Origin of the sequence: Empedobacter brevis NBRC 14943 = ATCC 43319 (assembly GCF_000382425.1) — a bacterium.
Taxonomy (GTDB): domain Bacteria; phylum Bacteroidota; class Bacteroidia; order Flavobacteriales; family Weeksellaceae; genus Empedobacter; species Empedobacter brevis.
The window spans coordinates 1-57,671 of record NZ_KB908296.1 but is presented as its reverse complement, the minus strand read 5'-3'; the positions used below and the strand labels follow the sequence as shown (position 1 = coordinate 57,671).

Genomic DNA, 57,671 nt, shown 5'->3' with positions numbered 1-57,671 from the left:
GTAACAAAATAAGAAAATATAATACAGACAAAATTGAATATACTTGGGATTTTAATTTTTTAATTTCATACAAAGCAAACGCTGAGAATCCTTTTAGCGGAAACTTCAACATATTTAATTCAAAAACATACGAAGTGATTGATTTAGACATGTATGGCGCTGCAAAATATAATGGAATTATGAGAGGAAGACGTATTTTTTCAGAAAAAGAAGTTATTAAAACATCAAAAAAAGATTCTGACAAAGATGGAGTACAAGATGATCAAGATGCTTGTATAAACCAATTTGGGTTAGCAAAAAATAACGGATGTCCTGCAGGAATATTAAAAAACACTGTCTTATTCAATGATAGATTTAATGAACCTAACAATTATTTAGGAGGCTGTGAAAATTTAGAAATAAAAAGTGTAGAGTATCCTAATATTATGAGAAATCTACAAGGTATGAATTCTATAAATTTAAACATTCCTGCTGGTAAACAAATTAAAATAAAAGGAGATTCTGAAATTAAAATAAAACCAAATAATAATAGAATTACCTTATCAATAAATCCTAATATTTGCAACATACAAAATGTTTCAACATTAACTAAAACTTTATTAACAGATAATTCAACCATATCTGAAACCAAAACAACTCAAAACGATTTCACAATTTCACCAAACCCAACCTCAAGCCAAGTACAAATTAACAGTACGGTGGGGATTAATGAATGGTTCGTGTATGATATCAATGCAAAAGTTGTTTTATCAGGAAATAATAAAAATACAAACACACTTAAAGTTAACCTCCATAGCTTAGCTTCCGGCTTATATTATTTCAAATTCACAGATACAACGGGTACATTACATGAAAAAACAATTATAAAAAAGTAACCCGCTTAATCACTAATTCTTATAGAGTCAAGTAATACACATTGTTACTTGACTTTTTTCATAGATTTTATAATAAAGACTATATGTGATACAATGAAACACAAAACAGAACGTATTTTAATCTTCCATTATTTTTCTTTTCTTGTATCTTCATTTATTTTTTTAGCTTACTCAACTAATTTATTCCTTAAATTTGTTCTCAATATTTTAAACTAAATTATTTGAACTATGTTCCTCGAGAATACCTTTAATCATAACAAAAAAAGTGGATGGATAGAAGTCATCTGTGGCTCAATGTTTTCTGGTAAAACCGAAGAACTTATACGCCGCCTAAAGCGTGCTGAATTTGCTAAACAACGTGTCGAAATTTTCAAGCCTACTGTAGATACACGCTATGCTGAACGCGAGGTCGTTTCACACAACCAAAATTCCATCACTTCGACTCCGGTCGAGTATTCTTCTGCAATTTTACTCTTGGCCGATGACTGCGATGTTGTCGGAATCGATGAAGCACAGTTTTTTGATGATGGAATTGTAGATGTCGCCAACCAACTTGCAAATCAAGGAAAACGTGTTATTGTAGCCGGTTTAGATATGGATTTTAAAGGTCGCCCTTTTGGTCCAATGCCCAATTTAATGGCCACAGCCGAATATGTAACAAAAGTACATGCGATTTGTGTTCGTACAGGAAATTTAGCGAACTATTCGCATCGAAAAATTGACAGCGATCGCCTAGTAGAATTAGGGGAAACATCAGAATACGAACCATTAAGCCGGGTTGCTTTTTGGGAAGAATATAACAAACATAAAGTTGAAAACGTATAATCTAAATCAAATTTCAAGTATCATCAACGGTACTTTGATTGGAAATGGAGACGAAGTCATTGATCAAATTTTCTTTGACTCTCGTATGATTGTCAATCCTGTCCACGGAATTTTCTTTGCTCTTCATGGCAATCAAAAAGATGGGCATTTGTATTTACAGGATGCTTATCAAAAAGGAATTCGAAATTTTGTTGTCGAAAAAGCATTGAATAATTTGCCAAATGCAAATTTCATTGAAGTCAAAAACCCTTTAATGGCTTTGCAAAATTGGGCGAAAAATCATCGCAAACAATTTCATTTTCCTGTAATCGGAATTACAGGTTCTAACGGAAAAACAATTGTGAAAGAATGGTTGAATCAATTGTTATGGAAAAAATATTCCATCGTTCGTAGTCCAAAAAGTTATAACTCTCAATTTGGAACTGCTCTTTCTGTTCTGCAAATGGAGGAAAAAAATGATTTGGGAATTTTCGAAGCCGGAATTTCGATGCCGAATGAAATGCAAAATCTCGAAGAGATTATTCAGCCAACAATTGGAGTATTGACAAAAATTGGAGAAGCTCATCTAGAAAATTTTAAAAATCAAGATGAATTGATACAGGAAAAACTGAAATTATTTTCGAATGTAGAAAAGTTAGTTTTCAATATCGAAAATGAAAAAGTTCATCAAGCAATTCTTGAAAACGATCATTTAAGAAAAATAGATAAATATACATATGGTTATTCCGATTCTGCCACTGTTCAGATCAAGCAAATCCTAAGCAATCAGACCAATACGCAAATTTCTATTTTACATAATCAAGAAACATTCTCTTATTTAATTCCTTTTACCGATGATGCTTCGATTAAAAACAGTTTAATTTGTTTGACCACTTTAATTAGTTTAAACATTGATTACAAACAACTTAAAAATGAATTTAATCAATTACTCCCTATTGAAATGCGATTGGAAGTTAAGGAAGCGATTAATCATTCTATTTTAATTAATGATACGTTTAATTCTGATCTAAATTCGTTGAAAATTGGTTTAAATGTCTTAAATCAACAACCACGTGATAAAAAATCATTGGTTTTGACAGATATTTTACAAAGTAACCTTTCAGATGAAGACTTGTATCAGCAAGCTGCCGATTTGGTAAATCCCTATCATTTTGATGAAATCGTTTTAATTGGCGAAAAAATTTCACAATTCAAAACGCTTTTTCAATCCTATGTCCGTTCATTCAATTCAACCGAGGAATTTTTAGAGCAATTCAAACATCAACATGTCGACAACGAAGCGATTTTATTAAAAGGAGCTCGCCCATTTAAATTGGAGAAAATTTCGAATGAACTAGAAACGCGTTCCAACGATTCTGTTCTCGAAATTAATTTGCAGCACCTTATTGAAAACATAAACGTCTACCGTTCTTTGCTAAAACCAACCATAAAATTAATGTGTATGGTAAAAGCAAATAGCTATGGAGCCGGAAGTTTTGAAGTAGCCAATACCTTACAGAATAATGGTGTCGATTTTCTTGGTGTTGCAATTGCTGACGAAGGAAAAGAATTACGAGAAGCCGGAATTACGATTCCGATTATTGTCATGAATCCGGAGCAAAGTAGCTATTCAACACTCATCGATTATCAGTTGGAACCTGAAATTTACAGCTTGCGCGTTCTGAAATTATTTATCCAAAAATTACAGGAAAAACAAATTTCATCTCCATATCCAATTCACCTAAAAATGGAAACGGGAATGAACCGTCTTGGTTTTCATGAAGATGATTTTGAAGAATTAATTGCTGTCTTAAAAAATAATTCTCATGTCTATATTCGCTCAATTTTTACGCATTTAGCTACTGCTGACATGCCGGAAGAGCAAGAATATGCAACCTATCAATTGAATCGTTTTGACAATAGTTATGAGGCAATAACAACTGCGCTGAATATTCAACCGATTAAACATGCCTTAAATTCTCCGGGAATTGTTGCGTACGGAGCACATCAATATGACATGGTTCGATTAGGAATCGGAATGTACGGTTATTCGGAATATACTGATTTTATGGAAAAATATTTGAAACCTGTTGTCCGTTTTAAAACCGTAATTTCTCAAATTTCAGAAATCGAAAAAGGTGAAACCGTTAGTTATGGACGCCGTTTCACTGCTGAACGGCACACCAAAATTGCAACATTACCTGTTGGTTATGCAGATGGTATTCGTCGTTCGTTAGGTTACGGAAAAGGAAAAGTTGGTATTCATGGACAATTGGCAACCATTACCGGAACCATTTGTATGGATATGATGATGGTAGATGTAACTGATCTTCCTTGCAAAGAAGGTGACGAAGTCACTATTTTTGGCGATTTTCCTACTTTAGCTGATGTTGCAGAATGGTTAGAAACTATTCCATATGAAGTCCTGACTTCTGTCTCACAACGAATAAAAAGAGTTTATTACAAAGAATAATATAACAAAAGAGCTACTTTACGAGTAGCTCTTTTGTTATATGTTTAATAAAACTAATTTCTATGCAAAATTTGAGTAGATTTATAGAAGAATATGATCATTCTGATGATTCATTACACAATGAATTTGAATTAGAAATATCCACTGAACAAATTTTAACCCATTTAGATAATTTCATCTTATACGACGACGATTATCCAAATGAAATTTATGATTCATATAGACTTACACTTCAGCAAATAGAAAAACTGAAACCTTTTTTGAAAGAAAATACTTCTCTAATAGCAGGCTTTGTTAAATATTCATATTTCCTAACTTGTTATGCGGATAGTTCCAAATAAAAAGGTCCTATCAATAAATAATTGGCATTTAATTCGAAGCGATCAAACTGTCCAGTTTACGCTTGTATTCATCAGCAAATCCATATCCGCCACAACTGGTTCTTACCACATCTCCTTTCGTATCCATCAAAATTGACGCTGGCCAACAATGCAAAGAATGCTTTATTTGAGATTCATTCTTATAAGGCAGACTTCTATTATCAATAAAAATTGCAGAAGAATCGTACATTGAAACCACATCGTCTAACTTATTTTCCGGCTTGATATCTCCGTCAACAATTAAAACAAATTCAACATTATCCTTTTTATGTTTATCAATTAACTCATTAAAATCATCCGACATTTTTCCTTCAAAATCAACCTTATTAATCACAATAACAAGATTTTTACCAAGATAATTTTTAGCATCAAATTCTTTTCCGTCCATTCGTTTAGCTTTGAAATTTTCCGGATGACTTCCTTCATAAAAATCAACATTCTCTTTTTCCACAAAAGTCGGTTCAACTACTTCAGCTTCTTTTTTTGCACAAGAATTCAGTATACAAAAACAGATGAATAAAAAAACATTTTTCATGCGTTGTCAATTGATTTTTATCAAAATTAAAGATTTATTTATGAAATAGATAATCAAATCGTTCACTTAAAATTTCCTTACCTTTATTCCTCAATTCAGATAAACTTATGCGTAGATTTTTTGCTTTCGTAATATTACTTTCGTCTATTTCTTTTGCTCAGGAAAATACACAGGATTCTAGCCGATTAAAAGTGGGTGTCGTTTTGAGTGGTGGCGGTGCAAAAGGATATGCTCACGTGGGAGCTTTAAAAAAAATTGAAGAAGCCGGAATCAAAATTGATTACATTGGAGGAACAAGTATGGGAGCTATTATTGGTGGGTTATATGCTGCGGGTTACACTCCTGATGAACTTGAAAAAATAATGCATCAATTGGATATTTCTTCTTTAATTACGCAGAATAAAGATCGTGCAGAAATTCCTTTTTTCGAAAAATCGTACAAAGAAAAATACATTCTCGAATTACCTTTTGATAAATTTAAACTGACAATTCCAAATGCCATCTCGAAAGGACAAGGCCCTCTGGATTTGTTAACTTATTTGTTGCGTCCGGTTCATAATATTGAAGATTTTAACCAACTTCCTACTCCGTTTGTTTGTATCGGAACTGATCTCGAAACAGGCGAAGAAAAAGTCTTCCGCTCTGGTTTTTTACCACGTGTTATTCTCGCTTCGGGTGCTTATCCAACCATGTTGGATCCTGTAACTATTGATGGAAAAATTTATGTTGATGGCGGTGTTGTCAACAATTTCCCCGTAAAAGAAGTGAAAGATATGGGAGCTGATATTATTATTGGTGTTGAACTAGGAGACGGTTTACAGAAACGTGATGAATTGAATTCTGCAATTGATATTTTGAGTCAGATTATGACAATGAGTATTGTTAAAAAAACAGATGAACAGAAAAAATTAGTCGATTTATTGATTAAACCAGAACTAAAAGACTATGCTGTAACCAGCTTTGATGAAGTCGATTCAATTTACAAACGTGGATTGATTGCTTCTGAAAAAGTATTCGATCAACTGAAAGAAATTGGAAAAAGACAAAATGCATTAAACAAAACAAGAAATGAAATTAAACAAGAGGATTATGTTTTGGTAAAAGAAATTGAAATTGAAGGATTGAAAAATTACAACAAAAATTATATCGAAGGTAAGCTCGGAATCCGTACGCCTGAGATTATTAAATATGATGATTTAAAATACGGAATTTCGAAATTATATGCATCCGGAAACTTTAATAATATCACATATAAAATCTCAGAAATAAATGAAGATGAAAATCTTTTAACGCTAAAAGTACAAGAAAATAGATCCCAACAATCCATTCGCTTCGGCTTACATTATGATGATTTATTCAAGACCGGGCTGCTGTTAAATTTTACTTCAAGAAATTTATTTGTAAAAAATTCAATTCTTTCAGCTGATGTTGTTGTAGGTGATTATGCACGATATAACATTAATTTCTTCATTGATAATGGGTATTTACCGAGCATCGGATTCAATTCATATTCGCATTATTTTGATAAAGAAATTGACCTTAGAAATTTCTTTGGACAAGACAATATTTATAAAAAAGTAAATTATAATTTTCGCGAATACATCAATCAATTATACATTCAATCGACCATCAAAGAAAAGTTTGCAATTGGGATTGGATTAGAACATCAATACACAAAAGTTTTTACAAATAATTTCATTACAGCAAACGAAGATTTTCCTGCTAAATCTCAAGGTTATTACTGGAAAGCTTACGGGTATATTAAAGCTGATAATCGGAACAATGCTAATTTCGCCCGAAGTGGTTTAAAATTTGATGGAAGTTTCAAGTATTTGTTTGATTCTAATGTAGAAGGATTCGAAAATAACTATTTATTGGAATCTAGTTTAGAGGCAAATTTTCCGTTAAATAATTTCCTAAGTTACAGATTTACTGCTAACTTTGGAACCTTTTTCAACGATAATGTAACAATGCCTCAGAAATTTTATTTAGGAGGTTATGTTGAACAAGATTTTTTCAATTATACAAAGTTTTATGGGCTTCCTTTCGGATCGGCGATTGGAGACAATCAATTGGTTTTTGGATCCCATATCCAGGCACGTCTTTTGAAAAATCATTACACAGGTTTATTTATGAATATTGCAAATATTACAGATAGATTTGAACAGTTGAGTTTAACAGATTACAAATATCTTGGTTATGGTGTCACTTATGGATATGACAGCCCATTGGGGCCATTAAATTTCATTTGGAGTTATTCCCCTTATACCAAAAAAGGATTATTTAATTTAAGTTTAGGTTACTGGTTTTAGAACAATGATAGAATTATTTTACGAAACAGATTTTGAGTTAAAAGATGCTCAAACTTGGATAGATTGGATCGTAGAAAGTATGAAGAATGAAGGGAAAACGATAGAAGATTTAAACTATATTTTCTGTGATGACGAATACTTACTTCAAATTAATCGACAATATTTGGATCACGATTATTATACGGATGTGATCGGTTTCGATAATTCGATTGAAGACGAATTGATGGGCGATATTTTTATTAGTATCGAAAGAATAAAAGACAATGCAACGCAAAATAACGTTTCTTTTGAAAACGAATTGGCTCGTGTAGTCATCCACGGAATATTACATTTTGCGGGTTATATGGACAAAGAGCCGGATGAAAAAGAATTGATGACTTCTAAAGAAAATCAATATTTAGAAACGTTTAGTCACTATCTGAATTCATAATGTTCCACGTGGAACATTTATTATTTTAACAAGAAAAATAAGTTTACAAATCAAATGATATTTCAATCAGAATATGATGTAATTGTAGTTGGAGGTGGTCATGCTGGTGCTGAAGCAACAGCTGCTGCAGCTAATTTAGGAGCAAAAACGCTTCTTGTTACAATGAACTTACAAACCATTGGACAAATGTCTTGCAACCCGGCAATGGGAGGAATTGCAAAAGGACAAATTGTCCGTGAAATAGATGCCTTAGGAGGCTACTCTGGTATCGTAACAGACAAAACCATGATTCAATTTAAAATGCTGAATCAATCCAAAGGTCCTGCTATGTGGTCCCCACGTGCACAGTCTGACCGTATGCGTTTTGCTGAAGAATGGCGTTTATCGTTAGAAAGAACTGAAAATGTGGATTTCTTTCAGGATATGGTCAAAAATTTAATTATTGAAAATGGAAAAGTGTGTGGTGTCATTACAGCGATGGGAATGAAAATACGTGCTAAAGCTGTTGTACTAACAAACGGAACTTTTTTAAATGGTTTAATTCATATTGGAGAGAAGCAATTTGGAGGTGGACGCATGGGAGAATCTGCCGCTTTCGGTATAACAGAACAACTCGTCGATTTAGGTTTTGAAGCTGGTCGAATGAAAACAGGAACTCCTCCTCGGGTAGATGGCCGATCAATTGATTATTCTAAAATGATTGAACAACCCGGAGATGAAAATCCTTCAAAATTTTCGTACACCAATACACCTAAATTAACGAAACAACGTTCTTGTTGGATTACGTATACCAATCAGGAAGTACATGATTTATTGCGTGAAGGTTTCGATCGCTCTCCTATGTTCAATGGTACAATCAAATCAACAGGCCCTAGATACTGCCCGTCAATTGAAGATAAAATTAATCGTTTTGCGGATAAAGACCGTCATCAGATTTTTGCAGAACCTGAAGGTTGGGAAACAATGGAATTTTATATAAATGGATTCTCGACATCATTACCGGATGATATTCAGGCAAGAGCTCTACGTTCTGTTCCCGGCTTCGAATATGCAAAAATTTTGCGCCCCGGTTATGCCATCGAATACGATTATTTTCCACCAACACAACTGAAGCACACATTAGAAACAAAAATAGTTGATAATTTATATTGTGCAGGTCAAATCAATGGAACAACAGGTTATGAAGAAGCCGCATCACAAGGTTTAATGGCCGGAATAAATGCAGTTTTAAAAATTCAAGAAAAAGACCCTTTTATCTTGAATCGTAACGAAGCGTATATAGGTGTTTTAATTGACGATTTAATTACAAAAGGAACGGAAGAACCTTACCGCATGTTTACTTCTCGTGCAGAGTATCGTATTTTATTAAGACAAGATAATGCAGACGAACGTCTCACAAGAAAAAGTTTTGACATTGGCTTAGCTTCAGAAGATCGTTTGAGAAGAATGGAAGAAAAGTTTGATCAAGCTGAAAAGCTAGTTCATTATTTTGAAGAGCATTCAATCAAACCACAAGAAATAAATGATGTTATTGAAGAGCGAGACGGTACTCCTTTGAAACAACCAAATAAAATGATTGCTGTAATTTCTCGGCCTGAGTTAAAACTTTCTGATTTCACAAAATTAAACCGGGTAAAAGAATTTATTGAAGAAAATAAATACAACCAAGAAGAATTAGAACAAACAGAAATTCAAATAAAGTACAAGGGGTATATTAAAAAAGAACAGCAGAATGCTGATAAATTGCACCGATTAGAAAATCTAAAAATCCCCGTTAATATAGACTACAATTCTTTTGGTTCAATGTCAATCGAAGCTCGTCAAAAATTAACAAAAATAAAACCCGCAACTGTTGCTCAGGCATCAAGAATTAGTGGTGTATCACCAGCTGATATTAGTGTATTATTAATTTACATGGGAAGATAAAAATGGAAAACGTTCCACGTGAAACATCTCAGGAAAATCCTTCAAAAGAAGGATTTTCTGGTATTAAAAAATTAGACTTAAACGATTATTTTTTAACAGGAGAAAAATTCGAATTATTTGAAGATTTAAAAACAGAGGTTCTCTATACTCTCCCCCAGCCCATCGAAAATTTAGGTAAATATTACGAGAGTAAAAATTACATTTCGCATACGGATGGAAAAAAATCTATTTTCGAACGGTTTTACCAAATGGCAAAACAAATTAATTTAAACAACAAGTTAGAATTGATTGATCAAATTGCAAAAGGTAAAAAAGTTTTGGACTACGGTTGTGGTGTTGGAGATTTTCTGGAACACCTTCAGAAAAATGGATATGATGTTCTGGGAATGGAACCAAATAATTCGGCAAAAAAAATTGCGCAGTCAAAAATTGGGACAGAAAAAGTTACTTCTACAGAATTAGAACAAAATGACCAAAAATTTGATATCATTACGTTGTGGCATGTGTTGGAACATATCCCAAATTTGAATGAAATCATTATTCAGTTAAAAAATCATTTGACAGAAGACGGTAGGTTAATCATTGCTGTACCAAATCATAAATCGTACGATGCCGCATATTATGGAAAATATTGGGCCGCTTATGATGTTCCTCGACATCTTTGGCATTTTTCTGCAACAAGTATGAATAAACTTTTTAACAATTTTGGTATGAAAATTGAATCTACCCATCCGATGAAATTAGATTCCTTTTATGTGAGTTTACTTTCTGAAAAATATAAAGGCAATAAATTAGGATTTATTAATGCACTTAGAGTTGGTTTAAAATCTAATTCGAAAGCAAAAAAAACAGGTGAATATTCTTCTTTGATCTATATTATTAAAGCTGAAAATTAAAATAAGCTCATTAGAGCAACTTTTGATTAATCAGATGAATATTATGTCTATTTTTTTTTAAAACTTTATTAAATTCAATTTCTAAAAGCCATTTTTTGACTATAATCATAAATAAATAGCTATGAAAAAAAGTATTTTATTATTTGGAATATGCGCTTCAGCATTTTTAACTTCTTGTGCTTCTACAACTGTTGCAAAACAAGAAATACAAACAGGTAAAGAAGTGAGAGGAGCATGGACTTTAACCAATGTAGATTATGCAGGGTTAACAACAAACGAAGTTCAAGGTAACGTAAAAGTTACAGATGCTGTTTCAAGAGTTTTTGACACAGCAAATCCGGAATGCTATGAAGGTTCTGCTTGGAACTTGGTGCAAAACAACAAAAAAGGAACGTATACATTTAATAATGCAGGTGCAGATTGTCCGCAAGGAACTGCAGATATAATTTGGAACTTAGAGCAGGATGGTTCTACAACATATTTTATTTTTAAAGATGTAACAGGAATCAAAGCAAAACAAAATACTGCAGGATATAAAATGCGTGTAGATTATGTTGATGCAAATTCGATGAGATTGGTGCAAGACATCAATGCAAATGGAAAAATTGCTCAAGTAATTTATAACTTCCAACGTTAATCAAACAATTAAAAAACTTAGAAATTATGAAAAGAATAAATACTAAAATCGCTGCTATTGTATTAGGTGGGTCATTTATAATGTCTTCTTGTACAGCAGTACAAAATGCAAACAATACACAAAAAGGTGCCGGAATTGGAGTTGTTGCCGGAAGTGTTATCGGAGGAATCTTAGGAAACAATCTAGGAAAAGGTGGTAATACTGCTTTAGGTGCTGTTATTGGTGCTGCTGTTGGTGGTGCTGCCGGAGGTGTTATTGGAAACAAAATGGATAAACAAGCTCAAAAAATTGAACAAGTTTTACCAGGTGCTGAAGTCGTAAGAACTGAAGAAGGAATTAACTTAATTTTAGATGAAAACTCTAGAGTTACTTTTGAATACAACAAAGCTTCTTTAACTTCTGTTGCTAAAACCAATCTAGATAAATTAGTAGAAGTTTTCAACGAATACCCGGATACTGATTTATTAATCGTAGGACACACAGATAATGTAGGTTCACAAGCTTATAACTTACCTTTATCTCAAAAACGTGCACAATCTGTAAAAGATTATTTGGTATCGAAAGGAATTTCTTCTTCTCGTTTAACATCGAAAGGAAAAGGATTAGAAGAGCCTATTGCTGACAATACAACTGCTGAAGGACGCGCTCAAAACCGTCGTGTAGAAATTGCAATTACTGCAAATGCTAAAATGAAAGCTGATGCAGAAAAAGAAGCTGGTCAAAAATAAAATCAGATATAAAATAAAAAAAGCGTTCTAATTGAACGCTTTTTTTTGTTTCTACAGGTTTTGAAATTTATTTAAAATTAACCACAAACCATTTATTATTAATTTTTTCCAACGTGACTTGGTATGTTTTAGTAGATTGATCTTTCAAATTAGCATGAACCTCAACCAAAGCAACTTTTTCATCAGCATCTAACACTTTTGCATCATTAATCGTCGCTTGCTCCAGATTCTTGATTGCATCATCAGAAGAAAATTTCTGAAAAGTAGACCATTCTCCACTCCTTGTTAAAGCAAAAGCTCCCGAATAATTTTTCTTTGACAAATTTGTCATAAAACGATTGGATAAAGACTTTACCATTCCTGCTTCTTTACTCACCTGTATAGGAACGTTGTCCACTGCAGCAGAATCAACAACAGGTGTCGCTCCAACTAAATCCAAAGGAACTTTTATTGCTTTACGATTCGTCAAATAACGGTCTGAATTCGGTATACGAACTAAAATATCCAAACGATCATTCTTTATTTTAGAAGCGTCTAATGAAGCATATTTAATGTGAATTGCATTCTTTCGATACAAATCATCCAAAGAATTAGGATCTATTGTTGAACGAAACGTATACACAATATTTCCAGAATTGAAAATTTCTATTGTTGCTGTTACAGCTTGTTCCAATTGAATTTCCGTTCCCTGCGCATTATAGAAAAATGGTGAAATAGAAATTCCGGAATCATCCTGCTTTAAACTAAAATCAAAGCGCTGAACGTTAGAAGTTGGTTCAACTGGCGTTTCTACAATCTCTGTCGTTCCGGGTTTTGGAATTCCGTTTACTAAAGGCACTTGATTTCTATTCCAAGTAAATTTATTTTGCAAAGCAACTTTTTCTGCGATATCAAAAACTTCATCAACCGTTTTGCCATCTAACAATGTACGAACAGTAGCCCAACGAGACTCGTTGTCCATTGTTTGACTTGTATTATACTCAAAAATAATTTGTAAAGCCTCCTTAAACTTATCTTGTTGCAAAACAGGTAAGGCCTTCGAAATTTTATCAACCGTCTCACTAAAAGTTTGTTGAGAAGTTGAATCTATTTCGATGTTATCATTTTTGCAACTGATAATCATTAATGCAAAAGATGCAATGATTAATAAACGTTTCATATTGTATCGGTTAAGACGTTTTTAATAATTTTTTTATAAACAGTAAATATACTAAATACTTGTATTGAAAATGTTTTTTTATACAAAAAAAGCAGACCACACGAATGAAGACTGCTTTCTCTATAAAACAACTAAAATATGAAAAAATCTATATATTCATTGGAACTTCAATCAACATCAATTGAGTTCCTTCTGATACATTGAACGAAAAATCGCTCGTATCTGTTATCTCAATAACATCTCTTCTTTCTAACTTATTTCCATCAAACTCTACTTCCCCTTCTACAACCATAAAGAAAATACCATTGCCTTCTTTTTGTACGTTGTACATTTCTGTTTTTTCTTCTGTGTAATTACCCAAGAAAATCCATGCATCCTGATGTATCCAAACACCTTGATCCTCTACATGAGGAGAAAGAATCTGGTACAATTCATTCGTTTTTGCAACATCACGAATAGAAATTTGCTGATAACGTGGCTCAACATTCTGTTTGTTTGGAATAATCCAAATTTGAAAAAAATGTCCTTCCTGATTTTCATAAGCGTTCATTTCACTATGAAAAACTCCTGTTCCTGCACTCATCACTTGAATATCCCCAGACTCGATAATAGAACCTGTTCCCATTGAATCTTTATGTGTAATTCCTCCTTTTGTTGGTATAGTAATAATTTCCATATTATCATGAGGATGTTTTCCAAATCCCATTCCTCCCGTAATAATATCATCATTTACAACACGCAAAGCACCAAAGTGAATACGTGAAGGATCATAATAATTAGCAAAACTATATGAATGACGAGTATTTAACCATCCGTGGTTAGCACCTCCTCTCGATTCAGATTTAAATATTTGGTAATTCATCGTAATTAATTTTATACAAATTTAAGGTTGGTATCCTTCTTATAAATTGATATGTGATAAGTTATTCAATTACAAACAGAATAAAAATAAAATTCAGTTTTTTTAAATTTATTAATTAAATGTTAAAAATATTTTATATTTTAGCTTTCAGTTAACACATGAGACATATATATGCTATCTATTTCAGGCGAATCTACATTTAATGTGATACTTTGGATTTTATTTCAAATCGTCTTGGTAATTATAGTAGCAGTCATTTTGTATAAGGTTTATAAAAAGCTTACAAAATGAAAAAGGTTCCGAAATTTCGGAACCTTTTTAGTTTATTTTTTTACTTCATCTTCTTCCACTCTATAATTTTATCACGGATAAATTCAGCCAACTTCACTTTACTCTGATGTGTCCACCCGGCAATATGAGGAGCTAAAACAACATTTTCTGCTTCTATCAAATATTGGAATTCTTCTGGCAAATCTGAAGCAACTAAACGTTCAAAGCTCGATTTCTCAAATTCTAATACATCCAAAGCTGCTCCTAAAACTTTTCCGGACTTCAGTGCTGCGACCAAATCTTTTGTTACAACCGATTTTCCTCTCGCTGTATTCACCAAATAAAAAGGGTTTTTAAAACGAGAAATAAATTCGGAATTCACCATTTTCATCGTCTGCAAAGTCTGAGGGGTATGCAAACTAACAACTTGAGCCTGTTCAAAAAACTCCTCTAAAGTCACTTGCTTTGCAAAAGCATTGCCTTTATCGGATAAAATATCATAGCATATCACATTCACCTCAAAACCTTGTAAACGTTTTGCAAAAGCATTGCCCATATTCCCATAACCAATAATTCCGACAGTTTTTCCTTTCAGCTCATCACCACGATTTTCTTCTCGTTTCCATATCCCATTTCGAACTTCATTATCTGCTCTTCGCAAATGATGCATCAGCATCAGCAACATCCCAATCGCATGCTCACCGACAGCATCACGATTCCCTTCCGGAGAATTAAACAAAACAATATTGCGCTCAGCAGCATAATCTTCGTCAATATTTTCTAAGCCTGCCCCTACTCTACCGATAAATTTTAAATTGGTTGCTTTTGATAAAAAATCTCTATCTATTGGAAACCTACTCCTTACAATTAAACCATCATAGCTACTAATTTTTTCTTCAATGACTTCTTTTGGTGAAGTATAATCTTCATCAACTATAAATCCTGCTTCTCGAAGTCCATTATTTAAACATTCATGGTTAGAATCTAAAGCCAAAATTTTATGAGATGTTTTCATTCTAAAAGTTTCATCAAATCTACAACGAATGCAAGTAAATTAATATAAATTGAAAAGAAAAATGGTTATAAACAAAACGTTTATAACTAGGTTAATAATATTTTAATTCATTGAATTACAAATAGTAATATTGTTAATTAGTAATAAAAAAGAAGAGTTGTGAAGAAAAAACTAACTGTTGTAAATAATTTTTAAAGCATGTGGTAACACCTTAACTTTTACTTGAAGTGAATTTGTCTTATGAATCTCGCCATCAAGTTGATATGAAATTGGTTTAGAATCCAAACTTTCTATTTTAAACTTTTTTACTTTCCGATATTGTGCTTTATCTAGCAAATCAATCTTTTTAGCTAGTACTAAAACTGAAAAATAAAACTGCTCAAAAACATCCAAATCTTCTATCATCAACAAATCGAGTTCTCCGTCAGATAGATCAGCTTTTGGTGTAAAAGAGATTCCATAACCGGCAATATTAGAATTAGAGCAGAATAAATAATAAAAATTTTTCTCGATAATAACATTATCTATATAAAGTCGAAACAGTTTTGATTTATAGTTCAACAATGTTTTCACCGAAGCATCCATATATCCCGTAATCGTACGTTTCTGGTTTTCTTCATAGGTTTTGATGACTTCAGCATCAATCCCAAAACCAAGGTTACTAAAAAAGTATTTATCCTCTACCCGACCAACGTCTATGGAATGAACAGCATGTTTTCTAATAATGTCAATGGCTTTGTTCATATCTTTCGGAATAGCAAGATTCATCGCTAAACCATTCCCTGAACCGGCAGGAATTATGCCAAGAGGAATATTTGTTTTCACTAAAGCACTTGCAACTTCATTGATTGTACCATCGCCACCACAAGCCACAATGACATCCGATTTTTCGGCCACAGCTTCTTTCACCAATTCTTTTGCATGAAATTGATAGGCTGTTTCTTTCAGCACAATTTCGTCAGATGAATCAAATTTTGATTTTAAAAAATCGAGTGAAATATCATGTTTTGCATTTCCGGAATTAGGATTGACAATGAAAGTGTACTTCATTTTTTGGGAATTGGATTTTATCGAACTACAAAAATAGGAAATCTAAAAGAATCTAGCTATTTAACCTCTTTTTTTAAGGAATAACTATCAAAAACTTTCTAACTTTGTCTTATGAAAATTAAAGAAATTCAAAACGAAATAGTCGACGAATTCTCATTTTTTGACGATTGGGAACAACGATACGAATATTTAATCGAACTAGGAAAAAGTTTAAAGACTTTACCTGAAGATGCTAAAACGGACGATAAAATTATTAAAGGTTGTCAATCTTCTGTCTGGTTAGATGCAGAATTAAATGGAGAAACAATTGAATTCAGCGCTGATTCGAATGCTATTTTACCAAAAGGAATTGCTGCTCTATTGGTTAGAATGTACAACCATCAAACGCCAAAAGATATTTTAGCATCTGATACAGATTTTATTAATGAAATCGGCTTATCAGAATTTCTATCTCCTACACGGGCAAATGGATTATTGGCCATGATAAAACAATTCAAATTTTATGCAATTGCATTTCAATCGAAACAAAATAACCAATAGATAAAAGTATAATCTAGACTCAACCACAAACATACATGAACGACTTTTTAGGCCAAGCATTTGTATTTCTATTTTCTGCTGTAATCTGTGTTCCGATTTCAAAAAAACTTGGAATGGGCTCTGTTTTAGGATACTTAATAGCAGGAGTTTTAATAGGACCATACGTTTTCGAATTTGTTGGAAAAGACGGAACAGATATTATGCATGCGACAGAATTTGGCGTTGTAATGATGCTTTTTCTTGTCGGATTAGAACTTGACCCAAAAGAATTCTGGAAGATGAAAAACAAAATCATCAATCTGGGAGGAATGCAAGTTTTAGGTACTATTTTGATTACTACTTTAGTCGGGGTATTTGCTTTGAAAATGAATTTTTCTTTGGCTGTTTCAATCGCGTTTGCAATAACCATGTCTTCAACTGCAATTATTATGCAGACACTGAACGAAAAAGGACTTACAAAAACAAACATTGGGAAATCTACTTTCTCTGTTTTATTGTTTCAGGATATCATGGTTATTCCAATTTTAGCAATTATTCCTTTATTGGTCGGAGATTCGTTAATACAATCCATAGGAGATGATTCTAAAAGCTTATTAGTAGGTGGGCCGGCATTTATGAAAACATTGGTTATTGTTGGAGCCATTACGTTTATTTACATTATCGGGAGGTACATTATTACACCATATTTTAAATATGTTGGACAATTACAGGTTCGTGAAATTTACACAGCATCCGCTTTATTATTAGTTATTGGAGTTTCAATCTTGATGCTAAAAGTTGGAATTTCACCCGCATTAGGTGCTTTTATTGCAGGTGTTGTGTTAGCAAATAACGAATACAAACATCAATTAGAAAGCGATATAGAACCTTTTAAATCTCTATTATTGGGAATATTCTTTATTGCGGTGGGATCTACCATAAACTTTAAATTAATTGCCGAAAAACCATTGATGATTCTTGGATTAACATTCGGAATTATGTTAATAAAGTCAGTGGTTTTATGGATCATAGGAATTAAGCATAAATTCGATTTTGACCAAAAATGGTTGTTTATCTTGCTTTTATCCCAAATCGGAGAATTTGCTTTTGTCATCTTATCCTTAACACGAAACCTGGGTATTCTAAACAAAGAATGGTACGATTTAATGTTAGCGACAACAGCAATTACAATGGTCATCACTCCTCTACTTTTGGTATTAAATGAAAAATTAATTTTAAAATATTTTGGTGTAAAAACGAAAGTTAAAACCATTATTCAAAATGATAAAATAAATCCGAATTCTGCCGATGGTGAAATTATTATTGCTGGTTTTGGAGATTTTGGAAATACAATTAGCCGTGTATTAAAAAGTACCGGAATAAAATCTATTGTATTGGATAATGATAGCGAGCGCGTTGAAAAAATGCGCAAACAAGGATTTAATGTTTTCTATGGTGATGCTACAAATATTAATTTATTAAAATCTGCCGGAGCAGAACATGCAAAATATTTTGTGGCGGCATTAGATCCACCGGAAATCAATCAGAAATTAGTCCATATTGTCCGCAAAAATTTTCCAAACTTAGAAATTATTGTACGTGCAAAAAATCGTAGCTACGCCTATAATTATTTGAAAGAAGGATTGAATGAAGTTTACCGGGAGAACTTTTTCTCATCGGTTTATGTTGGAAGACAGATTCTGTTAAAATATGGATTTTCGTACGAAGAGGCCTCTAAAATTGGAGAGATTTTTATAAAAAGTGACCGAAAATCGCTGCGTAAAATTGCCAAACATGCCGAAAATTCTGACCAGTATTTTGAAGCTTCAAAACAAGAGTTTGAAAAACAAATGAAAATGGTTGCAAAAGAAATGAACAATAGAAATCATGGAGAAAACGACTCATAAGAAAATATTGGTTCTGCGTTTTTCTGCATTAGGTGATGTCACAATGATTGCACCTGTTTTACAAGAATTCATTGAACAACATCCAACTGCAGAAGTTTATGTTGCTTCGCGTCCTTTTATGGAAAGTATTTTTAAACAGTTTCCACAAATAAAATTTATTCCTGTTGATTTGAACAAAAACTATAAAGGTTTTTTTGGACTGTTCAAATTATACAAAGAATTGAAATCATATCATTTTGATTATGTGGCTGATTTTCATAACGTTATTCGATCTAAAGTTATCACAACTTTCTTTCAATTAAATGGAACGAAAACAGCTACTTTAGACAAAGGTAGAGCGGAAAAAAAAGCACTCGTTCATCAACAAAATCGTGTTTTTAAACAACTCAAATTAACAACAGAGCGTTATGCTGATGTTTTACGAAAACTTGGGTTTACCGTTCATTTAAAACATGAAATACGCCCAAAAGCAAACAAAGAACATCAATCTGTCGGAATTGCTCCTTTTGCAGCATTTACAAGTAAGATGTATCCTATTGAAAAGATGAAAATTGTGGCCACAAAATTAGCCGAAAATGGCTACAAAGTATATTTGTTCGGGGGTGGAAAAAAAGAAGTCGAAGAATTAAAAACGTGGGAAAATTTTCATTCCAATATTACATCTTTAGCAGGAACAATTTCTTTTGAAGAAGAATTACATGCTATTGCGAAACTGGAAACAATGATTTCAATGGATAGTGCCAATATGCATTTGGCTTCGTTAATGGGAACGCGTACAATTTCTATTTGGGGCGGAACACATCCTTATGCCGGATTTTTAGGTTATGGACAAGCTATGGAAGATGTTATCCTGGATGAAACCATGAAATGTCGACCAACTTCTATTTTTGGAAAAGATCCGAAAGAGTTTGAAAATTATGATTATTTCCAGAATCTTAGTGCAGAATATGTTTACCAACAAATCATCCAACGATTAAAAAAATAATAAAGGTTTTTGAAAATCATTTACATAAAAAAACCTCCCCTCAATAATTGATGGGAGGTTTTTATTTTAATGTGTATGTTCTTGATTTATAAGTTGACTTTCAATCTTTTGATCAATCTCTTTAAAGAATCCGAAACCTTTAAGAATAATTATTAATCCAAATATTAACAGACAGATTCCTACTCCTTTTCGAACCATAAATACTTTTTGATCTGTGAATCGTTTTTGAAGCTTTCCGGCTAAGAAAATTTTAAACAAATCAATCACAAAATAAGTTGTTAATACAACACCTATATAAAGCATAAAATCACTTCCTTTTGGGTATTGAATCATAATTGAAGAAACAATGACAAACCAAAAAACAATGACACCTATATTCAATAAATTCATGATAAACCCATTGATAAAAGTTCTCATGTAATTGTTGCTCACAAATCCCGCTTCGCTTTCTATATGTAATTTTGGTTTAGAGAAATACATAAAAATTCCATAAATCAAAACAAAGAAGCCGGCAATGATGTAAATACGGTAGAACTTCGGATGGCTGGTGACATAATCTGTAAAATCCTTACTCCCGTAATAGGCAGCGGCAATACATAGAATATCTGCAGCTATTACTCCTAAATCTAGCACTACAGCTGTTTTCCAACTTCTACGTAAACTAGTTTCTATAAGTAAGAAAAATACAGGTCCGATAAGAATTGTACTTAACAAAAAACCTATTAGTATGGCCGAAAATATTATTTCCATAACTTAATTAAGGTCTGCAAGATAAGTTTAAATTATGAAATTTAAGCATCAACCAATTCAAAATCTAATTGCTTCTTGATCAAATCGGCATTTAAAACTTTGATTCTAACGGGGCTTCCCAATTGATATTTAACACGTGTACGTTTCCCTACTAAAGCATGATTTTTTTCGTCAAAAACAAAATGATCTGCTTTCATTGCACGAGAACGAATCAATCCTTCACAACGCGTTTCCGGAATTTCAACAAAAATTCCATAATCCTGAACACCGGTAATAAAAGCATCAAATGTTTCTCCAACAAATTGTTCCATGTATTTTACCTGCATATATTTAATTGATTCTCTCTCTGCTTCTGCTGCAATTTTCTCACGAGAAGAACAATGCTTTGTTTTATCTTCATAAACAGCTGCTATGGGAGATTTTTTACCATTTAAATAATCTTGTAACAGACGGTGTGCCATCATATCAGGATAACGACGAATTGGCGATGTAAAATGTGTATAATAATCAAATGCTAACCCATAATGTCCGATATTTTCTGTCGTATATTTTGCTTTAGCCATTGTTCGCATTGCCAAAGTTTCAACCATATTTTCTTCCGGTTTCCCTTTTACATCTGCTAACAATTTGTTCATCGATTGAATAGTCGTTTTACGGTCTCCAATTTCTAATTCATATCCAAACTGACGGATAAAATTCTTTAAGTCTAATAATTTATCTGGATTTGGATCGTCGTGAACACGGTAAATATACGTATTGCTATTTTCTTTTCCATGTTTATCTAAACTGATAAATTCAGAAACTTTACGGTTACACAACAACATAAATTCTTCAATCAGCTTATTCGAATCTTTTGAAATTTTGAAGAAAATTCCTTGCGGATTATGCTTTTGATCCAAATCAAATTTCACTTCCACTTTATCAAAATTAACTGCTCCGTATTTCATACGTTTTTGACGCATTGTTTTTGCTAAACGATCTAATGTCAAGATTTCATCCTTAAAATCTCCATCTTTTCCTTCTATAATTTCTTGTGCTTCTTCGTAGGTAAAACGTCTATCCGAATGTGTTACTGTGCGTCCAAACCACGTTTTAACAATTTTTGCATTATCATCCATTTCAAATACACCTGAGAAAGTGTATTTATCTTCATTTGGACGTAAAGAACATGCAACATTCGATAAAATCTCCGGTAACATTGGCACCACTCTATCCACCAAATAAACAGATGTTGCTCTCTTATAAGCCTCTTGTTCAATTAACGAACCTGGGCGAACATAATGTGTAACATCGGCTATATGTACTCCAATTTCCCAGTTCCCGTTTTCCAATTTTCTGATTGATAATGCATCGTCAAAGTCTTTTGCATCTTTTGGGTCAATTGTAAATGTTGTTACATTTCGCATATCTCTACGTCGTGCAACTTCGTTTTCATCAATCGAAGTATCCAATTGATTTGCCTCTTCTTCTACTTCATCCGGAAATTTCTCCGGTAAATCGTATTCCAATAAAATAGCATGAATTTCAACATCTGTATCGTCAGGACTTCCTAAAACTTCTGTAATTTCTCCAAATGGTGAATTAGAGCCTTCTGGCCAATTTGTTAATCGAACAACAACTTTTTCTCCGGGTTGTGCTCCATTCATACGTTCTTTAGGAATAAAAAAATCATGGTTTCCATTTTGCATCGTAACAAAACCAAAATTTCCATTCTTTCCTAATTCGAAAATTCCTGTAAACTCTGTTTTATTACGTTCAATAACTTCTACAATTTCCCCTTCTGTTTTTGATTGCTTCGCATGTTTTCTTGGGTAAATATAAACACGTACAGTATCACCCATCAACGCATTTCGTGTTTTTCCCTTTTGAACAAAAACATCCTGTTCTAAACCATCGATCATGATGTAAGCGCTCCCCGAAGAAGTCAAATCTGCAATTCCTACCATATAATCGTTGGTCGCATTGATTTTATACTTTCCTCTTTCTACTTCGGAAATCTTTTTGTCAGCTAATAAAACATTCAGATTTTTTACTAATAATTCAGTATCAATTCTATTTGTCAGTTTAAGTGCTGAAGCAATTTGTTTATAATTTAAAGGTTTATTGGGGTTTTGAAATAAAATTTCGATGATAGACTTCGTAAACTTTGTTATGTTTTTGTCTTTTTTCGCCCTTGTATTTTTAAAATTTCTTCTTGGCATAATTTTTTTTGTGTCAAATCTCTTTTTTAAATTTTGAGATTTATTATAAAATAGTTAATAAATAAACACCTTAATTAATTGATTATCAATATATTTTTAATAATTATTGATAAGATGTTAATAAACAACATAACCACTGCAAAGGTAACATATCCTTTATCTAAAATAACAATTTACAGCCAATTCTATGTTATGCAAAGGATAAGATTACTTGTAATGTTTTGATTTATTGCGAAAATTGAGCCAAAAAAACTATTTTTGCGGTGATAATGAATAGAATGAAAACTAAACCTTTGTATCAAACTTATTTGATTAACCTGGATCGTGCTGATGAACGGTTAAAATTAATGGAGAATGAGTTCAATAAATGTGAAATTTCTTATGAAAGGATTTCTGCTATAGATGCTAAAACGCTCAACCCTTCTTCATATAAAGTAAATAATAAATACGACCGAGATTTAGTTCCTGGTGAAATTGGTTGTTATTTGAGTCATGTCAAAACATTAGAAATATTTTTAAATTCTGACAATGAGTTTGCTGTCATTATAGAAGATGATGCGATCTTAGCTGACGATTTTAAATCTGCCGTAGAACATTCACTTTCTATATATGATAGACTTCCAACAAAAGATCAATGGGATGTTTTAAAATTATTTAACGGAAAAAGAAAACATATAAAAATAGCGAATGTAGACGAAAAACATATTATTGCGGCGTGTGGAACAAGTATTCCAATTACAACAATTGCTGCCATTTGGACAAGAAAAGCAGCAGAAAAATTTTTAACAAAGATAAAAAAACCGCTTCCTACAATTCAACGCCCAATCGATTGCGATTTACAGCATGCTTGGGAATTTGATTTGAGAATATATAACCTTCTTCCGTCTCTTGTACAACCGGCACCGGTCGAAACTCAAATTCAAATAGACAGACAATTAAAAAAGGCTAAACTATTAAGACAAATTCGTTATGAATTGAATCGTGTGTTTCCGAAATATTTCTATTTAATGAATCATCACGGTTTAAAAAAATTCTATGATAGTTTTATTGCAAAGAAAAATGAACGAATCTCTTAATTAACAATTTTAATTCCATTAAAATATTTTATTACAATAAATTAACATCAAATATCAACAGTTATAAACATTGTTTATTTGATATAATCAAAATAAAAAGCAGCTTCAAAATAATGAAACTGCTTTTTTAAAATTATAGTAATTCAATACTTTCTTCTTTCAATTTTTCTTTTACTTTTCTATCCCAAATACTTGCCTGGACTTCTCCTATATGTTTCGATTTTAACATAAACATACACATACGAGATTGTCCGATTCCTCCTCCTATCGATTCGGTTAATTGATCATCTAATAACATCGAATGGAAAAGTAAGTTTTTACGATCTGTTGAATCTCTCAATTCCAATTGTTTTAACAAAGCTTTTTTATCCACACGAATTCCCATAGAAGATAATTCAAATGCTGATTCCAAAACAGGATTCCAAACTAAAATATCTCCGTTCAAACCTTTAAAACCTGCACTATTTATGGTACTCCAATCATCATAATCAGCAGCACGAGCATCGTGAAATTCTCCATTACTCAACTCACCGCCAATTCCGTATACGAAAACAGCTCCAAATTCTTTACAAATGGCATTCTCTCTTTCTTTAGATGAATATGTTGGGTATTTCTGTAACAAATCTTCTGAAGAAATAAATGTAATATCTTTTGGTAAAACTGCTTTTAGCTGAGGGTATTTAGCTTCTACATTTATTTCTGTTTGCTTAATCACTTCATAAATAGATTTCACCGTTTCAAAAAGATAATCTAGCTCACGATCTTGTGGTACAATTACTTTTTCCCAATCCCACTGATCCACATAAATAGAATGAATAGGCGAATAATCTTCGTCCGGACGCAAGGCACGCATATCTGTAATAATTCCTTCTCCAGGTTCTATTTCCAATTCTTTCAGACGAATACGTTTCCATTTTGCCAAAGAATGTACAACAACAGCATTTTTATCATTCAAAGATTTAATCGGAAATTGTACTGGTCTTTCAATACTATTCAAATCATCATTAATTCCAGTTCCATCTAAAACAACTAGTGGTCCTGAAACAGGAATAATATTTAATTCTTTCTGTAATCCTTTAGAGAATTCTTCTTTTACGAAAGATATTGCTTGCTCTCTAAGTAATAATGCTCTGCTCATTTCTTTTAATCTTTAATAATAATTAGCTATAATTAATTTCTGGATGTAAAAGTAGAACAAGCAAAAAATTAAAGTTTTATATTTACTTAAATTGATTTAAAATAAATTTAATTTTAAACAAAAAATATCATTTTTAGTTAACTATTTAAAATAAAAACAAAAATAAAATTTAATTTTTAAACAAAAAAATCTGTCAATTTATAAGAATTGACAGATGAAACTCTACATATTTATATCCTATTAGCCGTTGTAAGAACAAGCAATTTTATCTACACGTCCTTGATGGCGACCACCTTCAAATTCTGTAGCTAAAAAAGTAGTCACAATTTCTTCTGCATATTCATATGCAATAAATCGTGCAGGTAAAGTCAATACATTTGCATTGTTATGTTGTCTCGACAAACGCGCAATATCAGTCATCCAACATAAAGCAGCTCGAATTCCTTGGTGTTTATTCGCTGTCATTGTTACGCCTTGTGCACTACCACAAATTAAAATTCCGAAATCCGCTTTTCCATCTTCAACAGCTTGTGCAGTTGGATGTGCAAAATCAGGGTAATCAACACTTTCTGTTGAGAACGTTCCAAAATCCTCAACCTCAAACCCTTGACTTGTTAAAAAGGGTACTAATTTCTCCTTATAATCGAACCCAGCATGGTCCGCTCCGATTGCAATTTTCATTTAATTAACAGGTGTTTTTGTTGTTTTTGTTTAAATAATTGTAAATCAAATGTTAAGTAAAAGTAACAAGTTGTTAAAAGATGATTGAATAAAACTAATAACTTTTCGAGTCTAAAATTTGGAAATCTGATGACAAATTTCAATTAGAAATAAATCAATACAAGTCAAGTAAAAGTTTTCATTTTGGCACAAAAGATTTTCACACCGTTATGAATAGTTTTCACAAAACTTCTTTTTAACAAAAGTTGTTTATCAACTAAAATCATAAATTGTTGATAGGATATCTAACTCTTTCATTACAAAACAAAATTACAAATAATAGCTTGTTAATTGCTATTAAATAAAATTTATCTCAGTTTAGTTATCCACATATTAACAGTGCTAATAATAGTAACATTTTTTTCTTTTTTTAAAATTTAAAAATTTATTCATCTATTCTAATTATTATGAATTGTTAATAGTTGAAAATTGTGTTGATCCATTTTGAGCTCGAAAATGAAACTTTGATTACTTTTGTGTAATTCAAAATTTCAAAAACAAACTATGAAAACAATCAACGACTACAATTTCGAAAATAAAAAAGCATTAATTCGTGTTGACTTCAATGTTCCGCAAGACGAAAATTTAAATGTTACTGATGATACACGAATTAGAGCTGCAAAACCAACAATAGATAAAGTATTGAAAGATGGTGGAGCGGTTGTTTTAATGAGTCATTTGGGACGTCCTAAAGGAGAATTCAATGATAAATATTCATTAAAGCATATTGCATCAAAAGTTTCTGAAATTCTTGGCGTTGATGTGATTGTTGCAAATGATGTAATTGGCGAAGACGCGAAACTAAAAGTAAGTAATCTAAAACCAGGCCAGGTTTTATTATTGGAAAATGTTCGTTTCCATAGTGAAGAAGAAGCTGGTGATAAAGATTTTGCTAGAGCATTATCTGAATTCGGAGATATTTATGTGAATGATGCATTTGGAACGGCACACCGCGCACATGCTTCTACGGCAATTATTGCAGATTTTTTTGCAGAAAACAAATGTTTTGGATTGTTAATGGAACAAGAGTTAACAGCTATCAACAAAGTGTTAGCTGATGGTGAAAAACCTGTAACAGCAGTACTTGGAGGAGCTAAAGTCTCTTCAAAAATTACCATTATCAACAACATTTTACCAGTTATTGATAACTTGATCATTGGTGGTGGAATGACCTATACTTTTGTAAAAGCAAATGGAGGAAAAATTGGAAATTCGTTAGTGGAAGATGATAAATTAGATTTAGCGAAAGAAATTTTAGCGGAATGTAAAAAACATAACGTCAACGTTTATTTACCGGTTGATAATGTAATCGCAGATAATTTTAGTAATGAAGCCAATACTCAAACTGTTCCTTCAGATCAGATTCCGGATGGCTGGATGGGAATGGACGTAGGTGTAGAATCGTCTAAAATTTTTGCTGATGTTATTAACCATTCAAAAACGATTTTGTGGAATGGCCCATTGGGAGTTTTTGAAATGTCAAATTTTTCAAAAGGAACAATAGCTTTAGGCGATGCAATTGCAGAAGCTACAGCGAATGGTGCATTTTCTTTAGTTGGAGGTGGAGATTCTGTCGCTTTTGTAAAACAATTTGCATACGATGACAAAGTAAGTTATGTGTCTACAGGAGGTGGAGCAATGTTAGAGTCTCTTGAAGGCAGAGAATTACCTGGAGTTGCTGCAATTCTGAAATAAGAAAACAAGTATTTTTCAAGATAAAATTTGAGTCGGGCTTTTGCTCGACTTTTTTAATGTTTAATTCTAAATTGTTAATACTATATTATTTCAAATGAATGAATTAACTTGTAATCAACAGCGTTATAAAAAGAATGTTGATAATGGATAAAAAATTTTCATTTAATTTAAAAATGTGAATAGTAAAAGCTTGTTTTAAAGTGAATTAAAAAGTTATCAATAGCATTTATTAAATTTTGTGAATATGACTAATTTAGAGTATAAGTTTTGTATAAATTATCTGAAATTGTGAATAGTAAAAACTTGAGAATAAATAAATTAAAAAATAATTAAGATAGTTTATTAAAAATTGTTGAAATTAAAATTTCACTGCAATTAGCGATTTTATATGACGAAAAGGTTTGTTATATTCGTATATCAACTAATTCTTAGTTTATGAATGAATTTAACCAACGATTAAACGAAGTAGAAAATCATTTGCAATACAACGATCTCGATTTAGGTTATCGAAGATTAATTGATTGTGTCTTGGATTTGGGAGAAAAATCTTTTTACAAAGAGATTATTTCATATTCAGACAACTATTACAATGAAAAATCTACCAACGAATATAAAACTTCAGAAGCGTTAAAACTTGTTGAAAAACTAAAACAAGTTACGCCTCCATCCTTTCAAAAAGAGGAAGTTCTGATATCAACCAGCAATGTTGAGAAAGCATATCATCGTCGAAACTTTAAACTTCATCCCATCACTTTTGATTTGAAATCGAGAGAAGTTGTAGGTTTAGTTGGAGAGAACGGAAATGGTAAAACAACGTTGTTGCGATTAATTTGTGGCGAATTGAAAGCAACTGCTGGAGAAATTAAGTACCATTTTTCGAATGCAAAACCATTTAGTTACGAATTGAAAACCAAATTGGTTTATGTTCCGCAACGTATCGAAGTTTTATATGGATCTTTATTAGAAAATCTTCAATTTACTTTAACATGTTACAGTATTCAAAATGAAGAAAATAGCTTGTTGGCGCATGTCATGCTGGCGCGTTTAGGACTTTGGCCATACAAAGATTTGCAATGGAGACAATTGTCTTCCGGATATAAAATGCGTTTCGAATTGGCGCGAACATTATTACGCCGACCAAAAGTATTGCTGTTAGATGAACCTTTGGCAAATCTGGATATTTTGGCCCAACAAATTATTCTCGAAGATTTGAAATATTTGTCACAATCTATTCGGAATCCATTTGGAGTTATTTTGAGTTCTCAACAATTGTATGAAGTAGAAAAGGTCTCAACAGAAGTTCTCTTTTTAGAACAAGGAAAGCTTAAGTTACAAGGAAATAAGGAAGAAACTGAAGACGAATTTACAATTGTTGAAATTGATGTTGCAAACTCAAAAGAAGAGTTATTAACAGCTTTATCCAATTTAGAAATTAAACAAATCAAGTTTAACGGAGGTTCGTATATCGCCTATTTCGACTCCGAAATATCGATGAATACGATTCTTGCTGAAATAGGTAAATCTTTGCTGCAAGTGAAATACATTCGAGATATTTCAAAATCAAGCCGTCGATTTTTTGTAAATTAAAACCAACTCACTATGTTCAAAAAAATTAATCAAACTTTAATTACAAAATATCCACTAATTTGGAATCTGAAATTTATTTGGATTTTATTGACCGTTTTAGTGTTTAATCTTATCGCACTTGTAAATGGTTTTTTGTTTTTCAATAAAAAATCCCAGTTGGTAGAAAGTAACCTCTTCGAAGTTTTTTACAATACCGGAACTGCTGTTTACTATGTGTTAATAGGCGTAATAATTCTGGTGATTTGGATTTATTTTTACATCAAAAATAATCGGTTCAAATCAAATTATCCAACTTCTCGAAATTATTTATTCAAAGAATTTTTAGCAGTTTTTTTTATTCTCTTTTTAATGTTTTATGTCCCTAATTCATTTAAAATAGGATTAAAAAACAGGGTTTCAAATTATATGAGCGAAGAACAATATCTAAAAGATATAGATATTATCAACCGCACACAAGGTTTTACGTTACAAAGTAATTTAGGGTATAACAATTATTCGAGAAATTTACCTGTTCAGGTTTTTGATTCTTTGGTTTCAGTAAAAGAAACAAAAGAGTTGTACAAAGCAAATAAGAAAGCTTATTTAAACGAAAATCCGAAAAATAGCTATGCTCCATTTTTAGAACCCTATTTTAGAAATCCGGAATTTGAAACGTTGCTTGCGAAACATTTTCCTGAAAGAAAAAGTTACAATAGAATTAATTTTCAAGATTCTTATTCTCCTTTAAATAAAGTGAACGATCAAGATATTTCTTTGTACAATAATTCTTATGTAGAACCTTCATATGCTGCAGCGATGTCTGCGGAAGAAGCCGCTTATTATGCAGCAGATTCTGCTTCAACTGTCGCTTCAGGACAACCTGAAGTTTATTATAATTTAGCAAGTTTGTATAATTATAGTTCACTTTCTTTTGAAAATCCGAAAGATGATACCTTGAATCATAAATTTTATGATGAACAATGGATGGCTTTATTGAAAAAAAATGATCGAAAAATCATTGAAAATTTATTAGATCAATACACAGGTTTATTGAAGAAAAATGAAATTGGGTATCAGTTTAAGCATAAAAAATGGATCGACTATCTTCCGGTTTATCCTTATTATTTTATTGATTATAAATTGAACAGTTCGGAGTTGGTGAGTTATGAAACGAATGGCGTTCATAAAAAATCTAAGATTCAAGATTATATTAATCAAAGTAGTTTAAATCAGGTCTATGAAAATATAGAATTTGCCAAGTATAATTCAACTTGGTTTGACTATATTCAATACTATTTATTAACGGCATTAATTGTTACAGTTTTAATTATTACATTCAGATTTAGCTCATTCAAAGTATGGTTAATTTCATTAATAGGAGCAGGGATCTTAGCGATTTTAGGAAGTGTTTTTGGGATATCAATTGATGCTGTTATTGGTTATACACGCTATTCACCTTATCTCATTTTACTTTTCTTTTACCTCATTTTTATTTTCGTGATGAGTTATGGATTACGAACAAAAAAATATAAAATCATAACAGGTGTTACGCTCAATTGGTTTGTCGCAACAAATATTTTTATAGGAATTATGATGCTTAGCTTTTACACGGATATTCGTACAGATATTTTGCAAATAGCGCATACAGGAAGTAGGTATGAATTGAGAGAAAATAATGCGGAATTACAAATGCTACAGAAGTTTTCTGAAATCTATCTTTTAATTAATCCAATTCTCTACGTGATAAGTTTTTATTTCATTATCAATTTGTACAAAAAATGGCAGGCTATGCCGGAAGAATAAAAATAGAAAAGCGAGCTGAATAAGCTCGCTTTTCACTTGATAATTGAATGAAAATGAATTTTAAAAACTATTTTTAAAAAAAACTTACTTATGAATAATATAGCTTGTGCTATACTATAATTTTAAAACTCAAAGTAAAAATGAGCTTAATTTTTTACTTATTCAATAAATAAAGGTGAACTGATAAATTTTGTCGGTGAATAGGATTTTACGACTGATTTATACTTGTTTTTTTGATTGTTTACCATCTTTAAAACCACCTTTTTTGCGCATACTGAAATTTTTCGATTTCATGCGCTCTTCGCGATTTTGTTGGTATTGTTTGTACTGATCCTTGTCTAAAATCTTTTCCAGTTTTGCATCAAAATCATTCATATTCCTTTTTGGTCTTTCACCTCTTTCAAAAGATTTTTTGATTTCAGCATCTCTACTTTCTATCAATGATTTTAGATTTTTCTTTTGTTCAGAAGTCAACTGGTATGCATCAAATTTTTTTAATTGGTCATCTACAGATGGTCGTTGCCTTTGCTCTTTTCTTTCATCACTTTTTTGATTTTGAGCCCTTTGTTGAGCGGAAACGGTGATTACCATAACCATGCTTGCTAATAAAAATACTTTTTTCATATACTTTATGTTTTGTTTACAACGAATGAATAGAATTCTATTCTTTTCATTTTGGTAAAGTAAAGTTGCAACACAAAAAAGAATCTTCAAAAATATTGAGGTAAAGCTAATTGAAGTATCGGTGAATGAATTAGTTTGCTAATTTTTTTAAGAAAAAAATAATAATTAAAATAAAAAAATCCACTCGAATGATGAATGGATTAATGAATGTCTTTTTAGACGTTATTATTTTAATTCTTTTTCTAAAAATTTAGAAAAAGTTTTGGCTGTTTTAGCAAAGCCTTCTCCTAATCTGGATTCATCACTAAAATTATTCCCAAACTGATTTCCTGGAGCATCTTTGTATTTTATAATGAATTTTTTATCATCCATATTATTCGAATCAATGATAGAAATAGTTGTACTCACTTTAGCTGGTTGTTTCATAATTCCTGCATCCCAACCCGCATATAACCAATCAACTTTTACAATCATCGTATAAGGAGCTTCGGTAGCATTTTCAGAAAATAAAATTTTAGAATTTTTAGTAGCGTATTTACTTAATAACTCCATAAATTTTGGTTCCCAGATATACTCTTTTGCACCAATCCATTTCTCTTTCCAAACGGTTCCGTTTCCAGGGGTTTTCTCATTCATTTTTACGATACGATTTCTGATATATTCATCTTCCGATATACTATCAGAAGTCAGTGTTAAAGCTGAATAATCAAAAATGACACGAACTTCTGTTTGTCCTTTCAAAATTTTGGGAGAGCCTAATTTTACTTCGGCCTTTTGAGCAAAAATGGTTGAGCCAATGGCAAGAAATAAAATAAGTAAAGAATTTTTCATATATTATTTAATTTTGAAGATAACGGAATTCGAAGGTTATTAGTATCTTTCTATTTTAATAAAATTAGAAATTGGAACAGAGTAGAAACAATTTATGAGTCTTCATAATTTCATAAAAAATAATTTGTAAAACGTTTTCTAGCCTACATTTGTCTTAACAAAGTTTAACAATATTGTATGAAAGTTTTAATTTCTAAATGAATTGGAATTGTTAATTTTAGAGGAAATTTGAATCAATTATACAAACATTAATTTCAACGGAATTTTGGATATACAACAATTAAACCAACAAATAGAAACTAAAAGCGAAAGCATTGCGAGGTTAATATCAGAAATTAATAAAACGATTATCGGACAAGAAAAAATGATTGAAAGTCTTTTAATCGGATTACTTGGAAATGGACACGTTTTATTGGAAGGTGTTCCTGGATTAGCAAAAACTTTAGCAATCAAAACATTATCCGAGGCTGTAGATGGTTCTTTTTCTCGTATTCAGTTTACACCAGATTTATTACCTGCAGATGTTGTCGGAACATTAATTTATAATGTAAAAGAAAACGATTTTAGTATAAAAAAGGGACCAATTTTCGCCAACTTTGTACTGGCCGATGAAATCAATCGTTCGCCTGCTAAAGTACAGTCAGCTTTATTAGAAGCAATGCAGGAACGTCAGGTAACAATTGGAGATGAAACTTATCCTTTGCAAAAACCTTTCTTGGTACTGGCTACTCAAAATCCGGTAGAACAAGAAGGAACATATCCGCTTCCGGAAGCACAAGTTGACCGTTTTATGATAAAAACGGTTATTACATACCCTGAATTTGAAGCAGAACGATTAATTTTAAGAAATTCAATCAATCAAACATTTCCAAAAATTGAGAAAGTAATTTCTATTCAGGAATTGTTGGACGCACGCGAAATGGTGAAACAGGTTTACATGGATGAAAAAATTGAGAAATATATTTTAGATATCATTTTTGCAACTCGTTTTCCTGAAAAAGTTGGATTAGAAAAATTAGTTCCGATGATTTCGTTCGGATCTTCACCTCGTGGATCAATCAACTTGGCTCAAGCTTCTAAGGTGTACGCATTTCTGCGTAAACGAGCTTATGTTATTCCGGATGATGTGCGCGCAATGGCAAAAGATGTATTGCGTCATCGTATCGGAATTAGCTATGAAGCAGAAGCAGAAAATGTTTCTCCGGAAGAAATTATTGATAATATTCTGAACGTTGTTCCGGTTCCTTAAATTATTATTTAAAATCATTTAAACTTTGGATGCAAAAGAGATCATCAAACGTGTAAAGCGTATTGAGCTAAAAAGCAAGCGCAAAGCAAGCAACCTTTTCATGGGTGAATACCAAAGTTCATTCAAAGGAAGAGGTATGATTTTTAGTGAAATTCGTCCTTATCAATATGGTGATGACGTTCGGAATATTGATTGGAACAAAACGGCAAGATACAACGAACCTTATGTAAAAGTTTTTGAAGAAGAGCGGGAATTAACCATGTATCTATTGGTTGATGTTTCCAATTCTGAAAACTTTGGAACCCGAAAACAAATAAAAATGGAAACAATTGCTGAATTGAGCGCTACTTTAGCCTTTTCAGCAACAACTTATAACGATAAAGTAGGATTGATTTTATATTCAGATCAAATCGAAAAATTTATTCCACCAAAAAAAGGAAAACAACATGTTTTACGAATGGTGCGGGAAATTGTTTCATATGAACCGAAAAGTAAAAAAACAGATTTAGCAGCCACTTTGGAAACGTTTATGAACTTAGCTCGACGAAAATCAAATGTGTTTATTCTATCCGATTTTATTGATTCTTCTGATTACGAAAAAGTGTTGCGAATTGTAGCCAAAAAACATGATGTAACTGCAATTAGAGTCTATGATGAAAAAGAGCAATCTTTCCCTGATATCGGATTAGTTCATGTACAAGATAATGAAACAGGAGAAATCCGTTTGATTGATACATCATCAAAAAAATTACGTCAACAATATGCACGATACTACTACGACTTGGATCAACGTTATCAATCGATATTCAAAAAAAATAATTCAGGTGCATTAAGTATTCGTACTGACGAAGATTATGTGCGACCATTGTTAAACTACTTTAAAAGTCATAAAGCCTAATGAAGAATTTATTGCTTTTAGGAAGTTTTTTTATCCTTAAATTTTCTTTTGCGCAAGAAATTGTACCGAAACTGGATCGTACAACAATAAAAATTGGCGAACCAATAAAATATGAGGTCAAAGTAAAGTACAAAGAAGGAGATAAAATTGTTTTTCCGACAATTTCAGATTCTTTGAATTATCATATCGAAGTTTTAAATCATCGATTAGATACGGTAAAAACGGATGGGAAATCTGAAATTGTACAACAGTTAGAATTGACCGGATATGATGCCGGAAAATTTCATATACCGGCTTTTATCATCCAAAAAAATGGAAAAGACTTAACCACAAAACAGCTTGAAATAGAAATTCAGGACATTGCGGTTGATACGACAAAGAATGCAATATTTCCGATAAAACCTGTAATGGAAGAACAATATTCAATGCGTGATTATTGGAACAAGTATTGGTTGTACGGAATTCTCGCATTGATTTTATTTATCATCGGTATTGTTTTGGTCGTGTTATATATTCGGGCAAAATCTAAACTTTCAACGAAAGAAAGTTATAAAACACCTTATGATGAAGCGAAAGCAAGTTTAAAGGCTTTGGATGCGAAAAAATATTTGAAACGGGGAGAACAAAAAGAATATTATACACAATTATCTTTTATAATCAGACGATATTTAGGAAGAGTGTATCACTTTTCGGCGTTGGAGATTTTGTCTGATGACTTGGTGAAATATACGGCAACAAAACAAGACATTTTACCGGAAGATGTACAGAAGTTTAAGCAGTTTTTGTTTGATGCAGATTTGGTGAAATTCGCAAAGCAACAATTTGATGATTCTACAACTAGTTTACACCGTAATTGGATGGAAGAATTTATAGAACGTGTAAAACCATTAGAAATTCCTGAGAACGAAGATTTGCAAAAAGATCATGTGACAGGAGAAAAATATAAACAGTTTAATAACAATTAGGAATGCTAAATTTTGAGTTTCAAAATCCTTGGATCTTACTCTTATTGCTTGCTTTACCTTTCTTTATTTTTAGAGAAATTCGTAAAACAAGCCAGAAAAAAGCGTCCTTAAAATTACCATCGTTAATAGCATTTGGCGGAGCTAAAAGTTCGTTAACGACGTATAAACCGCTTTTATTTTTGATGCGAATGATAGCAATGGCACTTTGTATTGTTGCTTTAGCCCGTCCGCGTTATGTAGATGTCACAACGAAAGTAAAATCAGACGAAGGAGTTGATATTTTGTTGACAGTTGATACATCGTTGAGTATGTTAGCCCGCGATTTAAAACCAGATCGTTTAACAGCGCTAAAAGATGTTGCAAAAGATTTTGCGCTTGGACGTAAAACGGATCGTGTAGGTTTAGTCGAATATTCTGGTGAAGCATTGACAAGAGTTCCATTAACAACAGATCGCGATGTATTGACGCAAGAAATCGAAATGTTGCATTCTGGTAGTTTAGCTGATGGAACAGCGATTGGAATAGGTTTAGCAACAGCAGTAAATCATCTCAAAAATAGTAAAGCAAAATCGAAAGTTGTGATTTTGATAACAGATGGTGTAGAAAGTGTAAATCCTTCAGGAGATTTGATGTATGTGTCACCAAGACAAGCAGCTGATATTGCAAAAGAAAAAGGGATTAAGGTCTATACAATTGGTATTGGAACGAATAAAATGGCACCTATGCCTGTAGGATACGATATGTTGGGAGATTATGTATTTGAGATGCGTCCTGTACAAATTGACGAAAAATTATTGACGGAAGTAGCAGATAAAACAGGAGGTTTATATTTCCGTGCAACCAATAACGAAAGTTTAAAAAATATTTACCAGGAAATTGATAAACTTGAAAAGACTGAAATTAATGAAATCAAATATTATAATTATACCGAATTGTTTGCACGTTTCTTATTACCGGCATTTATAATATTGGTGTTAGAAGCTATTTTAAGAAGAACCGTTTTTAAAGAATTAATCTGATGCAGTGGGGAGAATTACATAATATTTGGTTGATGATTTTATTGTTTATCGTTATTTTTTTATCGATAACCGTATTTCAATGGCGAGAACGTGTAAAGAATACTTTTGCAGACAAAGAATTATTTCCATTTGTTTTTCCTATAACTTCTTCAAAACGTTATGGGTTTAAAATTATAGCTTTTTGTGTTGCGTTATTTCTGATAGTAATTGCTTTGATGGATCCACTTTATGGGGAACGGGATGTACAGGTAAAACGGGAAGGAATAGATATGGTTTTCTTGTTGGACCTTTCTTCAAGTATGAATGCACAAGATGTTGCTCCTTCTCGATTGGAAAAAGCAACTAAATTAATTACTGAAACGCTTGGACAATTAGGAGGAGATAGAGCTTCTTTAGTTGCTTTTGCAGCAAATGCCTATACAATTTCTCCTTTGACAAATGATTATGCTGCGATCGAAAGTTATTTGCAAAATGTTAATACAGAGTTAATATCAAGTCAAGGAACAAATTATTTAAATGCGATTCAAGAAGCTGCCAAAACATTTAAAGGGTCAGCAAATACCAGTAAATTAATCGTTTTAATTTCAGATGGAGAAGATAATGAAGATACAGTTAATCAAGCATCTAAAATAGCAAAAGATAACGGAATACATATCGTTACAATTGGAGTTGGAACGGAAAAAGGAGGTCCTATTCCAATGTATTATAATGGCTATGCAGAAGATTATAAAAAGGATGAAACAGGTTCTACGGTTATCACTCATTTAGAAGATAAAAATCTTCGTAAATTGGCACAAGATACAAACGGAACATATATTCATTTAGAAAATACACAAGAGGCATTATCTGCATTATCAATGTATAAAGCACGATTAGATAAAAATGAAATTGCAAGCTCTACAACACGAGATATGAATCACATTTATCAATGGTTTTTAGCGGTTGCGGTTTGTTTACTTTTTGTGGAATTATTAACATCTGAATATAAGATTTTTAACAAAAAGAAATAGTAAGTTTGTATGGTAAGATGATGTACTTTTTAAAACAAATAGGATTTTTAGGAATAATGCTTTTATCCGTTTTTGGTTATAGTCAATCAAAAGCGAAAAGCTACATTATTCAAGGGAATGAATATTATCAAAAAGGAAAATTTGATAATGCTGAATTTGCTTACAAAAAAGCTTCAATGGAAGACCCAACTTCTGTAAAAGCAAATTACAATTTAGGAAATGCTTTATTTCAACAAAAACGCTACAAAGAAAGTATCGCTCACTACAAACGTTCAGCTGAAATTTCGAAAACAAAAAATGATAAACATTTGGCTTATCATAATTTAGGGAATGCTTTTATGCAGGAAAAGGATTATCAAAATGCCGTTGATAATTACAAACAAGCATTAAAAAATGATCCAAAAGATGATGCCACACGTTACAATTATGCTTTAGCAAAAAAAATGCTGGAGAAAGAACGTGAAAAGCAAAAAGATCAAAATAACAAAAGCAATCAAAACGAGCAGAACAAGGAAAATCAAAACGAGCAGCAGAAACAGCAACAAAATAAACAGAATCAACAAAACCAGAATAACCAAAAGCAAAATCAGAATCAATCTCAAAATCAACAATCTGATCAGCAAAAACAGCAAAATCAAGGAGGAAATCCAAAAGCTGGAGGTGAAAATGGAAACAATAAAGGACAGGGAAATGACCAATCTCCTGAGATAAAACAAGGAAATAATGGAGATGGGAAAGAACAAGATAATGCAAAGAATAATATGGGAGATGGTTTGCTAAAAGCCTTGCAAAATCAGGAAGCCAAAACCCAGCGGAAAATTATTCAGCAAAAAGCAGAAAAACAACGAACAACAACATCTAAGGATTGGTAATGACAACGGCAGGAGTTTTAAATAGCTTTTTAGTGTTTGCCCTAACGTCTATTACAGCGTTAGCACAACAAATTTCCTTTAAATCGGATGCAGATAAAACACAGGTCTGTTTAGGGGAAGCATTTAGTGTGGGATTTTTTATTGAATCGAATACAGATGGTTATTCTATCGATCAACCGATGAAATACCCTTCACACAAAGGATTACAAATCGTGGGAGAACAACGATCGCAAAACGTTTCGTATATCAATGGACGTGGGGTTATTGAAGATGGAATAGTGTTGGCTTTTGTTGCTGAGAAAGAAGGAAAATACAGAGTTGGTGCTGCTAAAATTGTGATTAACGGAAAAACGTATACGTCGAAACCTGTAGATGTTGTAGTTAAAGGAACAAGTTTAACGCACAACAGTTTTAAAAGCACTACTTCACAGCCTGTTTTTTTACAAAGCAAAGTTTCGAAAACCAACCCTTATGTCAACGAACAAGTAGGATTATCTGTAAAATTATATGTAAAAGACTTATCTTATCTGAACCGTAAGCAGAACTTTCGTCAAGGAAATTTAGATGGCTTGAGTCCTAAGATAGTAAAAAGTTCACCAGAAAATATCAAACAAGAAATTGTTGGTGGAAAACAATATTTTTCAGAAGAAATTGCACGCTATTATGTTTTTCCTCAAAAACCAGGAAAAATAGAAATTGATCCTTTTTCTTTAGATGTAGTATTACCAACAACATATGGAGCAGAACCTGTAGAAGTTCGTAGTAACCCTGTCGTGATTAATGCGAAACCATTACCGGAAGAAGGTCGTCCAAAGAATTTTAGCGGAGCAGTAGGACAATTCAAAATGAATGCTTCGGTAGACAAAAAAGAAGTTGCCACGAACGAAAGTGTTAATTTTGATGTAGAAATTATTGGAACAGGAAATTTCAATACGATTAATTTACCAGAAATTAATACGCCGAAAAATGTAGAAAAGTTCGCGCCTAAAAAACGAGATGCTTATAAAACCTACGATACAGGAATGAAAGGTAAAATAGCTGAACAAACGGTACTTGTGCCAAATTATGGTGGAGAATATACCATTTCACCTGTTGAATTTAGCTATTTTGACCCGGCAAAAGAAAAATATGTTACGTTAAAATCTGATGCAATTAATTTATCGGTTTCAGGCTCTAAAGCCTCAACAAAAAGTGAATCAAATTTAGCTGCAAATACATCTTCGGATTCTACAATTTCTGATAAAATAGAGGAAATAACAAGCGATGTGAAAGAAGGTAAAAGCGGATGGCTTTGGTTGACAGGAGGAGTAATTGCGTTGAGTGTTGGTGGTTTATTTTTGATGAGAAAGAAAAATAATCCGACAGAAAAAAAACATATCCAAGATCAAGTAAAACCAATTAATGAGCAGCATAATTTTGATACTTATCAACCAAAAACAGAGAAACAAAAGTTTTCTTTGGTTGAAAAACCTGTGATAAATTCGAATCAGATTTCTGATGAATTAGAAGAATTGAAACAGAAAATAAAAACACAGGATCAAAAAGATTTCTATCAATTGCAGGAAAGCATTTTGTGTAATGTTGCAATGAAAAAGACGAACATAGATTTAGCTCATTTTTCAGATGAAATAATTGAACATAAATTATTAGAAAAAGGTATTAGCGAACTTGCTGTACAGCAATGGAAATTGTTGTTAAATAATGCAAGACAAGCGAAATATGCTTTTGGAGGCCTGAATCAAAATTTAGAAGAAGTTTTTGAAGCAACGCAAAATGTAGCAGAAGAATTCATGCGAAAATAAATTTCAAGTTTTTTTAATCATAAAAGGGACAATCTCAGATATTGAGTTGTCCCTTTTATTGTTCTCGACAATTCATCCTCAAAAATTGACAGTTCAGTTACATTTAGTTTCAAGAATTTTTGATTTAAAAGAACTTTGAGAAAGCAAATAAAAAATACAAATGATGAAAACAATATTATTAACAATTACAACTTTATTCGCTGTATCAACTTTTGCGCAAAAGAATTTTGAATCAGATATGAAGAAAACTTTAACAGAATGGAACAAAGGAAATCACTCTTCTGAAGCTAATTTTAAGCAATTAATAAATGATTATCCGAATGAATGGTTACCAAAATATTATGTTATATTTTCTGAAGTATTGAAAACGTTCGAATCAAAAGATGTGGATAAAAACGAAGAAATTCTTTCGAATGCAAAAACTCAAATAGATGATTTAGTAAAAAATAACCCGCTAAATACAGAAATTTTAAATTTGAAAGCGTTGTATTTAACAGCAGAAATTGTGCAGAATCCGATGCAAAAAGGCGCAATTTATTATCCAGAAGTATTGCAAACGTACCAAAAGTCATTGTTGCTAAATCCAACTAATCCGCGTACTGTTTTAGGATTGGCTGAGTTCAATATCAATACCGCAAAATATGGTGGAATAGATGATATTACACAAGATTGTAAAAATGTAAAAAAATCTTTAGCTTTATTTGAGGCTGAAAAGCCAAAAAATAATGAACCGAAATGGGGAAAAGATCGTGCCGAAGCTTTGTTGAATAACGAATGTAAAAACGTACAATAATGATTCCTTTAGTTGCACAATTTATTCACGAAGTTATTTATTGGTTAATTAATTTGATTGCTTGATATGAACAAAGATGTAAAAAATAGTGTTGTTACAATTGTATTTATTTTAATATCATGGTTATTTATATGGTTAAATAAAGAAGATGTAATTTATTTTTTTAGCGGAAATAATGCCGACACTGTAATAGGGTTGAATGCTATTTTGAAATATATAGCCTTAGGATTTATTATTTACAAATTGATTGAAGGAATTATTGTTTCCGATAAAAAGCTAATCTTACGTAATGTTTCAATTCTATTTGTAATCAATGTCTTAATTTATAGCGTGATATTTTTTACATCGCCAAACGTCTCGTTCAATCAATATTTTCATCCGGAAGCCATCAAATATTTTATCGGATATTTTTCGTTCAGTATTGCTGCATCCTTTGTTAATACAAGCGTTTTTAATGAATATAGAACAGATTTTCCTGAATCTTCGAAACCAGAAAAAATGTTAAGAAAATATTTTCTTCGCTCTATTTTTTATACGTTGGTATTGTATTATGTCTTTGTGGAATTTGCGAATCTAGTTTTACAGAAATATATTTTTTACGACCAAACGATTAATTATCTTTTAGTGGCAGTGATCACAGTTTTCTTTTTGTTCTTATTCTATATTATCGATCGGAAAAAAAATAAATTAGAGCGTAAAATTGTTATCGAATCGACAAAAGCAGAAACAGCAACAGCGCAATTCGAAACGTTGAAAAATCAATTAGATCCTCATTTTTTATTCAATAGCTTGAATGTTTTGACTGGTTTGATTGAAGAAAATCCAGATAACGCTATAGATTTTACAACATCGCTTTCTAAGATTTATCGCTATGTTTTAGAACAAAAAGACAAAGAAGTTGTTTCAATTCAAGAAGAAATAAATTTTGCAAAAACTTATGTGAATTTATTAAAATTACGTTTCGAGAATAGCATTGATTTTGAAATAGAGAAAACAAATTTTTATGAAAATGAATTTATAATTCCTCTTTCGTTACAGATTTTGCTGGAAAATTCGATTAAGCACAATATTGTATCGGAACAAAAACCACTAAAAATTAAAATTTATAAAAAAGACAATAAGTTGATTGTTGAAAATTCTTTACAATCAAAGGAAACCATTAAAGATTCGACAGGAATAGGTCTGAATAATATTATTAACCGTTATCAATTAATTTCAAACAGGAAAGTTATAATCGAGGAAAATCATGATGTTTTCCGTGTAGAACTTCCAATTTTAACACAAAAAAATACAAGTATGAACACACAAAATATTGACGAACAACAAGCTTATCAACGCGCTGTAGAACGAGCAAAAGAACTGAAGAAGTTTTATGCACATTTAGGAACTTATGTTGTAATGAGTTTATTCTTTTTTATTCTGAATTTAGTTACAAGTAATGGACATTGGTGGTTTTATTGGCCAGTTTTAGGCTGGGGATTAGGCGTTGCATTAAATGCTGTAAAAGTTTTTGCATATGGCTCTGGTTGGGAAGAAAATAAAGCCAAAGAAATTCTGGAGAAAGAGCAAAATAAAAAATGGCAGTAAATGAATAGAGTACATCAGCTAAAACAAGTAAATTGGTTTAGCATACTTCTTTTTTATAGCTTGATTTTAATTGGAACATTTTTCATTCGAAAGCTTCCTAATTTTTTTCAATTAATTTTCGGAGGATTGGTTGATTTTCAATTACCCTGGAACATGAATCATGGTTTAATTATTCTTATTGTAAGCCTAGTTTTCTACAAATTCTCAAAGGTTAAAAAAGACGTTTCTCTTTTAGGAAAAGAAAAATATTCAACCTTAATTTTTCCTTTGATTTTAATTGTTGGTTATGCAATGTATGGAATAGAGAATAATTATGGAATAAATAAACATGTATGGGCAAGTATTTTTATTTCGATCACATTGCTTTATGATATTGCCGAAGAATACACTTGGAGAGGTTATTTAAACGATGCACTTGGAAACACATTTTGGATAATAAAAAGCATAATAACTGGTATATTTTGGTCTGTTTGGCATTTGTTTATTTTCAATGATTTTGGCCAATTTGGTGGATTCGGAATATTTATGCTTTTATGTGTAATCTTTTCTTTTGTACTAACCTACTCTACTATCCGAACAAAGTCAATTATCGTTCCTGCGACAATTCATGCTTTAATGGCAAAAACGAATCTGTCAACTTTGATTATTTTTATAATTATTCTTGTACTGTTAATCGTTTGGAATAAAATTTTCACAAAAAAAACAATTGGTGAATTAACTTAAAAAAATAATGAAAATAGTAATTATAGAAGATGAAAAACCAGCTGCACGTTTGTTAAAACGTCGTGTAGAGAAACTGGGATACGAAATTTATGAAATGCTGCATTCTGTTGAAGAAAGTGTTGCTTGGTTAAAAACAAACCCAACTCCTGATTTGATTTTTTTGGATATACAATTGTCAGATGGATTGTCTTTCGAGATTTTTAATCAAGTCGAAATTTCATCTGCAATTATTTTTACAACAGCTTATGATGAATATGTGTTAAAGGCATTCAAATTAAACTCGGTCGATTATTTGTTGAAGCCTGTTGACGAGGAAGAATTAAAATTTTCAATAGAAAAATTTGAAAAGCTTTACAAAAATTCTCCATCTACTTTTGATTTGAAAGAATTGAAAAATTTATTTTCAAACAATCAGGCTGAAAAATATAAAGAACGTTTTTCAATCAAAATAGGAACATCAATTAAAATTATAGAAACGGAGAATATAGAATGTTTTTTTAGCGAAAACAAAGCTTCTTATATTCATACCAAAGAGAACAGGAATTATTTAATCGATTCTTCTTTGGATAAAGTTGAAGAACAAATTAATCCGGCAAAATTTTTTAGAATTAATCGCAGTCAAATTATTCAAATTGATTCCATAAAAGAGATTAATATGTATTCGAATTCAAGATTAAAAATAATTTTAACGACTTATAACGAACAAGATATGATTGTAAGTCGTGAAAAAGTAACAGATTTTAAGAATTGGTTGGATAACTAATGTATTTTGACAATTTATAAATATTAGTTGCTAAATTCTACTATTTTTGTATGAATGAATTATTAAAAAAGCACAACTAATATGAGTAATCTTGCATCTTTTTTTGAAAAAATATCTTTGAACCAAATTGGAACAACTTTCGCTGTACTTTTTGCCGTTATTGATATTTTAGGAAGTATTCCTATCATCGTTTCTATACGGAGTAAGGTTGGACATATACAATCTGAAAAAGCATCTATTGCTGCGGGAATTTTGATGATTTCGTTTTTATTCTTCGGAACCAAAATTTTAAAATTAGTAGGCGTCGATGTTCAGTCGTTTGCAGTGGCTGGTGCTTTTGTGATTTTTATCATTGCCATTGAAATGATTTTGGGAATTGAAATTCAAAAAGGTGTAGAAGCAAACTCTGCGTCTATCGTTCCTATCGCTTTTCCATTGGTTGCGGGTGCAGGATCATTGACGACTGTACTTTCACTTCGCTCGCAATTTGCAGATATTAACATTGTAATTGCCATTATTTTAAATATGTTAATCGTATATTTGGTGCTGAAATTTGCAGGAAGACTAGAAAGATGGTTAGGACCTGGAGTTTTATCGGTGCTGAAGAAAGTATTTGGCGTAATTTTGTTATCAATAGCAATTAAATTATTTACATCAAATATTGGTGCATTGTTTATGAATGAAATAAAAATTTAAAAATTCATTATCAAATGAAAACATATATTTATATCGCGACAATCGTTTTGTTGATAGGTTTAGGTTACAACCTATATGTGATGGATTATAAAACTGGTTTTTTAGCGGAAGAAAACTTTCGTAGTGTTTTAGGAATTGGTGCTTCGGTTTGTGGATTAATTTTAGTATCAGTTTACTTTAGTTTTTTCAAATTACAAGCAAATCTTAAGAAATAAACAGCTTTAGTACATTAAAATAAATGAAAAAGATTAATCTAACTTAAATAGATTAATCTTTTTTTGTTTGGATGGCTTGGTTTAATTTTTCCAGTAAAATTATGACGGCTTGTTCAATTATTTCAAAAGGTTGATGTTTAGAGGATGTATAAATCATGACTAAATCAATCGAATATTTTTCAGAACTTTCAATCACTAATTTATTCAAACGATAAGCTTCTCTTGAACGGCGTTTTAATAAATTTCTATCCACAGCATGTTTGAATTTTTTCTTCGAAACACTTACTCCTACTCTAATATCATAGTCCTCTTTTGGTTTGATTTTATAAACAAATCTGATGGGATGAGAAACAAAGGTTTTTCCGTCTGAAAACAATTCATCGAATGCTTTTCTGCTTTTAAGTTTCTCATTCTTACCAAAAGTCAATTTCATATTGCTAAATTCTACGTAAATTTGTACTTGCAAAAGTAAGTATTCTAAAAAGTTTTAGAATTATGTAGCTTTGAAAATAATTTATTTTTATTAAACAAAAAAAGAAGAGTATGTATCCAGCAGAAATAGTAATGCCAATGAAGGCACAATTGACTTCTAATGGTTTTGAAGATTTAACAACTGCAGAACAAGTAGAAGCGGCAATTAAACAAGAAGGAACAACTTTAGTAATGGTAAACAGTGTTTGTGGTTGTGCTGCAGGTGCTGCAAGACCTGGAGTTGTCATGTCTTTGGCTAATGAAAAAGTTCCAGCTCATTTAACAACAGTTTTCGCAGGTTTTGATAAAGATGCTGTTGCTAAGGCTCGTGAATTTTTTGCGCCATTCCCTCCTAGTTCTCCGGCTGTTGCTTTATTCAAAGATGGTGAGTTAGTACATATGTTAGAGCGTCACCATATCGAAGGGCATTCTGCAGAAGCAATCGCAGAGAATTTGAAAGCCGCTTACAACGAGTTTGCTTAGAAATAAGATATAAATCATGTTAAGATTTATTTAACCCGTAATCTTTGTGATTACGGGTTTTTAATTTTTTTTCATAGAAAATTTTGTATTTGAATTATTATTGTTTAGTTTTATTAAATAATTAGAAAAAAATAACACTAAAAACGAATAATTATGAAGAAAATTTTTACTCTTTTATCAATTGTTGCATTGTCTTCTGTAACATTTGCTCAAGATAATAAAGCTAAATTAGATTTAACAAAGCATGAAATCACAACCCTAAGTCAACAACAAAATAAAGCTGATGATCATACTTTTTCTCAGTTATCGACTCAGGAAATTACAGGAAACAGTGCTAGTGTGAGTTGCGAGAATGTACAATACCCTGTTACATTAACAAGATTTTATGATTTAAAAAATGATTATGGAATCACAGGTGACTTTACGCCTGTTTCTGTCGGAGTTTTTGGAAGAGCGATGGATAACACGGTTGTTGAAACTACAATTGTCAATTATAATGGAACTACTTATGGTAGTACAATTCCTTATTCTTCAGTTACAGAAACAGATAATTATGGAAGTAAATCTTTAGCTAAAAATGAGGTAGGCTGGTTTGATATTGAATTCATAGATGCTTTTTCTGTAGCAGAGGGGCAAAAAATAGGAGTTGCTTCGACTTATATAATGGCTGGAGCTGATAATGGTTGGGTTCAATCTTTTTTACCATGGTTAACAAATCAGCCAGGATTAACAGAAACTAGACCAACATATTTTGGACATCCAACATCTGAATCAGCATGTGGTGTTATTGAAGATAACTATGCTGATATTAGAACTAATGTAACAGGAGGATCGGCTTACATATATGTTGTAAATAACTTAACTGGAACTACAGAGACGATGGGTACAGTGGAATTAGGGTCATCAAAATTAGCAGTTTATCCAAATCCTGCAACAACAGAAGTGAATATTAAATTAGATGGAACTAAAGTTGCTGATGTAACAGTTGCTGATGTAACAGGACGTGTAATTCCGGTTAAATTCTCTAAAGATGGTAAAGTGGATACTTCTAAATTGTCTTCTGGAGTTTACTTCTTAAGAGTAAAAGATGACAAAGGAGTAACAAGAATCCAAAAAATCATCAAGAAATAATTTTTTGAAAAAATATTTTTATACAATTATATGAGTGGAACATTTTGTTCCACTTTTTTTATGTCTGAAATTCTATAGAAATAGAAAATTTTAAATTTTTATTCAATGAACATATGAAAAACCTGAATTAATATCATAATATAAAAAATATCATATTAAATGAAAAGCTAAACCTATGAAAGAGAGAAAAATGTATAAAAATTATCTGTAAATTAGCAATTCGAAATTTTAAATACATTATTTTAATCAACATGAGAATAGCAGTCGTAGGCGCTACCGGAATGGTCGGCAGAGTTATGCTCCAAGTTTTGGAAGAAAGAAATTTTCCAATCACTGAAATTATCCCAGTAGCATCAGAAAGATCAATAGGAAAAACTATTGAGTACAAAGGAAAAGAGTACAAAATTGTTTCAATGCAGGATGCTGTAGAAATGCGACCGGATATCGCAGTGTTTTCAGCAGGAGGAGAAACTTCCAAACAGTGGGCGCCTAAGTTTGCAGAAGTTGGAACAACTGTAATTGACAATTCATCTGCTTGGAGAATGGATCCGGATCGTCCATTGATTGTACCGGAAATCAATGCAGATATTTTAACTACAAATGATAAAATTATTGCAAATCCTAACTGTTCTACCATTCAGTTGGTAATGGTGCTAAATCCTTTACACAAAAAATACGGAATAAAACGTGTAGTTGTTTCTACTTATCAGTCAGTTACAGGAACCGGAAAAGATGCTGTGGAACAATTGAATGGAGAAATAGAGGGACGCGATGTAGCAAAAGTTTATCCGTATCAAATTTTCAAAAATGCATTGCCACATTGCGATGTTTTTGATGAAGAGACAGGGTATACAAAAGAAGAATTAAAATTAACACGCGAACCGCGTAAAATTATGCGTGTTGATGAGATGAATATTACAGCAACTGCGGTTCGTGTTCCTGTACAAGGAGGTCATTCTGAATCTGTAAACATCGAATTTGAGAACGATTTTGATTTAGCAGAAGTTCGTAAATTGTTGTCAGAGCAAGAAGGAATAATAGTACAAGATAACCCTGATACCAATACATATCCAATGGCCTTTTATTCAGAGGGAAAAGATGATGTTTTTGTTGGTCGTATTCGCCGTGATATGTCTCAGCCAAAAACATTAAATTGTTGGATTGTTGCAGATAATTTACGCAAAGGTGCAGCTACAAATGCAGTTCAGATTGCAGAATACCTAGTAAAAAATAAATTAGTCGGATAAGATTCTGTAAGATATAAATAAAAAAAGTCGCTTAAAGAGCGACTTTTTTTATTTTTAATCAATAAGTTTTCAGAAATTTAACAAATATTTTACGTTAATGAAGCAACCATAAACGTAATTTTCGCATCTAAACGATAAGAAAGAAAAGTATTTTGGACGAAAAACAACTGATAAAAGCTTGTATCAATAATGATTCGAAAGCACAGCGGATGCTTTATGAAAAATATGATGCGCGTTTTTTTGCAGTATGTAAAAGATATTTTACAGATATACAACAAGCAGAAGATGCTTTAGTTAAAGGATTTTTAAAAATTTTTCAGCATCTGCAAAATTATTCGTTTGAAGGAAGTTTTGAAGGTTGGATGCGAAGAATTATGATCAATGAATGTTTGATGGAGTTACGAAAAAATAAAATTTTTCATCTCAATGTAGACGACTATTCTTCCTCTATTTCTTCTAATCAGGAAGCTTCGCAACAAATAGAGGAAGATGATGTGATGAAGCTCCTCGACTATTTACCCGAAGGCTGTCGTCTTGTGTTTACCCTCTATGTCATTGAAGGATATAAACACAAAGAAATCGCCGAAAGTTTAGGGATTACAGAAGGTACATCGAAATCGCAGTTAAATCTGGCGAAGACGAAATTGAAGGAAATGCTAAGTAAGAATGAAAATATAAAATCAAATTTATCGTGAATACAAACGATCCAATAGAAGAATTATTTCGAAAAAGAAGTAACGAGACTGTCGGTGAAAAACCGAGAGATTTGGTTTGGAAGCGTATTGAATCTGGTTTACAGAATGAAGAGAAGAAAAAGAAACCAATTCGGGAATTTGTTTCGAGTGTTTGGTTTTCGGCAGCAGTTTTTGCATTGATTGCAATTCCTTATTTTGTGCTTTTTATTGAGAATATAAATACGGAAAACAGAGAAAATTCAATTGAAGTTGTAAAAATGAATACTCCTGCAATAGAAGACAAAGTAATTCAACAGGAGAAATTGGAGATTTTGGAATCGAAAGATGAAATTTTGGATAAACCGATAGAAATTGTAAAGAATAAAAAGGTTGTAAAAGAACCTGTTTATAAAGTTGTGGAAGAAAATTCAATTGAAGAAAATACAAACGGGGGGTATTTACCGGAATTTTCAAAAGCATCAGTACCGGAATCACCTACTTTAGTATTTGCCCCTCAAGCGATAGAGGCTCGTTCAAAAACGTTAGATTCAATAGAAAAAGAAGGACAATATGCTGTTGCTAAAGCCAGTGGTTACATAAAGGATTCTGTTTCCAAGAAGGAAAATACACCCTTTAAAATTAAAGGGGTAAGTTATTCATCAGTTGAAGACTCTAACAAGCGGATGAAAATGAGTGTTGTAGCCGATGAACGTTCAGCTAATTTAGAAACATCTTCTGTTTTAGCTGTTGCGCCTAAAAAATCTGCAATTGATAAAGCTTTAATTACTTATAAACCATTAAAGTTTACGGTAAAATCGGATATACTTCGAACAACTTTTAAGTTGTTGAAAAAATCGAAAGACAAGATTACATTTGAAAATACGACAAATCGTGTTGTGATCACATTTGAAAAATCAAAGGACAAGATTATTCTGACAACGAACCAGCCTAAAATGGATGCTGTTTTGTTAGGAACATTAGAAAAGAATAAAAAAGAAATTTTTGAATATTATCAAATAAAGTAAAAAAAAGTGTTAATTTAATCGAATTGAACGAATTAACACATATGAAAAGAATTTTATCACTGTCAATTATCTTCTTTGGTTTTACTTATGCTGCGGCGCAAGATTTATATCTGGTTAAATTAAAACCAAAAGAAAATACATCTTCTTTTTTATTAAATCCATTGCAAATGCTTTCTCAACGATCTTTGGATCGAAGAGAAAAGTATACAATTTCAATTAACGAGGAAGATGTTCCAATTTCTGAATATAGAATTAATCAAATTAAAAAGTTAGCGTTAAATTATATCGGTCATACGAAATGGTTGAATTCTGTAATGGTAGAAATTTCGAATGAAGAAGTTTTGAACGAATTAACAGCCTTAAATTTTGTTGAATCTGCAGAAACAATGGTTCGTAATTCTCTTCCTAAAACGTCTCTAAAAAATCAATCTAAATGGAAAGATTTAATAAATGAATCGGAAAAGTATAACTATGGTTATGCCGAAGAGTTCATAAATCAAATTAATTTAAAACCACTTCATGAAAATAACATTTTAGGGCAAGGAGTTTTAATCGCCGTTATTGATGCAGGTTTTCCGGGCGTTGACAAAATTGCCGCTTTTGATATCTTGCGTAAAGAAAACAGAATTCTTGATACCTATGATTTCGTGGATAAAAAGAAACAGGTGTACGATGCGGATAGACATGGCACAATGGTTCTATCAACTATGGCGGCAGAAATAGGAGGAAGTTATGTAGGGACAGCACCAAAAGCAACTTATTCATTGTATCGTTCAGAAGACAATAATTCTGAAACGCCAAAAGAACTGATGTATTGGATACAAGCCGCAGAAAGAGCGGATAGTATAGGATCGGATGTGATAAATACATCTTTAGGGTATTATGCTTTTGATGATGCAAGATACGACTATACATTTGATAATATGGACGGAAAAACAACTTTAATATCTAAAGGAGCTGAAGTGGCTGCTAATAAAGGGATTTTTGTAGTGGTGGCTGCAGGAAATGAAGGGGATTCTTCTTGGAAAAGGATTTCTGCTCCAGCTGATGTTAAAAATGTGTTTTCAATTGGAGCAAACGATTCATACAAAAAACCTGCAGGTTTTTCATCTTTCGGACCAAATGCTTTAGGTGAGATTAAACCAAACGTATCCGCTTTAGGGCAATATATTGTTGTGTATATGCCGGATGGAAATTTAACGTATTCCAATGGAACTTCATTCGCTTCACCTGTTTCGGCCGGAGCAGTAGCATTAATGATTCAACAATTTCCAAAAGTTGCTCATGAAGTTTTAAAACAGAATATTCAGCAATCAGCTCATTTATTCTCGTCTCCTTCTGATCAATTGGGATACGGAGTACCTAACTATTATATGGCTTCTCAGGAATTATTGAAAACAAATGAGATAGAAAATACAAATGCAATAAAAATTTATCCTAATCCTTTCAAAGAGGTTATGAATGTTCAATCAAAAGAACAAATAAAAAAGATAGAATTGTATAATTTGATTGGACAAAAAATAATTTCAATCAACAATCAAAATTCAATTTCAACAAATCAATTGAAATCAGGTATTTATTTGATTAATATTACAGATTCTAAAGGAAATATTTTGATTGAAAAAGTGGTGAAGAAATAATTGTTTTCCGACATCTGATCATTAAAATCAGACGTCGGAAAATTTATTTTGAATAATGCTTAATGGCATTTTCTTTGTCTTGATTCATTGCAAAAATTAAGTCATCTAATGAAGCAAATTTCTTTTCATCCCGAAGTCGACCTAAAAATTCAAGACGAATCGTCTCATCATAAATATCTTGATCAAACTCTAAAATATTCACTTCTACTCTATGCTCTCGTAGATTTGTAACCGTTTCACGATAACCAATACTCAATAAACCTAAATATTTTTTATTTTCTACAAAAACATCTACAGCATACACTCCATCTTTTGGAATTAATTTATTGGGGTCAACTTCTAAATTAGCGGTAGGAAAACCAAGTGTTCGTCCAATTTTATCTCCATGTACAACCTTCCCTGAAAGAGGGTAACGATAATTGAGCGCTTTATTTGCATATTCAATATTTCCCGCAATTAAGGCCTTTCTGATTTTAGTAGAACTTACGGCAGTATCATTTTCTTCTACTGCTTGCAATTGAATCAAATTGAAACCATATTCTTTTGAAAGTACTTGCAATTGTTCAAAATTACCTTCTCTGTTTTTACCAAAATGATGATCGTAACCTATTACAAGTGTATCTATGTGGATTTTATCGACCAACAAATTTTTGACAAACTCTACCGAAGTTACCTGAGAAAATTCTTTTGTAAATTCTTGAATAATCAAATGCTCTAATCCAAATTGACGAAGCACCGTTTCTTTTTCCTCTAAGGTGTTCAAAAACTTGAGATCGCAATTTGGTTGTAAAACCATTCGAGGATGTGGATTAAAAGTAATCAAAACACTTTCTCCATCAATTTCTTTTGCAATTGTATTAAGTTGTTTTAGAATAGATTGATGACCTATGTGTGCACCGTCAAACATCCCTAAAGTAAGAACAGGACGGTTAATAGGTTTGATTTCTTCTATTGATTGATAAACGTTCACTAAAAATGATTTTGCACAAATTTAAGGCTTTCAGATTGAACTGCAATTTTCTTTTTTATTCCGATCGATTGTAATATTCTGATTACTAATCAAAATATTATGATAAAAATCTTAAAAAGTATATAAATTATACAATGTTTTTAACTTACCTTTGCACCCAAATAAAATAAACTAAATCATTTCATATAATGGCAAATCAAAAGAAAGGTAAGATTGCACAGGTTATTGGACCTGTAATTGACGTTATTTTTGATAACGCAGAAGGCCTTCCAAATATTTATGATGCATTAGAGGTTCCTCGTTCAGGAAAAGAAACATTAATTCTTGAAGTTGAGCAACACATCGGTGAAGATACTGTACGTTGTATCGCAATGGATAGTTCTGATGGTTTACAAAGAGGCCAAGAGGTTATCGCTGTAGGTGGACCAATTATGGTGCCAGTTGGAGAGGCAATCAACGGACGTGTATTTAATGTAGTAGGAGATGCTATTGATGGTTTAGGAAATTTAGACAAACAAAACGGTTTACCTATTCACCGTCCAGCTCCAAAATTCGAAGACTTATCAACTGCAACAGAAGTATTATTCACAGGAATTAAAGTAATCGACTTAATTGAGCCTTATGCAAAAGGAGGTAAAATTGGTTTATTTGGTGGTGCCGGAGTAGGTAAAACAGTATTAATTCAGGAGTTGATTAACAACATCGCAAAAGGACACGGAGGTTTATCTGTATTCGCAGGTGTTGGTGAACGTACTCGTGAAGGTAATGACTTAATTCGTGAGATGATCGAATCAGGAATTATCAAATATGGTGATGAGTTTATGCACTCTATGGAAAATGGAGGATGGGATATCTCAAAAGCCGATAAAGAATTAATGAAAGAATCGAAAGCTGCTTTCGTATTCGGACAAATGAATGAACCTCCGGGAGCACGTGCTCGTGTTGCTTTATCAGGTTTAACATTAGCTGAATATTACCGTGATGGAGACGGACAAGGTCAAGGGCGTGATGTATTATTCTTCGTCGATAATATTTTCCGTTTTACACAAGCAGGTTCTGAGGTATCAGCTTTATTAGGACGTATGCCATCTGCCGTAGGTTACCAACCAACGTTAGCAACTGAAATGGGAGCTATGCAAGAGCGTATTACATCTACTAAAAACGGATCTATTACATCTGTACAAGCAGTATATGTACCTGCCGATGACTTAACTGACCCTGCGCCAGCTACAACATTCGCGCATTTAGATGCTACAACGGTATTAGATCGTAAGATTGCTTCATTAGGTATTTACCCTGCGGTAGATCCATTGAACTCTACTTCTCGTATCTTAACACCAGCAATTATTGGTAAAGAACATTATGAAACAGCTCAACGTGTAAAAGAAATCTTACAACGTTACAATGCTTTACAAGATATTATTGCGATCTTAGGTATGGAAGAGTTATCAGAAGAGGATAAATTAGTTGTACACCGTGCACGTCGTATCCAACGTTTCTTATCTCAACCATTCCACGTTGCGGAACAGTTTACAGGAATTCCAGGTGTTTTAGTTGACATCAAAGATACAATCAAAGGATTTAATATGATCTTAGATGGTGAAGTTGATCAATATCCTGAGGCAGCATTCAACTTACGTGGTACAATCGAAGAAGCGATTGAGGCTGGAGAAAAAATGTTAGCAGAGGTAAAATAATATTTTTATATAACAATATAAAAGAGTGCTTACGTTTCTTTTACTCTAAAAGTTACTAAGTACTCTTTTTTTTAAAACAATAGGATTATGCACTTACAAATTATTACTCCGGAAAATGTAGTTTTTGACTGTGAAGTAGATGCTGTAACATTACCAGGAAAAGATGGGGAATTTCAGTTGCTAAATAACCACGCTCCTATCGTTGCAACTTTAGGTGAAGGAACAATTAAAATAAAAGTTCACACAAAAACTTTCGAAGATTTCGATAATCAATCTGGTAAAGTTTATACTTCTCCATCTAATGAGTCTACATTATTATTAGACATCAAAGGAGGAACAATTGAAATGAACAATAATAAAGTAATCGTTTTAGCAAACTAGTTACTTTTTTTTGAATAAATAATACAGAGGAGATCAATTTTGATCTCCTTTTTTTATTTTCAATAATTACAATTGATTAATTTGTTAAAATAATATTCTATAAAATGGATATTAATAGATTTTCAAAGTAAAAATGATTCTTTATTTGTTAATTATATTCATTTTTAATCTATTTTATAGATTTGTTTTCTAAAAATATTTTTAATATTTTATTATTTAGAAAAATATTCTAATTTCACTTCATCTAATAAGTTGCAAAGCGTAACTAGAAATGATTTAAATTTTTCAGATGAAGTATAATTCTAAAAAACATTCTTTTGGGCACGGCGTCCTACTTCAAAACATCTACAATTGTATCAATAGTAAAATTCGAATGTGCAATCGCTAAAATAGTTCAATCTAATTAACCTAATTACATTTTAGTAGCAATCAAACAATTTTATGATGTCAACAGAAAAAAAATTACATTTCGATACATTACAAGTACACGCAGGTCAGGAAGTCGACTCAATAACAGGAGCGCGTGCAGTTCCGATTTACCAAACATCTTCTTATGCATTTAATAGTGCAGAACATGGAGCAAACTTATTTGCTTTAAAAGAATTTGGAAATATTTATACACGAATACAAAATCCAACAACAGACGTTTTCGAAAAACGTATCGCTGCTTTAGAAGGTGGTGTAGCAGCCTTAGCAGTAGCGTCTGGTCAAGCCGCACAGTTTATAGCCTTAAATAATATTTTGGAAGCTGGAGATAATTTCGTTTCTGCTTCCAACCTTTATGGAGGAACTTATAATCAATTTAAAGTTGGGTTCAAACGTTTAGGAATAGAAGTTCGCTTTGCAGAAAATGCAGATCCATCAATTATAGAATCATTAATTGATGAGAATACAAAAGCAATTTATACTGAAACGATCGGTAACCCTAGCTTTAATGTACCAGATTTTGATGCAATTTCTAGAATTGCAAAGAAATATGACCTTCCGCTAATTGTCGATAATACATTTGGAGCAGGAGGATATATTTTCAAACCATTGGAACATGGTGCGAATGTAGTGGTAGAGTCTGCAACAAAATGGATTGGTGGACATGGAACTTCGATTGGAGGAGTGATTGTTGATGGAGGAAATTACGATTGGGGAAATGGAAAGTTTTCACAGTTCTCTCAACCATCCGAAGGTTATCATGGACTTATCTTTTCTGAGGTTTTTGGTGTCAATAGTTCATTCGGAAACATTCAGTTTATCATTCGTGCTCGTGTAGAAGGATTGCGCGATTTTGGTCCTGCAATATCTCCTTTCAATTCTTTTTTATTGATTCAAGGCTTAGAAACTTTATCACTAAGGGTTCAAAAGCATTTGGATAATACATTAGAAATTGCGCATTGGTTAGAAAATCATCCGCAGGTAGAGAAAGTAAATTATCCGGGATTGATTTCTTCTCCAAGTCATCATTTAGCCAAAAAATATTTACAAAACGGTTTCGGAGCGGTTCTTTCTTTTGTAATTAAAGGAAATTCTGATCAGGCAAATCATTTTATTGATAGTTTAGAATTGATTAGCCATTTAGCAAATGTAGGTGATGCGAAATCATTAATTATTCACCCCTCTGCTACAACACATCAACAATTGAGTGAAGAAGAACAACAATCTGCCGGAGTTTATTCTGGGTTATTGCGTCTTTCAGTAGGAATTGAGCATATTGATGATATTAAGAACGATTTGCAAAAAGCTTTTGATAAGATTAAGTAAACAAGAAACTTCAGGCTACAACGATTTATGAATTTTCATCAATATCATTATAATGGCTCTTTTCAATTAGAAAATGGTCAATCTTTAGAAAGTTTAACAATTGCCTATCATACGGCAGGAACAATAAATAAAAATAAAGACAACATCATTTGGGTTTGCCATGCGCTTACGGCAAACTCAGATGTATTTGAATGGTGGGCTGGTCTTTTCGGAGAGAATGATTTGTTTAATCCCAATGATCATTTTATTATTTGTGCAAATGTTTTGGGTTCTAATTATGGTACAACAAATCCGTTATCTACAAACCCTGGAACAAATTCTCCGTATTATCGAGATTTTCCTATAATAACAATAAAAGATATGGCGAATGCACATCAGCTTTTAGCAGAACATTTGAATATCGATACAATCAAATTACTGATTGGAGGTTCGCTCGGAGGCCAGCAAGCATTAGAATTTACACTTCTTAATAAGGTAAAAATTGATAATTTGGTCTTGCTTGCAACAAATGCTGTACATTCTCCTTGGGGAATTGCATTCAACGAATCTCAACGTCTGGCGATAGAAGCAGATGCTACTTTCAATGATAAAATAGAAGAAGCAGGTAAAAATGGACTAATTGCGGCTCGAACAATTGCCATGCTTTCTTACCGGACCTATAGTATATATGAACAAAAACAAAAAGACGATTATTCCGTTTTCAATGATTTCAAAGCATCATCTTATCAAAAATACCAAGGGCAAAAATTAGCCGATCGATTTAATGCGCATTCATATTGGACACTTTCCAAAGCAATGGATTCGCAAAATATTGCAAGAACAAAGGAAAGTTTAGAAAAGTCGCTCGCTCAAATTTCATCCAATACATTAGTGATTGGGATTTCTTCTGATATTTTATTTCCTCCTTCAGAACAAAAATTCATTGCAAAACATATTCCCAATGCAAAATATGTAGAAATAGAATCTTTGTTTGGACACGATGGTTTTTTAATTGAACTTGATGAATTGAATAAAATTCTGAAACCTTTTGCTTAAATATTCTCCTTTCTTTTTGTTGAAGAAGTGTAAATCGCTAGTGATTTTTTGGGCCAACCTCTATAGATTTCGTGCTTGTTTTAGCAGGGATCCGGCCACTTTTCGGTTTTAATTTATGTTTTTTTCAAAAATATTTAGCGATATAACAATGAGTTAGGGCTTTTGTGTAAAATAAATGTAAATTTCGTTTGGAGTTTCGGAAAAATGGGTTGTATATTTGCAATCCCAATACGAAAGACGAGTAGTATTGTAGTTGACATAGGAGCTTATAAATACCGGAAATTATTTAGTTAAAACTAAATTTTGAGAGTTATAAATAAGTATTTAGTTTTGCGATCCGATTCTTTTATGAATTGATGAGTAAAGTTAGAAACGACTTGTTAAAATAAAAACTTTAAAATTTTCG

Annotated in this window: 53 protein-coding genes (1 of these 53 running past the window's edge); 40 read left to right on the top strand and 13 right to left on the bottom strand. The window is 32.0% G+C overall.

All coding sequences use genetic code 11. From position 1 onward, the window contains the following. The 4 genes from H277_RS0110235 to H277_RS0110220 all read left to right on the top strand — a co-directional run. On the top strand, window positions 1-875 hold the final stretch of the coding sequence (locus tag H277_RS0110235) for a T9SS type A sorting domain-containing protein (protein WP_019975501.1). 1,243 nt of this gene lie to the left of the window's left edge; the window shows 875 of its 2,118 coding nt (coding positions 1,244-2,118); its start codon lies off the left edge, out of view; it ends in the stop codon at window positions 873-875. 228 nt (window positions 876-1,103) lie between these two features. Further along, complete coding sequence (locus tag H277_RS0110230) at window positions 1,104-1,700, top strand: thymidine kinase (protein WP_019975500.1); 597 nt, start codon at window positions 1,104-1,106, stop codon at window positions 1,698-1,700. After that, the gene (locus H277_RS0110225) at window positions 1,687-4,152 is read left to right on the top strand and encodes a bifunctional UDP-N-acetylmuramoyl-tripeptide:D-alanyl-D-alanine ligase/alanine racemase (protein WP_019975499.1); all 2,466 of its coding nucleotides are present in this window, start codon (window positions 1,687-1,689) and stop codon (window positions 4,150-4,152) included. The genes H277_RS0110230 and H277_RS0110225 overlap by 14 nt, the downstream gene beginning before the upstream one ends. A 62-nt stretch (window positions 4,153-4,214) precedes the next feature. After that, window positions 4,215-4,493 (top strand): DUF7683 domain-containing protein, encoded by a 279-nt coding sequence (locus H277_RS0110220; protein ID WP_019975498.1) that lies wholly within the window; start codon window positions 4,215-4,217, stop codon window positions 4,491-4,493. 28 nt (window positions 4,494-4,521) lie between these two features. Here the strand turns inward: H277_RS0110220 and H277_RS0110215 are convergent, their stop codons facing one another. Then, window positions 4,522-5,067: a peroxiredoxin family protein gene (locus H277_RS0110215; RefSeq protein WP_019975497.1), complete on the bottom strand. Its 546-nt coding sequence runs from the start codon at window positions 5,065-5,067 to the stop codon at window positions 4,522-4,524. Window positions 5,068-5,174: 107 nt separating this feature from the next. On the opposite strand from H277_RS0110215, the gene H277_RS0110210 reads away from it, so the two are divergent. From H277_RS0110210 to H277_RS0110185, 6 genes are all read left to right on the top strand, one after another. Next, a complete protein-coding gene (locus H277_RS0110210; protein WP_019975496.1) occupies window positions 5,175-7,379 on the top strand; it encodes a patatin-like phospholipase family protein in 2,205 nt (734 codons plus the stop codon). A 4-nt stretch (window positions 7,380-7,383) separates the two neighbouring features. Continuing rightward, complete coding sequence (gene ybeY, locus H277_RS0110205) at window positions 7,384-7,809, top strand: rRNA maturation RNase YbeY (RefSeq protein WP_019975495.1); 426 nt, start codon at window positions 7,384-7,386, stop codon at window positions 7,807-7,809. Between the two features lie 54 nt (window positions 7,810-7,863). Further along, window positions 7,864-9,735: a tRNA uridine-5-carboxymethylaminomethyl(34) synthesis enzyme MnmG gene (mnmG, locus tag H277_RS0110200; protein WP_019975494.1), complete on the top strand. Its 1,872-nt coding sequence runs from the start codon at window positions 7,864-7,866 to the stop codon at window positions 9,733-9,735. A gap of 2 nt (window positions 9,736-9,737) precedes the next feature. Further along, window positions 9,738-10,631 carry a class I SAM-dependent methyltransferase gene (locus H277_RS0110195; RefSeq protein ID WP_019975493.1) on the top strand — a complete coding sequence of 298 codons (894 nt, stop codon included), beginning with the start codon at window positions 9,738-9,740 and terminating at the stop codon, window positions 10,629-10,631. 121 nt (window positions 10,632-10,752) lie between these two features. Beyond that, complete coding sequence (locus tag H277_RS0110190; RefSeq protein WP_019975492.1) at window positions 10,753-11,268, top strand: hypothetical protein; 516 nt, start codon at window positions 10,753-10,755, stop codon at window positions 11,266-11,268. 26 nt (window positions 11,269-11,294) lie between these two features. Beyond that, window positions 11,295-11,996: a YiaD family glycine zipper/OmpA-like lipoprotein gene (locus tag H277_RS0110185; protein ID WP_026357530.1), complete on the top strand. Its 702-nt coding sequence runs from the start codon at window positions 11,295-11,297 to the stop codon at window positions 11,994-11,996. A gap of 67 nt (window positions 11,997-12,063) precedes the next feature. On the opposite strand, the gene H277_RS0110180 is transcribed toward H277_RS0110185, so the two are convergent. The 4 genes from H277_RS0110180 to H277_RS0110165 form a co-directional block, all read right to left on the bottom strand. After that, window positions 12,064-13,155, bottom strand: a complete 1,092-nt coding sequence (locus tag H277_RS0110180; protein ID WP_019975490.1) for a DUF6694 family lipoprotein — start codon at window positions 13,153-13,155, stop codon at window positions 12,064-12,066. A gap of 148 nt (window positions 13,156-13,303) precedes the next feature. Next, entirely contained in the window at window positions 13,304-14,017 is a 714-nt protein-coding gene (locus H277_RS0110175) for a pirin family protein (RefSeq protein WP_019975489.1), read from the bottom strand. Between the two features lie 331 nt (window positions 14,018-14,348). Then, window positions 14,349-15,302: a 2-hydroxyacid dehydrogenase gene (locus H277_RS0110170; protein WP_019975488.1), complete on the bottom strand. Its 954-nt coding sequence runs from the start codon at window positions 15,300-15,302 to the stop codon at window positions 14,349-14,351. A 171-nt stretch (window positions 15,303-15,473) separates the two neighbouring features. Continuing rightward, window positions 15,474-16,352, bottom strand: coding sequence for a diacylglycerol/lipid kinase family protein (locus tag H277_RS0110165; protein ID WP_019975487.1), 879 nt, complete (start codon window positions 16,350-16,352; stop codon window positions 15,474-15,476). 111 nt (window positions 16,353-16,463) lie between these two features. Here H277_RS0110165 and H277_RS0110160 point away from each other — a divergent pair, with 111 nt between their 5' ends. The 3 genes from H277_RS0110160 to H277_RS0110150 are packed head-to-tail and all read left to right on the top strand — an operon-like array spanning window position 16,464 to window position 19,763. Next, on the top strand, window positions 16,464-16,892 hold the full coding sequence (locus H277_RS0110160; RefSeq protein WP_019975486.1) for a SufE family protein: 429 nt from the start codon (window positions 16,464-16,466) through the stop codon (window positions 16,890-16,892). 35 nt (window positions 16,893-16,927) lie between these two features. Then, window positions 16,928-18,778, top strand: a complete 1,851-nt coding sequence (locus H277_RS0110155) for a monovalent cation:proton antiporter-2 (CPA2) family protein (protein ID WP_019975485.1) — start codon at window positions 16,928-16,930, stop codon at window positions 18,776-18,778. Further along, a complete protein-coding gene (locus H277_RS0110150; RefSeq protein WP_019975484.1) occupies window positions 18,759-19,763 on the top strand; it encodes a glycosyltransferase family 9 protein in 1,005 nt (334 codons plus the stop codon). The genes H277_RS0110155 and H277_RS0110150 overlap by 20 nt, the downstream gene beginning before the upstream one ends. 66 nt (window positions 19,764-19,829) lie before the next feature. On the opposite strand, the gene H277_RS0110145 is transcribed toward H277_RS0110150, so the two are convergent. Further along, window positions 19,830-20,513, bottom strand: coding sequence for a LysE family translocator (locus tag H277_RS0110145; RefSeq protein WP_019975483.1), 684 nt, complete (start codon window positions 20,511-20,513; stop codon window positions 19,830-19,832). Between the two features lie 41 nt (window positions 20,514-20,554). Further along, window positions 20,555-22,714 carry a ribonuclease R gene (gene rnr / locus H277_RS0110140; protein ID WP_019975482.1) on the bottom strand — a complete coding sequence of 720 codons (2,160 nt, stop codon included), beginning with the start codon at window positions 22,712-22,714 and terminating at the stop codon, window positions 20,555-20,557. 278 nt (window positions 22,715-22,992) lie between these two features. Here rnr and H277_RS0110135 point away from each other — a divergent pair, with 278 nt between their 5' ends. Then, the gene (locus H277_RS0110135) at window positions 22,993-23,790 is read left to right on the top strand and encodes a glycosyltransferase family 25 protein (RefSeq protein WP_019975481.1); all 798 of its coding nucleotides are present in this window, start codon (window positions 22,993-22,995) and stop codon (window positions 23,788-23,790) included. 133 nt (window positions 23,791-23,923) lie between these two features. Here H277_RS0110135 and asnA read toward each other — a convergent pair whose 3' ends face one another. After that, entirely contained in the window at window positions 23,924-24,928 is a 1,005-nt protein-coding gene (gene asnA, locus H277_RS0110130; RefSeq protein ID WP_019975480.1) for an aspartate--ammonia ligase, read from the bottom strand. 240 nt (window positions 24,929-25,168) lie between these two features. After that, on the bottom strand, window positions 25,169-25,609 hold the full coding sequence (rpiB, locus tag H277_RS0110125) for a ribose 5-phosphate isomerase B (RefSeq protein WP_019975479.1): 441 nt from the start codon (window positions 25,607-25,609) through the stop codon (window positions 25,169-25,171). 543 nt (window positions 25,610-26,152) lie between these two features. On the opposite strand from rpiB, the gene H277_RS0110115 reads away from it, so the two are divergent. From H277_RS0110115 to H277_RS0110105, 3 genes are all read left to right on the top strand, one after another. Then, window positions 26,153-27,343 carry a phosphoglycerate kinase gene (locus H277_RS0110115; protein ID WP_019975477.1) on the top strand — a complete coding sequence of 397 codons (1,191 nt, stop codon included), beginning with the start codon at window positions 26,153-26,155 and terminating at the stop codon, window positions 27,341-27,343. Between the two features lie 435 nt (window positions 27,344-27,778). Beyond that, complete coding sequence (locus H277_RS0110110; protein ID WP_019975476.1) at window positions 27,779-28,930, top strand: ABC transporter ATP-binding protein; 1,152 nt, start codon at window positions 27,779-27,781, stop codon at window positions 28,928-28,930. 12 nt (window positions 28,931-28,942) lie between these two features. Next, entirely contained in the window at window positions 28,943-30,712 is a 1,770-nt protein-coding gene (locus H277_RS0110105; RefSeq protein ID WP_019975475.1) for a transporter permease, read from the top strand. Between the two features lie 219 nt (window positions 30,713-30,931). Here the strand turns inward: H277_RS0110105 and H277_RS0110100 are convergent, their stop codons facing one another. Further along, window positions 30,932-31,336, bottom strand: a complete 405-nt coding sequence (locus H277_RS0110100) for a hypothetical protein (protein WP_019975474.1) — start codon at window positions 31,334-31,336, stop codon at window positions 30,932-30,934. Window positions 31,337-31,561: 225 nt separating this feature from the next. Next, window positions 31,562-32,167: a hypothetical protein gene (locus H277_RS0110095; protein WP_019975473.1), complete on the bottom strand. Its 606-nt coding sequence runs from the start codon at window positions 32,165-32,167 to the stop codon at window positions 31,562-31,564. Between the two features lie 247 nt (window positions 32,168-32,414). Between H277_RS0110095 and H277_RS0110090 the strand changes: the two genes are divergently transcribed. The 13 genes from H277_RS0110090 (at window position 32,415) to H277_RS0110030 (ending at window position 44,759) form a co-directional block, all read left to right on the top strand. Further along, on the top strand, window positions 32,415-33,416 hold the full coding sequence (locus H277_RS0110090; protein ID WP_033422666.1) for an AAA family ATPase: 1,002 nt from the start codon (window positions 32,415-32,417) through the stop codon (window positions 33,414-33,416). 25 nt (window positions 33,417-33,441) lie between these two features. Then, window positions 33,442-34,314: a DUF58 domain-containing protein gene (locus tag H277_RS0110085; protein ID WP_019975471.1), complete on the top strand. Its 873-nt coding sequence runs from the start codon at window positions 33,442-33,444 to the stop codon at window positions 34,312-34,314. After that, complete coding sequence (locus H277_RS0110080; RefSeq protein WP_019975470.1) at window positions 34,314-35,279, top strand: BatD family protein; 966 nt, start codon at window positions 34,314-34,316, stop codon at window positions 35,277-35,279. The genes H277_RS0110085 and H277_RS0110080 overlap by 1 nt, the downstream gene beginning before the upstream one ends. 2 nt (window positions 35,280-35,281) lie before the next feature. Next, entirely contained in the window at window positions 35,282-36,298 is a 1,017-nt protein-coding gene (locus H277_RS0110075) for a vWA domain-containing protein (RefSeq protein ID WP_019975469.1), read from the top strand. Beyond that, window positions 36,298-37,308, top strand: a complete 1,011-nt coding sequence (locus tag H277_RS0110070; RefSeq protein WP_019975468.1) for a vWA domain-containing protein — start codon at window positions 36,298-36,300, stop codon at window positions 37,306-37,308. The genes H277_RS0110075 and H277_RS0110070 overlap by 1 nt, the downstream gene beginning before the upstream one ends. 17 nt (window positions 37,309-37,325) lie before the next feature. Continuing rightward, window positions 37,326-38,180: a tetratricopeptide repeat protein gene (locus H277_RS0110065; protein ID WP_019975467.1), complete on the top strand. Its 855-nt coding sequence runs from the start codon at window positions 37,326-37,328 to the stop codon at window positions 38,178-38,180. Further along, the gene (locus H277_RS0110060; protein ID WP_019975466.1) at window positions 38,180-39,982 is read left to right on the top strand and encodes a BatD family protein; all 1,803 of its coding nucleotides are present in this window, start codon (window positions 38,180-38,182) and stop codon (window positions 39,980-39,982) included. The genes H277_RS0110065 and H277_RS0110060 overlap by 1 nt, the downstream gene beginning before the upstream one ends. A 163-nt stretch (window positions 39,983-40,145) precedes the next feature. Beyond that, on the top strand, window positions 40,146-40,775 hold the full coding sequence (locus H277_RS18925) for a tetratricopeptide repeat protein (RefSeq protein WP_146810770.1): 630 nt from the start codon (window positions 40,146-40,148) through the stop codon (window positions 40,773-40,775). A gap of 66 nt (window positions 40,776-40,841) precedes the next feature. Further along, window positions 40,842-42,362, top strand: a complete 1,521-nt coding sequence (locus H277_RS0110050) for a histidine kinase (RefSeq protein ID WP_019975464.1) — start codon at window positions 40,842-40,844, stop codon at window positions 42,360-42,362. Then, entirely contained in the window at window positions 42,363-43,085 is a 723-nt protein-coding gene (locus H277_RS0110045; protein WP_081623211.1) for a CPBP family intramembrane glutamic endopeptidase, read from the top strand. A 7-nt stretch (window positions 43,086-43,092) separates the two neighbouring features. Further along, window positions 43,093-43,848 carry a LytR/AlgR family response regulator transcription factor gene (locus H277_RS0110040; RefSeq protein WP_019975462.1) on the top strand — a complete coding sequence of 252 codons (756 nt, stop codon included), beginning with the start codon at window positions 43,093-43,095 and terminating at the stop codon, window positions 43,846-43,848. An 81-nt stretch (window positions 43,849-43,929) separates the two neighbouring features. Then, window positions 43,930-44,544, top strand: coding sequence for a MarC family protein (locus tag H277_RS0110035; RefSeq protein ID WP_019975461.1), 615 nt, complete (start codon window positions 43,930-43,932; stop codon window positions 44,542-44,544). A 14-nt stretch (window positions 44,545-44,558) separates the two neighbouring features. After that, a complete protein-coding gene (locus H277_RS0110030; RefSeq protein ID WP_019975460.1) occupies window positions 44,559-44,759 on the top strand; it encodes a hypothetical protein in 201 nt (66 codons plus the stop codon). A gap of 52 nt (window positions 44,760-44,811) precedes the next feature. Here H277_RS0110030 and rnpA read toward each other — a convergent pair whose 3' ends face one another. Beyond that, window positions 44,812-45,192 (bottom strand): ribonuclease P protein component, encoded by a 381-nt coding sequence (gene rnpA, locus H277_RS0110025; RefSeq protein ID WP_019975459.1) that lies wholly within the window; start codon window positions 45,190-45,192, stop codon window positions 44,812-44,814. 110 nt (window positions 45,193-45,302) lie between these two features. Between rnpA and H277_RS0110020 the strand changes: the two genes are divergently transcribed. The 6 genes from H277_RS0110020 (at window position 45,303) to H277_RS0109995 (ending at window position 51,430) form a co-directional block, all read left to right on the top strand. Beyond that, window positions 45,303-45,713 carry a BrxA/BrxB family bacilliredoxin gene (locus tag H277_RS0110020; protein WP_019975458.1) on the top strand — a complete coding sequence of 137 codons (411 nt, stop codon included), beginning with the start codon at window positions 45,303-45,305 and terminating at the stop codon, window positions 45,711-45,713. Between the two features lie 153 nt (window positions 45,714-45,866). After that, window positions 45,867-46,844, top strand: coding sequence for a T9SS type A sorting domain-containing protein (locus H277_RS0110015; RefSeq protein WP_019975457.1), 978 nt, complete (start codon window positions 45,867-45,869; stop codon window positions 46,842-46,844). Window positions 46,845-47,095: 251 nt separating this feature from the next. After that, a complete protein-coding gene (locus H277_RS0110010; RefSeq protein WP_019975456.1) occupies window positions 47,096-48,091 on the top strand; it encodes an aspartate-semialdehyde dehydrogenase in 996 nt (331 codons plus the stop codon). A gap of 152 nt (window positions 48,092-48,243) precedes the next feature. Further along, on the top strand, window positions 48,244-48,786 hold the full coding sequence (locus H277_RS0110005) for an RNA polymerase sigma factor (protein WP_019975455.1): 543 nt from the start codon (window positions 48,244-48,246) through the stop codon (window positions 48,784-48,786). Continuing rightward, window positions 48,783-49,790, top strand: coding sequence for a hypothetical protein (locus H277_RS0110000; RefSeq protein ID WP_019975454.1), 1,008 nt, complete (start codon window positions 48,783-48,785; stop codon window positions 49,788-49,790). Before H277_RS0110005 ends, H277_RS0110000 begins: the two co-directional genes overlap by 4 nt. 41 nt (window positions 49,791-49,831) lie before the next feature. Then, window positions 49,832-51,430, top strand: a complete 1,599-nt coding sequence (locus tag H277_RS0109995) for a S8 family serine peptidase (protein ID WP_019975453.1) — start codon at window positions 49,832-49,834, stop codon at window positions 51,428-51,430. A 43-nt stretch (window positions 51,431-51,473) separates the two neighbouring features. Here H277_RS0109995 and H277_RS0109990 read toward each other — a convergent pair whose 3' ends face one another. Then, the gene (locus H277_RS0109990) at window positions 51,474-52,400 is read right to left on the bottom strand and encodes a bifunctional riboflavin kinase/FAD synthetase (protein WP_019975452.1); all 927 of its coding nucleotides are present in this window, start codon (window positions 52,398-52,400) and stop codon (window positions 51,474-51,476) included. A gap of 188 nt (window positions 52,401-52,588) precedes the next feature. On the opposite strand from H277_RS0109990, the gene atpD reads away from it, so the two are divergent. The 4 genes from atpD (at window position 52,589) to H277_RS0109970 (ending at window position 57,265) form a co-directional block, all read left to right on the top strand. After that, on the top strand, window positions 52,589-54,097 hold the full coding sequence (gene atpD / locus H277_RS0109985; RefSeq protein WP_019975451.1) for a F0F1 ATP synthase subunit beta: 1,509 nt from the start codon (window positions 52,589-52,591) through the stop codon (window positions 54,095-54,097). Window positions 54,098-54,184: 87 nt separating this feature from the next. Next, entirely contained in the window at window positions 54,185-54,478 is a 294-nt protein-coding gene (locus H277_RS0109980) for a FoF1 ATP synthase subunit delta/epsilon (RefSeq protein ID WP_019975450.1), read from the top strand. 444 nt (window positions 54,479-54,922) lie between these two features. Beyond that, window positions 54,923-56,230 carry an O-acetylhomoserine aminocarboxypropyltransferase/cysteine synthase family protein gene (locus tag H277_RS0109975; RefSeq protein ID WP_019975449.1) on the top strand — a complete coding sequence of 436 codons (1,308 nt, stop codon included), beginning with the start codon at window positions 54,923-54,925 and terminating at the stop codon, window positions 56,228-56,230. Window positions 56,231-56,257: 27 nt separating this feature from the next. Further along, complete coding sequence (locus tag H277_RS0109970) at window positions 56,258-57,265, top strand: homoserine O-acetyltransferase family protein (RefSeq protein WP_019975448.1); 1,008 nt, start codon at window positions 56,258-56,260, stop codon at window positions 57,263-57,265. Window positions 57,266-57,671: the final 406 nt, after the last annotated feature.

What these genes read in the sequence shown, in the direction of transcription:
- H277_RS0110230 (WP_019975500.1), top strand. Translation starts at nt 1,104, where the DNA reads ATGTTCCTCGAGAATACCTTTAATCATAACAAAAAAAGTGGATGGATA.
- H277_RS0110220 (WP_019975498.1), top strand. Translation starts at nt 4,215, where the DNA reads ATGCAAAATTTGAGTAGATTTATAGAAGAATATGATCATTCTGATGAT.
- H277_RS0110215 (WP_019975497.1), bottom strand. Translation starts at nt 5,067, where the DNA reads ATGAAAAATGTTTTTTTATTCATCTGTTTTTGTATACTGAATTCTTGT.
- H277_RS0110210 (WP_019975496.1), top strand. Translation starts at nt 5,175, where the DNA reads ATGCGTAGATTTTTTGCTTTCGTAATATTACTTTCGTCTATTTCTTTT.
- ybeY (WP_019975495.1), top strand. Translation starts at nt 7,384, where the DNA reads ATGATAGAATTATTTTACGAAACAGATTTTGAGTTAAAAGATGCTCAA.
- mnmG (WP_019975494.1), top strand. Translation starts at nt 7,864, where the DNA reads ATGATATTTCAATCAGAATATGATGTAATTGTAGTTGGAGGTGGTCAT.
- H277_RS0110195 (WP_019975493.1), top strand. Translation starts at nt 9,738, where the DNA reads ATGGAAAACGTTCCACGTGAAACATCTCAGGAAAATCCTTCAAAAGAA.
- H277_RS0110190 (WP_019975492.1), top strand. Translation starts at nt 10,753, where the DNA reads ATGAAAAAAAGTATTTTATTATTTGGAATATGCGCTTCAGCATTTTTA.
- H277_RS0110185 (WP_026357530.1), top strand. Translation starts at nt 11,295, where the DNA reads ATGAAAAGAATAAATACTAAAATCGCTGCTATTGTATTAGGTGGGTCA.
- H277_RS0110180 (WP_019975490.1), bottom strand. Translation starts at nt 13,155, where the DNA reads ATGAAACGTTTATTAATCATTGCATCTTTTGCATTAATGATTATCAGT.
- H277_RS0110175 (WP_019975489.1), bottom strand. Translation starts at nt 14,017, where the DNA reads ATGAATTACCAAATATTTAAATCTGAATCGAGAGGAGGTGCTAACCAC.
- H277_RS0110170 (WP_019975488.1), bottom strand. Translation starts at nt 15,302, where the DNA reads ATGAAAACATCTCATAAAATTTTGGCTTTAGATTCTAACCATGAATGT.
- H277_RS0110165 (WP_019975487.1), bottom strand. Translation starts at nt 16,352, where the DNA reads ATGAAGTACACTTTCATTGTCAATCCTAATTCCGGAAATGCAAAACAT.
- H277_RS0110160 (WP_019975486.1), top strand. Translation starts at nt 16,464, where the DNA reads ATGAAAATTAAAGAAATTCAAAACGAAATAGTCGACGAATTCTCATTT.
- H277_RS0110155 (WP_019975485.1), top strand. Translation starts at nt 16,928, where the DNA reads ATGAACGACTTTTTAGGCCAAGCATTTGTATTTCTATTTTCTGCTGTA.
- H277_RS0110150 (WP_019975484.1), top strand. Translation starts at nt 18,759, where the DNA reads ATGGAGAAAACGACTCATAAGAAAATATTGGTTCTGCGTTTTTCTGCA.
- H277_RS0110145 (WP_019975483.1), bottom strand. Translation starts at nt 20,513, where the DNA reads ATGGAAATAATATTTTCGGCCATACTAATAGGTTTTTTGTTAAGTACA.
- rnr (WP_019975482.1), bottom strand. Translation starts at nt 22,714, where the DNA reads ATGCCAAGAAGAAATTTTAAAAATACAAGGGCGAAAAAAGACAAAAAC.
- H277_RS0110135 (WP_019975481.1), top strand. Translation starts at nt 22,993, where the DNA reads ATGAAAACTAAACCTTTGTATCAAACTTATTTGATTAACCTGGATCGT.
- asnA (WP_019975480.1), bottom strand. Translation starts at nt 24,928, where the DNA reads ATGAGCAGAGCATTATTACTTAGAGAGCAAGCAATATCTTTCGTAAAA.
- rpiB (WP_019975479.1), bottom strand. Translation starts at nt 25,609, where the DNA reads ATGAAAATTGCAATCGGAGCGGACCATGCTGGGTTCGATTATAAGGAG.
- H277_RS0110115 (WP_019975477.1), top strand. Translation starts at nt 26,153, where the DNA reads ATGAAAACAATCAACGACTACAATTTCGAAAATAAAAAAGCATTAATT.
- H277_RS0110110 (WP_019975476.1), top strand. Translation starts at nt 27,779, where the DNA reads ATGAATGAATTTAACCAACGATTAAACGAAGTAGAAAATCATTTGCAA.
- H277_RS0110105 (WP_019975475.1), top strand. Translation starts at nt 28,943, where the DNA reads ATGTTCAAAAAAATTAATCAAACTTTAATTACAAAATATCCACTAATT.
- H277_RS0110100 (WP_019975474.1), bottom strand. Translation starts at nt 31,336, where the DNA reads ATGAAAAAAGTATTTTTATTAGCAAGCATGGTTATGGTAATCACCGTT.
- H277_RS0110095 (WP_019975473.1), bottom strand. Translation starts at nt 32,167, where the DNA reads ATGAAAAATTCTTTACTTATTTTATTTCTTGCCATTGGCTCAACCATT.
- H277_RS0110080 (WP_019975470.1), top strand. Translation starts at nt 34,314, where the DNA reads ATGAAGAATTTATTGCTTTTAGGAAGTTTTTTTATCCTTAAATTTTCT.
- H277_RS0110075 (WP_019975469.1), top strand. Translation starts at nt 35,282, where the DNA reads ATGCTAAATTTTGAGTTTCAAAATCCTTGGATCTTACTCTTATTGCTT.
- H277_RS0110070 (WP_019975468.1), top strand. Translation starts at nt 36,298, where the DNA reads ATGCAGTGGGGAGAATTACATAATATTTGGTTGATGATTTTATTGTTT.
- H277_RS0110065 (WP_019975467.1), top strand. Translation starts at nt 37,326, where the DNA reads ATGATGTACTTTTTAAAACAAATAGGATTTTTAGGAATAATGCTTTTA.
- H277_RS0110060 (WP_019975466.1), top strand. Translation starts at nt 38,180, where the DNA reads ATGACAACGGCAGGAGTTTTAAATAGCTTTTTAGTGTTTGCCCTAACG.
- H277_RS18925 (WP_146810770.1), top strand. Translation starts at nt 40,146, where the DNA reads ATGAAAACAATATTATTAACAATTACAACTTTATTCGCTGTATCAACT.
- H277_RS0110050 (WP_019975464.1), top strand. Translation starts at nt 40,842, where the DNA reads ATGAACAAAGATGTAAAAAATAGTGTTGTTACAATTGTATTTATTTTA.
- H277_RS0110045 (WP_081623211.1), top strand. Translation starts at nt 42,363, where the DNA reads ATGAATAGAGTACATCAGCTAAAACAAGTAAATTGGTTTAGCATACTT.
- H277_RS0110040 (WP_019975462.1), top strand. Translation starts at nt 43,093, where the DNA reads ATGAAAATAGTAATTATAGAAGATGAAAAACCAGCTGCACGTTTGTTA.
- H277_RS0110035 (WP_019975461.1), top strand. Translation starts at nt 43,930, where the DNA reads ATGAGTAATCTTGCATCTTTTTTTGAAAAAATATCTTTGAACCAAATT.
- H277_RS0110030 (WP_019975460.1), top strand. Translation starts at nt 44,559, where the DNA reads ATGAAAACATATATTTATATCGCGACAATCGTTTTGTTGATAGGTTTA.
- rnpA (WP_019975459.1), bottom strand. Translation starts at nt 45,192, where the DNA reads ATGAAATTGACTTTTGGTAAGAATGAGAAACTTAAAAGCAGAAAAGCA.
- H277_RS0110020 (WP_019975458.1), top strand. Translation starts at nt 45,303, where the DNA reads ATGTATCCAGCAGAAATAGTAATGCCAATGAAGGCACAATTGACTTCT.
- H277_RS0110015 (WP_019975457.1), top strand. Translation starts at nt 45,867, where the DNA reads ATGAAGAAAATTTTTACTCTTTTATCAATTGTTGCATTGTCTTCTGTA.
- H277_RS0110010 (WP_019975456.1), top strand. Translation starts at nt 47,096, where the DNA reads ATGAGAATAGCAGTCGTAGGCGCTACCGGAATGGTCGGCAGAGTTATG.
- H277_RS0109995 (WP_019975453.1), top strand. Translation starts at nt 49,832, where the DNA reads ATGAAAAGAATTTTATCACTGTCAATTATCTTCTTTGGTTTTACTTAT.
- atpD (WP_019975451.1), top strand. Translation starts at nt 52,589, where the DNA reads ATGGCAAATCAAAAGAAAGGTAAGATTGCACAGGTTATTGGACCTGTA.
- H277_RS0109980 (WP_019975450.1), top strand. Translation starts at nt 54,185, where the DNA reads ATGCACTTACAAATTATTACTCCGGAAAATGTAGTTTTTGACTGTGAA.
- H277_RS0109975 (WP_019975449.1), top strand. Translation starts at nt 54,923, where the DNA reads ATGTCAACAGAAAAAAAATTACATTTCGATACATTACAAGTACACGCA.
- H277_RS0109970 (WP_019975448.1), top strand. Translation starts at nt 56,258, where the DNA reads ATGAATTTTCATCAATATCATTATAATGGCTCTTTTCAATTAGAAAAT.